At 70.2% G+C, this 40937-nt stretch carries 37 protein-coding genes and 1 pseudogene; 27 read left to right on the forward strand and 11 right to left on the reverse strand.

From position 1 onward, the window contains the following. The 3 genes from pspM to ACFQ4H_RS27410 all read left to right on the forward strand — a co-directional run. A partial coding sequence (gene pspM / locus ACFQ4H_RS27400) for a phage shock envelope stress response protein PspM (protein ID WP_449289032.1) occupies positions 1-452 on the forward strand: 452 nt, incomplete at its 5' end. A gap of 239 nt (positions 453-691) precedes the next feature. Continuing rightward, positions 692-2197 carry an MFS transporter gene (locus tag ACFQ4H_RS27405; protein WP_377576073.1) on the forward strand — a complete coding sequence of 502 codons (1506 nt, stop codon included), beginning with the start codon at positions 692-694 and terminating at the stop codon, positions 2195-2197. Positions 2198-2250: 53 nt separating this feature from the next. After that, positions 2251-2874, forward strand: coding sequence for a TetR/AcrR family transcriptional regulator (locus ACFQ4H_RS27410; RefSeq protein ID WP_377576076.1), 624 nt, complete (start codon positions 2251-2253; stop codon positions 2872-2874). Between the two features lie 193 nt (positions 2875-3067). Here the strand turns inward: ACFQ4H_RS27410 and ACFQ4H_RS27415 are convergent, their stop codons facing one another. From ACFQ4H_RS27415 to ACFQ4H_RS27430, 4 genes are all read right to left on the reverse strand, one after another. Beyond that, positions 3068-6673 (reverse strand): hypothetical protein, encoded by a 3606-nt coding sequence (locus ACFQ4H_RS27415; RefSeq protein ID WP_377576079.1) that lies wholly within the window; start codon positions 6671-6673, stop codon positions 3068-3070. A 149-nt stretch (positions 6674-6822) separates the two neighbouring features. Next, positions 6823-7296: a type II toxin-antitoxin system PemK/MazF family toxin gene (locus ACFQ4H_RS27420; protein ID WP_377576160.1), complete on the reverse strand. Its 474-nt coding sequence runs from the start codon at positions 7294-7296 to the stop codon at positions 6823-6825. Between the two features lie 31 nt (positions 7297-7327). Next, positions 7328-8125, reverse strand: a complete 798-nt coding sequence (locus tag ACFQ4H_RS27425) for a zinc finger domain-containing protein (RefSeq protein WP_377576082.1) — start codon at positions 8123-8125, stop codon at positions 7328-7330. A 117-nt stretch (positions 8126-8242) separates the two neighbouring features. Continuing rightward, on the reverse strand, positions 8243-8488 hold the full coding sequence (locus ACFQ4H_RS27430; RefSeq protein ID WP_377576084.1) for a CPCC family cysteine-rich protein: 246 nt from the start codon (positions 8486-8488) through the stop codon (positions 8243-8245). A 287-nt stretch (positions 8489-8775) separates the two neighbouring features. Here ACFQ4H_RS27430 and ACFQ4H_RS27435 point away from each other — a divergent pair. Then, positions 8776-8853 (forward strand): annotated as a pseudogene (locus ACFQ4H_RS27435) (XRE family transcriptional regulator); the annotation flags it as partial. A 55-nt stretch (positions 8854-8908) separates the two neighbouring features. Here ACFQ4H_RS27435 and ACFQ4H_RS27440 read toward each other — a convergent pair. Continuing rightward, a complete protein-coding gene (locus ACFQ4H_RS27440) occupies positions 8909-10081 on the reverse strand; it encodes a threonine aldolase family protein (RefSeq protein WP_377576087.1) in 1173 nt (390 codons plus the stop codon). Between the two features lie 635 nt (positions 10082-10716). Between ACFQ4H_RS27440 and ACFQ4H_RS27445 the strand changes: the two genes are divergently transcribed. The 4 genes from ACFQ4H_RS27445 to ACFQ4H_RS27460 all read left to right on the forward strand — a co-directional run bounded on the left by ACFQ4H_RS27445 (position 10717) and on the right by ACFQ4H_RS27460 (position 13071). Then, positions 10717-11196 carry a GNAT family N-acetyltransferase gene (locus tag ACFQ4H_RS27445; RefSeq protein ID WP_377576163.1) on the forward strand — a complete coding sequence of 160 codons (480 nt, stop codon included), beginning with the start codon at positions 10717-10719 and terminating at the stop codon, positions 11194-11196. Positions 11197-11311: 115 nt separating this feature from the next. Further along, a complete protein-coding gene (locus ACFQ4H_RS27450) occupies positions 11312-11773 on the forward strand; it encodes a hypothetical protein (protein WP_377576089.1) in 462 nt (153 codons plus the stop codon). Further along, positions 11760-12323 carry a DUF3995 domain-containing protein gene (locus ACFQ4H_RS27455; protein ID WP_377576092.1) on the forward strand — a complete coding sequence of 188 codons (564 nt, stop codon included), beginning with the start codon at positions 11760-11762 and terminating at the stop codon, positions 12321-12323. Before ACFQ4H_RS27450 ends, ACFQ4H_RS27455 begins: the two co-directional genes overlap by 14 nt. Positions 12324-12375: 52 nt before the next feature. Continuing rightward, positions 12376-13071 carry an alpha/beta fold hydrolase gene (locus ACFQ4H_RS27460; RefSeq protein ID WP_377576094.1) on the forward strand — a complete coding sequence of 232 codons (696 nt, stop codon included), beginning with the start codon at positions 12376-12378 and terminating at the stop codon, positions 13069-13071. A 53-nt stretch (positions 13072-13124) separates the two neighbouring features. Here the strand turns inward: ACFQ4H_RS27460 and ACFQ4H_RS27465 are convergent, their stop codons facing one another. The 3 genes from ACFQ4H_RS27465 to ACFQ4H_RS27475 are packed head-to-tail and all read right to left on the reverse strand — an operon-like array spanning position 13125 to position 15028. Then, the gene (locus tag ACFQ4H_RS27465; protein ID WP_377576097.1) at positions 13125-14186 is read right to left on the reverse strand and encodes an alpha/beta hydrolase; all 1062 of its coding nucleotides are present in this window, start codon (positions 14184-14186) and stop codon (positions 13125-13127) included. A gap of 6 nt (positions 14187-14192) precedes the next feature. After that, positions 14193-14651 (reverse strand): hypothetical protein, encoded by a 459-nt coding sequence (locus ACFQ4H_RS27470; protein ID WP_377576099.1) that lies wholly within the window; start codon positions 14649-14651, stop codon positions 14193-14195. Continuing rightward, positions 14648-15028: a DUF6069 family protein gene (locus ACFQ4H_RS27475; RefSeq protein ID WP_377576102.1), complete on the reverse strand. Its 381-nt coding sequence runs from the start codon at positions 15026-15028 to the stop codon at positions 14648-14650. The genes ACFQ4H_RS27470 and ACFQ4H_RS27475 overlap by 4 nt, the downstream gene beginning before the upstream one ends. Before the next feature lie 131 nt (positions 15029-15159). On the opposite strand from ACFQ4H_RS27475, the gene ACFQ4H_RS27480 reads away from it, so the two are divergent. Both ACFQ4H_RS27480 and ACFQ4H_RS27485 read left to right on the forward strand, forming a co-directional pair. Next, positions 15160-16311: a sensor histidine kinase gene (locus ACFQ4H_RS27480; RefSeq protein WP_377576105.1), complete on the forward strand. Its 1152-nt coding sequence runs from the start codon at positions 15160-15162 to the stop codon at positions 16309-16311. Continuing rightward, on the forward strand, positions 16308-16958 hold the full coding sequence (locus tag ACFQ4H_RS27485; RefSeq protein WP_377576108.1) for a response regulator: 651 nt from the start codon (positions 16308-16310) through the stop codon (positions 16956-16958). The genes ACFQ4H_RS27480 and ACFQ4H_RS27485 overlap by 4 nt, the downstream gene beginning before the upstream one ends. Before the next feature lie 33 nt (positions 16959-16991). Here the strand turns inward: ACFQ4H_RS27485 and ACFQ4H_RS27490 are convergent, their stop codons facing one another. Further along, positions 16992-21611, reverse strand: coding sequence for an ATP-dependent helicase (locus ACFQ4H_RS27490; RefSeq protein ID WP_377576111.1), 4620 nt, complete (start codon positions 21609-21611; stop codon positions 16992-16994). Positions 21612-21724: 113 nt separating this feature from the next. Here ACFQ4H_RS27490 and ACFQ4H_RS27495 point away from each other — a divergent pair, with 113 nt between their 5' ends. From ACFQ4H_RS27495 to ACFQ4H_RS27545, 11 genes are all read left to right on the forward strand, one after another. Beyond that, positions 21725-22066 (forward strand): hypothetical protein, encoded by a 342-nt coding sequence (locus tag ACFQ4H_RS27495; protein WP_377576113.1) that lies wholly within the window; start codon positions 21725-21727, stop codon positions 22064-22066. A 253-nt stretch (positions 22067-22319) separates the two neighbouring features. Next, positions 22320-22718 (forward strand): hypothetical protein, encoded by a 399-nt coding sequence (locus ACFQ4H_RS27500; RefSeq protein WP_377576115.1) that lies wholly within the window; start codon positions 22320-22322, stop codon positions 22716-22718. Between the two features lie 201 nt (positions 22719-22919). Then, the gene (locus ACFQ4H_RS27505; RefSeq protein WP_377576118.1) at positions 22920-25715 is read left to right on the forward strand and encodes a Na+/H+ antiporter subunit A; all 2796 of its coding nucleotides are present in this window, start codon (positions 22920-22922) and stop codon (positions 25713-25715) included. Continuing rightward, a complete protein-coding gene (locus tag ACFQ4H_RS27510; protein WP_377576119.1) occupies positions 25712-26194 on the forward strand; it encodes a Na(+)/H(+) antiporter subunit C in 483 nt (160 codons plus the stop codon). Before ACFQ4H_RS27505 ends, ACFQ4H_RS27510 begins: the two co-directional genes overlap by 4 nt. Continuing rightward, positions 26191-27696, forward strand: coding sequence for a Na+/H+ antiporter subunit D (locus ACFQ4H_RS27515; protein ID WP_377576122.1), 1506 nt, complete (start codon positions 26191-26193; stop codon positions 27694-27696). Before ACFQ4H_RS27510 ends, ACFQ4H_RS27515 begins: the two co-directional genes overlap by 4 nt. Then, positions 27693-28394, forward strand: coding sequence for a Na+/H+ antiporter subunit E (locus ACFQ4H_RS27520; RefSeq protein ID WP_377576125.1), 702 nt, complete (start codon positions 27693-27695; stop codon positions 28392-28394). Before ACFQ4H_RS27515 ends, ACFQ4H_RS27520 begins: the two co-directional genes overlap by 4 nt. After that, positions 28391-28651, forward strand: coding sequence for a monovalent cation/H+ antiporter complex subunit F (locus ACFQ4H_RS27525; RefSeq protein ID WP_377576128.1), 261 nt, complete (start codon positions 28391-28393; stop codon positions 28649-28651). Before ACFQ4H_RS27520 ends, ACFQ4H_RS27525 begins: the two co-directional genes overlap by 4 nt. Next, the gene (gene mnhG / locus ACFQ4H_RS27530) at positions 28648-29004 is read left to right on the forward strand and encodes a monovalent cation/H(+) antiporter subunit G (protein WP_377576130.1); all 357 of its coding nucleotides are present in this window, start codon (positions 28648-28650) and stop codon (positions 29002-29004) included. Before ACFQ4H_RS27525 ends, mnhG begins: the two co-directional genes overlap by 4 nt. 303 nt (positions 29005-29307) lie before the next feature. After that, a complete protein-coding gene (locus tag ACFQ4H_RS27535; RefSeq protein ID WP_377576133.1) occupies positions 29308-30636 on the forward strand; it encodes a hemolysin family protein in 1329 nt (442 codons plus the stop codon). Beyond that, positions 30633-31697 (forward strand): hemolysin family protein, encoded by a 1065-nt coding sequence (locus tag ACFQ4H_RS27540; RefSeq protein WP_377576135.1) that lies wholly within the window; start codon positions 30633-30635, stop codon positions 31695-31697. The genes ACFQ4H_RS27535 and ACFQ4H_RS27540 overlap by 4 nt, the downstream gene beginning before the upstream one ends. Positions 31698-32013: 316 nt before the next feature. Beyond that, positions 32014-32934 carry a sporulation protein gene (locus ACFQ4H_RS27545; RefSeq protein WP_377576165.1) on the forward strand — a complete coding sequence of 307 codons (921 nt, stop codon included), beginning with the start codon at positions 32014-32016 and terminating at the stop codon, positions 32932-32934. A gap of 127 nt (positions 32935-33061) precedes the next feature. Here ACFQ4H_RS27545 and leuE read toward each other — a convergent pair whose 3' ends face one another. Both leuE and ACFQ4H_RS27555 read right to left on the reverse strand, forming a co-directional pair. Beyond that, positions 33062-33733: a leucine efflux protein LeuE gene (leuE, locus tag ACFQ4H_RS27550; RefSeq protein WP_377576138.1), complete on the reverse strand. Its 672-nt coding sequence runs from the start codon at positions 33731-33733 to the stop codon at positions 33062-33064. Further along, positions 33730-34977: a bifunctional pyridoxamine 5'-phosphate oxidase family protein/GNAT family N-acetyltransferase gene (locus tag ACFQ4H_RS27555; RefSeq protein ID WP_377576141.1), complete on the reverse strand. Its 1248-nt coding sequence runs from the start codon at positions 34975-34977 to the stop codon at positions 33730-33732. Before ACFQ4H_RS27555 ends, leuE begins: the two co-directional genes overlap by 4 nt. 57 nt (positions 34978-35034) lie before the next feature. Here ACFQ4H_RS27555 and ACFQ4H_RS27560 point away from each other — a divergent pair, with 57 nt between their 5' ends. The 6 genes from ACFQ4H_RS27560 (at position 35035) to recA (ending at position 40858) form a co-directional block, all read left to right on the forward strand. After that, positions 35035-36378: an aminotransferase class I/II-fold pyridoxal phosphate-dependent enzyme gene (locus ACFQ4H_RS27560; RefSeq protein WP_377576144.1), complete on the forward strand. Its 1344-nt coding sequence runs from the start codon at positions 35035-35037 to the stop codon at positions 36376-36378. 59 nt (positions 36379-36437) lie between these two features. Beyond that, positions 36438-37169 carry a UdgX family uracil-DNA binding protein gene (locus ACFQ4H_RS27565; protein WP_377576147.1) on the forward strand — a complete coding sequence of 244 codons (732 nt, stop codon included), beginning with the start codon at positions 36438-36440 and terminating at the stop codon, positions 37167-37169. Positions 37170-37362: 193 nt separating this feature from the next. Next, positions 37363-37887, forward strand: a complete 525-nt coding sequence (locus tag ACFQ4H_RS27570) for an RICIN domain-containing protein (RefSeq protein ID WP_377576149.1) — start codon at positions 37363-37365, stop codon at positions 37885-37887. A gap of 206 nt (positions 37888-38093) precedes the next feature. Then, positions 38094-39422, forward strand: coding sequence for an MFS transporter (locus ACFQ4H_RS27575; protein ID WP_377576152.1), 1329 nt, complete (start codon positions 38094-38096; stop codon positions 39420-39422). 3 nt (positions 39423-39425) lie between these two features. After that, positions 39426-39626, forward strand: coding sequence for a DUF3046 domain-containing protein (locus ACFQ4H_RS27580; protein WP_377576155.1), 201 nt, complete (start codon positions 39426-39428; stop codon positions 39624-39626). A 185-nt stretch (positions 39627-39811) separates the two neighbouring features. Continuing rightward, positions 39812-40858, forward strand: a complete 1047-nt coding sequence (gene recA, locus ACFQ4H_RS27585) for a recombinase RecA (protein WP_377576157.1) — start codon at positions 39812-39814, stop codon at positions 40856-40858. Positions 40859-40937 lie beyond the last annotated feature (79 nt).

Genomic DNA, 40937 nt, shown 5'->3' on the forward strand with positions numbered 1-40937 from the left:
GACGGGCCCGGATGGCGGTACGCGGCTCGGCGGCAGCCGCTCCCTGGGCCCGGCTCGATCGGGCCTCGCTGACCCTGGCCGGGTTCGCCGACCAGCTCACCGGTCCGGCCGACCCGGCCGTGCTGGAAGCCGCCGTGGCCGAGCGCTCGCTGCGTGACCTGGCGGCCCGGGTGGCGAGCGTGGAGAAGGCGTTACGGTTCGCCCCGGACGACTCCCGTCCGGCGCTGGAGACGGCACATCGCTCGCTGACCGAGCACCTGACCGGGGGAGTCGCGGCGTACGAGCAGCTGGTCGCGGTGGCGGCCAGCTATCTGGCCGACGACGGCCGGATCGGCGGCGGCGAGCATTCCACGGTGTCGCAGCTCAACGAGGCGACCGAGTTGCTGCACGGGGTGGCCGCCAGTCTGGCCGACCTGCGTTCGCTGGGTGATCCGAAGCGACTTCAGCACTGACTCCCGTCGCCGACCCGACCGGTGCCGCCGTGTGGGTGCGGCCCCCGCCGGTGGGGAGCAGCGACCGTAGCCGGGTGTCCGTCATGACGTCCCGGTCGACGATGCCCTGATCCGGCTCACCCGGGAGTCGGTTCGGGTGCCGTCGGTCGCCACTCACCGTGGCACTGCCGATCGACAACCGAAGACGAGGATCGCTACTCGTTGGAAACTGTACGGACTGGTCGGTATAGTTTTTGAGCATGGGGAAGCGCGCAACCGAGGATGCCCGGGTCTTGTCGGCGGGGCGTCGGTGGTCGGCATTGGCTGTGCTGGTGGGGGCGGTGCTACTGCTGGCAATCGATGGCACCGTGCTGTACCTGGCGGTGCCGTCGCTGATACGTGATCTGTCACCCACTGCGACGCAGATTCTGTGGATCGGTGACGTCTACTCGTTGGCGTTGGCGGGCTTGCTGGTCACCATGGGCACGCTGGCCGACCGGATCGGCCGGAAGCGGCTTCTCCTGATCGGGACCACGGCGTTCGGGCTGGCGTCGCTGGCGGCGGCGTTCTCGGTCAGCCCAGGGATGTTGATCGCTGCTCGGCTGTTGCTGGGGGTGGCGGGGGCGACGATCATGCCGTCGACGCTCTCGATCATCCGGAACATGTTCACCGATGCGCGCCAGCGCACTCGGGCGATCGCAGTCTGGTCGGCGGCCTCGGGCGGGGGAATCGCGCTCGGTCCGTTGGTGGGCGGTGCGTTGCTGGAGACGTTCTGGTGGGGATCGGTGTTCCTGATCAACGTGCCGATCATGGTCGTACTCCTGGTTGCGGGCATCATTCTGCTTCCCGAGTCCCGGGACCCCAACCCAGGCCGGTTCGACGTGCTCTCGGCCGCCCTGTCGATGGCCGCGATCGTGCCGCTCGTGTACATGGTCAAACACACGGTCGGCAGTGGAATCGACGCCGTGACCCTCGCCTGCCTCGCCGTCGGGCTGGCCATGGGGCTGCTCTTCGTGCGCCGGCAACGACGGTTGACCTCGCCGCTGATCGATGTGGACCTGTTCCGTAACCCCGCGTTCAGCGGTGCCGTGCTGGCGAACTTTTTTGCGATCTTCGCGCTGACCGGTCTGCTGTTCTTCTTCTCCCAGTACCTCCAGCTTGCCCGCGGGTTCAGCCCGCTGGCGGCGGGCCTGGCCGAGATGCCCGCGACGCTTGCCTCCATCGTCGTCGTCGGTCTCGTCGGAGTCGCACTCGCCCGGCTCGGCCGTGGTCCGGCGATCGCCGTCGGGCTGGGTACCACCGCCGTCGGACTGCTTCTGGTCACGGTCGCCGAGGGCGCTGAAGGCTATCTCTGGCTGGGGCTCGCGTTGGTGCCGGTCGGGCTCGGTGTCGGCCTGGCGATGACGCTCACCACCGACGCGGTGGTCTCCGCCGTGCCCCCGCGCAAGGCCGGCTCCGCCTCGGCGATCTCCGAGACCGCGTACGAACTTGGCGTCGCGCTCGGAATCGCCGTCCTCGGATCGGTTGTGACGTTCGCCTACCGGTCCTTCATCGCCGTACCCGAGGGTCTGCCGGAGAACGTGCGGACCAACGTCGAGGACTCCTTCGCCTCTGCGTTGAGCGTGCTCGAGCCCGGCTCGGATCTCGCACACGCCGCGCAGGAGGCGTTCATCAGCGCGATGCAGATCGCCTCCGTTGCCGCTGCGATCATCACCGGCATCGGCGCACTCGTCGCATGGCGTACCATCCCGCCGACACGGGACTGACCACACACCTGCCAGGAGAGCCACGGTGGCGGGGGGAGAACGGAGGAACAGCGGTGAGCCGCAAGGCCGGACGATCACCCAGCGAGACCCGTCGGCTCCTGCTCGACGCGGCCGGGACGATGATCCGAACCCGTGGTGTCTCGGCGACGCTGGACGACATCGCCCAGCGGGCCGGCGTGTCCAAGGGCGGGCTCATCTATCACTTCGCCAGCAAGGACGACCTGATCCGGGCGCTGGCCGACGATCTGCTGCAGACATTCCGGGACGCGGTCGAGGCCGCCTGCGACCCGGCCGACACGGCTCCGGGCCGACTCGCCCGCGCCTATGTGCGCGCCTGCCTCGACACCGGCCAGGATGAGCGCGTGCTTCGGGAGAGCATCGCCCTGCTCGCCCAACTGATCACGATTCCGGCCGTCGCCGAGCTGGCGCGCGCGGACGCCGAGCGCTGGGACCGGGAACTACAGGCCGACGGCCTCCCCGAGGATGTCCTCGCGCTCGTCGTCTCCGCCGCCGACGGTGCCAGCAACGCGTCGCTCTGGGGCGGTGCCACCGTAGCCGCGAAGCTGCGACGACTCGAACAGCAACTCATCCAACTCACCCTCGACCACACCCTCTGGAGCCACCTGCGCCTGACCAGCAACCCCGATGTGCCCGGCGGATCGGGTGGGTTCGACTGAGCTGGCGCCCCGTCCGGGCGGCCACGGGCGGCGATACCTGAAGGTGTACGTCCCGCTGCGACTACGTACCGGGTGACGCCCACCTACGGCCGGGCCGGAACCCACTGACCGGGACGTCACAGCACACCGTCCGCGATCAACGGTTCGCGGCCCGACCGTACCCGGGTTCGGTCGCGCTGCCACGATCGGCGGGTCAGTGCGGAGTGGTCACCGACACCGGTTCGGTGAACGCGGACAGGCCGGCCGCGTTGAAGGCCCGTACCCGGTAGTAGTAGGTCGTGTTCCGGGTCAGACCGGTGTTGCTGAAACAGCGGCCCGATCCGGCGACGGTGAAGGTGGCCAACGCCGTACTGAACGCCGGATCGGCGGCCCGTTGGACGGTGCAGCCGGTGAGCGGGGCGGATCCCCCCTCGGACCAGTGCAGGTCGACCCGGGCGGTGTCCAGGCCGGCCGTAACGGCGGTCGCGGTCAGTTGCACCGGCACCGCCGGCGGGCCGGGCGTCGTGCTGGTGGACACGTTGGACCACGGGGAGACCGCACCCAGGTAGCTGGTACGCACCCGGTGGTAGTAGGTCGTGTTCGTGGCCACCGTGTTGTCCAGGTAGCTGCCGGTCACCGGGATGGACCTGGTGACCAGGCCCGCGCTGAACGTCGGGTTGGTGGCCCGCTGCACGTCGATGCTGGTGGCGAAGGACCGGTTGGTCCAGGTGAGAGTGGTCCGCAGCGGCGCGGCCGGTGGAACCGTCGCGGTCAGACCGGTGGGTGCCAACAGCCGGATCACCGTCGAGGTGACGCTGGACCAGGCGGAGTAGCTGACCGCGTTCTCCGCCCGGATGCGGTAGTAGTACGTCGTCCCCGGGGTCACGGTGCAGTCGGTGTGCGAACTGGCCCCGGCGGGCACGTTGAGGTCGACCACGTCGGTGGTGAAGCCGGCGTCGGTGGCGCGTTGGATCAGGTTGATGGTCGCGGCCGGCCGGGTGAAGTTGTTGGTCCAGACCAGGCCGATGGCGGGCAGCGCGGTAGCTGATCCGGGAGTGGCGGTGGCGGTCAGGCCGGTGGGTGCGGCCGGTGACACCCGCAGCACCATGGGCCGTGCCATGTCCGCGTCCGCGTGACCGAGCTGTTGGCCGTTCCAGGCGTACGCCCAGCCGAAGTTGGTCTCCCGGTTCGTGACCAGCGCCGGCTCACCGGTGAGCGGGTTGGCCTGGACGAACCCGTGGGTGGTGCCGATGCCCCGGCTGGGGTCGGGCAGCCGGACACTGTCGGGCAGCTTGAAGGGCAGCGGATCGGGCAGCGTCGGACGCATCGCCACGATCGTGTCCTCCTGTGGGTTCATCCGTACGGTGTCCTTCCAGCCCAGTTCGTTGGGGTCCGGCGGTCGGATCACCCCGTCCCGGCCGACCCGGTTGACGAGCTGGACGTTGACGTAGTGGAAGTGGACGAACTCGGTCGCCACCCCGTGATGGGTGACCTTCCAGAGTTGGGTGCCGTCGTTGGCCGACCCGACCGGTGTGCTCGGATCGGAGGCGAACAGGGTCTCGCTCGGCGGGTCGGCGTAGGTCAGTGGGATGGTCGTCTGGACCAGTGCACCGGCGTTGGGTAGCTCGACACCGAGCCGGGCGGCCATCCGGCCGTACGCGGGTTCGAACTCCTCGGTGATCGCCTTCGGGGCCAACGGCAGGGTCACCGGTTCACCGCCGCCGGTCGGGGAGAAGGTGATCGTGGTGTCCTGGACCGGCACATAGGTGTTGCGGGCGGTGGTGGTCCGCAGGGCGGGGTCGTACGCCTGCTGCGGCACGATAGGTGCCGGCTGACTGGCGGCGTACGCCCGGGGCAGCCGGTCCTGAAGCGTGGCCAGGTCGAACGGGGCGGCCGGGGTGCCGACCACCTGGAACTGGAGCAGCGTCCGGGTGTTCGGCCCGTAACCGCGCTGGCTGGTCGGTGCGCCGCCGAACGGGGTCTGGTCCGGTGCGGCGGTGTGGTAGTCGTAGCGAGCGTCGAACGCGGGAATCGGTGCCGGGCAGTCGTTGTAGAGGATGATCTTCGAGCCGGGCGGTGCGGACGAGAAGTCGACGATCACATCGGCGCGTTCGCCGGGCCCGAGCAGCAGCGTGTACGCGGACGCGTTCAGGGTGGTGGCGCGGCGGTTGTGGGCGTAGCTGACCGGTTGGTTGGGCAGTACCACCGGGGCGGGGAGCAGGCCCCCGTCGTTGCCGATCTGGATCATCTCCGGTCCCGAGGCGTTCGGGTCGGGGACCCCACCGGTACGGCCGTCGGTGGGCCAGCTGTCCGGGAATCCCGGCGTCGGCGCGGCCTCGACCATCGGCACCTCACCGGCGTCGCCGTCGTGCAGCGAGCCGTCCGGGTTCCACATCGACGCGTTGGAGGCCGCGTAGTAGAGCTGGAGGTTGAGGGCACGGTCGGTGCAGGCATTCAGGATCCGGAACCGGTACGCCTTCGGTCGGATCCGCAGGTACGGATAGGCGCAGCCGTTCACCAGCGGGGTGTCCAGGTACGCCTCGGGCACGATGGACGGATTCGGGGTGCCCGGCGCGACCGGCGGTTGCCAGGGTGCGGCGACCGGATCGTGGTGCGGGTTGGGCACCGGACCGTGCAGGGTGCCGGTGGACGGCGGCCAGAACCATGGCGCATAGTCCCAGCGGCCCATCCGGTTCGACCCGGACTCGTTGTAGGGGTTCTGGTTGGGCATGTAGACGTGCGGGAACCACAGGCTGCTGCGGGCTCCCCAGTGGGTCCGGTCCCAGGTCGGGTCCTGCGCGGCCAACTGGTCGTCGTCCGGTACGAAGGTCTTGTCCTCGATGACCAGCGGAATCTGTTCGACCGGCAGCACCCCGTCGGCCACCAGTTCCTCCTCCACCGGATCGTCGAGCAGGTAGAGGCTGTGCTGGCCGGAGTAGACGGTCAGCCGGCTGAGTCCCGAGGTGTTGTCCCGCAGCCACAGCAACCGGCCGCTCTGCTGGTTCGGATAGAACAGCGTGACCGCTCCGGCGTTCGGGTTCGGCATGTCCGGCACGTTGGCCAGGCCCGCCCCGGTGGGGTACGAGGTCAGCTGCCCGGCCGGGGTGACCCACTGGTCCGGTGTCCCGTCGCTGATCCACGGGTTCGCGCCGCCGTGCAGGTGCAGCACCGCCCGATTCTGCGGGTACGTCTCCGACCCGCCCAGTGGCCCGGCTCCCGCCCCGGCGACGGTGGAGTCGACCGGCAGGAACAGTTGACCGGCCACCCCGGTCGGCAACTGGTTGATGAACTTGATCCGTACCGGCCGGTTCCGGTGCGCCATGATCACCGGGCCGAGGTGGTGGACCCGCCCCGGCGGTGCGATCGTGTTGTGTCCGTTGCCGTCGGTCCCGTTGTTGAGCTGGCGGTACCCGCGTAGCCGGGTCATCTGGAGATCCCGGTGCAGCTGCTGGGTGTACTGCTGCACCCCGATCTCGTAGTAGTCACATCCGGGGTAGGTGATGGTGTCCGGCACCGCGACCGGCAGGTAGTTGCCCAGTTCGTTCTGGTGGACGGGTCCGAGGCCGGGCAGTGAATCGACGAACTTCCGGATGCCGGTGCCGGGAAGCACCTTGCCGGCCGGGTCCAGGTCCGGCAACGGGCTGTTCGCATAGTTCGGCACGAACCCGAAGTAGTCCGGCGGGGCGGAGGGGTCCAGGGCCGCCAGCGGGGTCGTCGTCCGTTCCGTCGCGGTGCGGGCCGACGGCACCACCGGCAGGTTCGGGGCGGTCGTGCTCTGGGGTGAGCGGGAAAACCGGATGGCCGCGAGCTTCTTGAACATCGCCGTGCTCCTCCCCGGACGACGGCTCGACGGCTCACGAACCTCGGCCGGAGCGGTCGAATCCATCAGATAACCATGCTGACGATCCGTAAGTGGTTAACTGCTGGAAGCGACCGATGGATACGGGGAAGGGCTGAGCGGATGCGGGGTCAGGACCAGCCGTAGCCGGCCCGCAACGCCTGGCCGACCCGGTCGAAGCGGGCCCGGTCCAGCACCGCCCCCTCGCGTCGGATGCTGTCCTCCCGCATGGTGAGGACCCGGTCGAGTCGTACCCAGCTCGGCCGCTTGTCGCGGTCCCAGTCGCCGGGGCCGAGCGCCAGCCAGTGCCGTTGACCGTCCCGATCGCTCTGACTGGACAGCATGAGCCCGAACAGGGTCCGGCTCTCCCGGCCGACGACCAGCACGGGTCGGTCCTTGCCCTGGCGGGGATCGTCCTCGTACGACACCCAGGTCCACACGATCTCGCCCGGATCGGCCTGCCCGTCCAGTTCCGGGGCGTAGGTCAACTGTCGGCGTCGCAGTGCCCCGACCTGACGTCGCCGGGCAACCTGGGCCGGGATGGGACCCGGACCCTGTGCTACCGAGGTGCCACCCCTGGCCACCCGGACGATCCTTGCTGCCATACCACGGAAAAGACTCGCCACGGCGGGCAGCTTATGCCTCCGGGGCAAGTTGACAGGTGGGGCACCAGTAGGTGAGACGGTCGCCCTGTCGGGCGGCACGGATCGGCGTACCGCAGCGACGGCAGGGGCGACCCTGGCGGCCGTACACATAGCTGGTCTCGCCGGGCCGGGTCGAACCGGTGGTGCTCTGACTCCATCGGCCACGATTGGCCGACAGCAGTCGCTGGGCGAGGGTGACCAGGCCGGGTAGGTCCGGCACGTCGCGGACCGGGGTCCAGGGTGGGACCCGACGCAGGAACAGGACCTCGCTCTTGTACAGGTTGCCGATGCCGGCCAGGTTGGCCTGGTCGAGCAGGGCATCGGCGATGTCGGTCGTCGGATGGGCCGCGAGTCGGCGTACCGCCTCGTCCGGGTCCCAGTCCGCGCCGAGCAGGTCGGGGCCGAGGTGCCCGAGCAGCGTCCGTTCCTCGGCGGTCGGTACGAGGGCGACCTCGTGCAGGTGGTAGCCGACGGCCACCGTGCCGGAGGTCCGCAGTACCACCCGGATCAGGTGCGCGGGACCGCCGGTCCACCGCTGCCCGGGAGCGTACGTCCGCCAGGCGCCGTCCATGCGCAGATGCGAGTGCAGGGTCAACCGGCGCTGGTCGTCGGGGGCGGCCAGGCGCAACAGTAGATGCTTGCCCCGGCTGGCCGACTCCAGCACGGTCCATCCCGACAGGTCGACGGTGGCCAGTCGGGGTATCCGGAAGTCCGATCCGGTCAGCAGGGCGCCGGCCAGCGCGCGGTGGAGCACCTGGGCGGTGTTCCAGACGGTGTCACCTTCGGGCACCGGCCCATCCTCCCCGGCACACCGTCGGTTGCGTGGCGCAACCGACGGGTCGGCGGTATCCGGGTGTGTCGCCCGCACCTGGGGGAAGGGCGGGAACTGGTCGGGACAGTTGGTCCGTCAGGGCGCTTCGTCGGGCCGCGGCGGGCGGACCATGTCCTGGTAGCGGGGGTGGCTGGCCCCGTAGATGGCGAAGTTGAGTCGGGCGTGGGAAAGGGTCAGGTCGCCGTTGGGGCCGTCTTGCACGATGTCGGCCTCGGCGTCGCGCCGGCCGTCGTCCGTCCAGAAACAGACGGGACAGGTTTCGCAGCCGGTTCGGTAGCCACAGCAGGGGCAGGCATCGACGTCAATCGAATGCTTGGTCACCTGGTAAGCATTTCACAGCGAAGGGTTAGCCGGTATCGGGCATCCGAGGTCCCGCCGCCGGTCAGCTTACGCAGCCGTCCGGCCGTCGGCGACCCCGACGAGGGCCGGCGGTAGTGCCTCTTCAGCCGCTCCGAAGTGGCCATTCGGATCAGAGCGCGCCCGGTGACGAGCCGGGGCGCGCCAGGGTCGGCCGGTCGGGCGTTTGCCGTGCGGGTGACGCGGAGAACATCACCAGCCTTTGGCGTTCGGGTGCTCACGATGTGGTTGACCAGCGGGCCGAACGCTCGTCGCGACCCTGGGTGGAGATTGAACGCGAGGCGGCTGCGCTGCGCTCATTCGAGTCGTCAGTTGTCCCCGGTCTGCTGTAGACCGAGGACTATGCGCGGGTTCGTCGACTATCACTGTCGCATGCACTGGATGTCAGCAGTCGAGGGCGCGGCTGAGGAAGCGTTCACCGATCTCGGTGATGTCCTCGGTGGTCCACTCGAGAGCGTGTGTGGCGACGGTGATCTCGGTCATCGCCATACCCGGTACCGCTGTTTCCTGCCAGCCGGCGACAAACCACACCTTCTCCTCCTCGGCGAGTGCCAGCGCAGCGTCGTTGAGCGCCTGCGCCGGGTGAGGCAGCCAGAGACGGAATCGATGGGTGTGCGGAGGTTCTGGATACACCCGCGCGCCGGGTAGCGCGGTGAGTGCCGCAGCGACTGTCCGCGCGTGCCGCACGTAGTCGGGGATGCGTGGCAGCTCCGTGTCGAGGCCGGCGAGTGCGGTCAGAGCGGCTGGCCACTGCTGGAACACCTCGCCGCCGTAGCGGTGCCGCCAGATGCGGGCGTAGGAGGCGAGCTCTGTGGTGCCCGCGAGCGCCGCACCGCTGATACCGCCGATCGTCTTGTAGAACGATACGTAGGTGCTGTCGGCGAGGTCGGCGATCTCGCTGAGGGTGTGCGCCAGGTGTGGGGTGGATTCCCAAATCCGGGCACCGTCGAAATGTACGCGTGCGCCGATGGCGCGCGCTGCGGCGGACGCGGCGGCGAGCTCGTCCCAGCAGGGGAGGACGAAGCCGGCGTCGCGCAGCGGAAGTTCCATGACGACGGTGCTCACGGGTTCGGCGAGCGCGGTGATCTCTTCGGCGGTGGGGTTGCGGGGCGCGGTGGTCGGCCAGGTACTACGCAGGCCGCTCAGGTGGGCGTAGGCATGCCGTTCGTCCACCTCCAAGTGGCCGAGCGGGTGTAGAGCGACCGTCGGGTGGCCGGTGCGGTCAGCGCCATAGCGCAGCGCGACCTGCTGGGCCATCGTTCCGGTGGGGAAGAAGACTGCGGCCTCGGTTCCCAGTAGGTCTGCCACGCGTTCTTCGAGCGTGGTCACCGGGCCGTCGCCGTAGAAGTCGGGCTGACCATCCAGATCACCACCTGCGTTCATGTCCGCGAGCCGGTCCCTCATGGTCGTGGGCCGGATACCGGAAAGGATTCGGTCGCAGGCGCGCAGCGCGGCAAGCCGACGCTGCCTTGTGTTGTGGGACATCGGCGGATCGTCGCATGTCAGCGCAATAGGGACCAAGCGGCTTTGCGGAGGCAGGCGATCAGCGTCGCGCATTCAAGTTGCCACCGAGCGGTCGCTACGGCGACCCTTTCTGCGTAATCGAGGACGCCGGCGACCGGGTACGGGGCTCAGCGAACGAGCGGCCCCAATCGGAGCCGGCCTGGCTGGACAACACCGGCGTAGGGCCCGAAGCAGGCTGCACGACCTAGCCCGGCCGCAGGGATGCGGTAGTGCCGGGCCAGGTCGCTCAGCACCGAGAGGTCGGCCGGCAGCTCGGCCTGGGAAAGTCGGGCGCTCTTGAGTGGGTAACGCCGGAGCGCGACAACTGTCTGCATGACGATCATGTTGCCGTACCGCGGTAGGCGCCCGGAGACGGCGACATCCGCTTATTCGCTGGCCGTACCCTGCGGATCATCCAGGATGCGCGGGCTGCGGAGGCGTGCCCACCTACGTGCGCAGCTCGCGTATCCAGCGCAACGACCTCGTGGTCCTCGATCCGGAGCCCGGGATATACGGCATCGGCTGGGACTGGGTGACACCGTTCGCCCAGGTGCCTGACGCACTCCGGAAAACCGGTGGTGATGTCGGGGGTGTCGGCAGATCATGCGTGCGTGACGCATTACACCCCTGAGTCGGATGCCCAGACCGAGCCGAGGACGCTCCGGTTCGTCGAACTGTCCAGCGTGACGATGACCGCCCTGCTGGCCGGTGACCTCGCCGCCGCCAGCGCCGAAGCCGCCGTCGCGCTCACCGACTACTTCGTGACCGACGACGCCCGGTGGCTGTGGCGGATCCGGGTCGACCAGTTGGCCACCGATCCCGACAGCGCCCGCTGGATCGTCCGGGCGGTGGTCACCGAACCGGAGGGGGTGGTCGTCGGACATGCCGGGTTCCATGGGCCACCGGACGGGGCGGGCATGGTGGAGGTCGCCTACTCGGTGGACCCGGTCCATCGGCGTCAGGGCTACGCCCGGGCCATGCTCGCCGCGCTGCTCCGCCGGGCTGCGACCGAACCCGAGGTACGAACCGTACGGGCGTCGATCAGCCCCGACAACGTCGCCTCCCTCGCCACCATCGCCGGGTTCGGCTTCGTCAAGGTCGGGGAGCAGTGGGACGAGGAGGACGGCCTGGAGATCATCTTCGAGCGCCCCGCAGACGGGCGACGGTAGCCCGCCAGGGCCGAGGCGTTGGCGGCTTCGGCCCTTCGGCGAGTCCCTCCCACGGGGGAGCTGGTTCCCCCGCGCTCGGGAGTGTTCTGCGGATTACCGTGACTACGTTCAAGCCATGGGTGATGCCGATTCTCAGCGGCGGTGGCCGGCGTACGCGCTGGCAGTGCTGTTCCTCAGTTACGCCGCCGGTAAGGCCGTCTTCGCACTACAGGCGAGGCTCGGGTTGCCGAGCGGGCCGGTCGTGCCGGCTGCCGAGCACGAACGCTATGCCCGGGAAGTCATGGACGTCGCCACCGCACAGTGGAGCGCGAGCGCCTCAGGGGTGTTGGGTGCCGGCCTCGCCCTCGCCACGGTCACGGCGCTGGCGCGCAGGGTGCCGAGGCCACTCATGCTGCTGATGCTGACCGGGATGGCGCTGGCCGCCGGGGCCGGTGCGGTGGTCATGATCGTGGACGGGTTCGTCGGCATCGGCGTGGGTTGGCAGTGGTACCACGGCGTCCTTGGCTGCGTCGTCATTGGTCTGCTCGTGGCAGTGATCCGGTCATACGTGATGGCGACGAGACATGCCAAGGGTTGACCGGTCGTACGCGGCGGCGTACGGGGCGGCAGTGTGCGCCGCCGCGTACGGCTCGATGAAGCTCGCGCAGGCGCTGGGGGCCGGTGCGCTGGCCGACAAGGACCCGCTGCCCCCGGGGCTACGCGAACGGCTGCTGGCGCGCGATCCGTTGTTCGTGGCCAGCCACTGGGTGCTGGCGGGTGCCGCCCTGGTCGCTGTCGTCGTTGCCTTGGTCAGTCTCCGCCGCAGGTTGGCACCGGTGCCGCGCCGGCTGTTGCTGGCGATCGCCTGGACGCTCGGGGTCTTCATGATCGCCCGGTCGGCCGGTGTGCTCGGGTTCGGTTTCGTCGGTGACGTGTTACTGCTGACCGGGGTCCGTCCACCCCCGGTCGAGCACGCCGCACTGGCCCGCGACCTGGCGCAGTGGGATCTGCTGCTGTGGTCACCGTTCTTTCTGCTCTGGGGGGTGTGCTGGACCATGGTGGGCCGGCGGTTGCGCCGAGGAGCAGCGAATGGAGCCGGGAACAGTCGACAGGCCACTCGGCGATTCCAGGGAAGCGGTACGAGGTAGAACGGAGTCGAGCCCCGACCTTCTTGTCGGACCGGTGGGCTAGGTTGCTGCAATGGCGGAATTCGTACTGGTCGCCGGCGCGTGGCTCGGATCGTGGGCCTGGGACGAGGTGGCCGCCCAGTTACGGGCGGCCGGTCACGGCGCACACCCGGTGACGCTGTCCGGTCTTGCCGACAGGCAGGGCGTACCGGCCGGTCAGCAGACCCACGTCCAGGACATCGTCGACGAGGTCGAGCACAACGACCTTCGGGACGTCGTCCTGGTCGGCCACAGTTACTCCGGCATTCCGGTGGGGCAGGCCGCCGAACGGATCGGTGACCGCCTGGCCCGGGTGGTCTTCGTCGACTCCGAGGTCCCGACCGGCGGGGAGTCGTTCGCCTCCGGTTTCTGGCAGGGCCCGGCGGCGCTGGCAGCCTCGATCGCCGAGCACGGCGGATTCTGGATGCCGCTGACCGCCGCCGACTGCGACGGTCAGGGGCTCACCGGCCAGCAGATCGCGCGGCTCGTGGGCAGCTCGACCCCACATCCGGGAGCGACGCTGACCGAGCCGGCCGTGCTGACCCGTCCGCTCGGTGAGCTGCCCGCGACGTACGTCAAGTGCCTGCTGGACGGACCCGAGCCGAATCCGACCGTGGCCGGGCTGCTGACCAGCGAGCGCTGGCAGTTGGTGAAGATGGACACCGGCCACTGGCCGATGTTCTCCCAGCCGCAGGAGCTGGCCCGGATCCTGCTTGCCGCTGCCGCCTGACGTGTCCACCGGCGCTGCGACAGGGGTCGTACCGTCACCGGAGCACGGACCGGCTATCTCGTGGTGAGGACCTTGCCGAGGAATGCCCGGGTGCCTTCGGTGACGGCCCGGGAGCGCAGGGAATGGTAGATGTCGAAGGTGTGTCCGGCGTCGGGTAGTTCGGCGTAGACGACGGGGTTGGGCGAACGTGTGCGCAGGTGTGCGGCGAACCGGCGGGCCTGCTCGACCGGGATGAGCACGTCGTGTGTGCCGTGGATGATCAGAAACGGTGGCGTGTCGGGCGGAACGGTCGTCGTGGCGAGATCGCCGTAGCCGGCGTAGAGCATGACGACGGCCTTGATGGCGGGCTCCGGGCTGGTGAGGGTGGCCCGCGCTGCGAGGTAGGCGCCGGCCGAACCACCAGCGAGGACGATCGTTTCCGGATCGCCACCGTAACGGTGTGCCTCCCCGTGCACCCAGTTGATGATCTTTCTGACGTCGTCCAGTTGGTCGAGGCGGCTGGCGGCCGGGCTGAGCCGGTAGTTGGCACTGATGCACAGCCAACCGGACCGGGCGAGGTGGTAGATCAGCGGCAGGGACTCCTGGTTCTTGCGACCGCCGACAAACCCGCCACCGTGCAGGTGGACGAAGACCGGCCGGCTGCTGCCCCGGGCGCGGTGGCGGTAGAGGTCGAGGGTGTTGAGCTCGGCGTCGCCGTAGCGGAGGTTCGGAGTTCGCCGTACGTCGAAGCGGCGGCGCAGGAACGGCCACAGCAGCGTGGGCAGCACCGAGACACGTATCCGGGGGTGGGCGGGTAGCGGCCCCGACTGCTCGGCCAACGCCTGCCGGATGACGCGGCCGGTCGGCAGGGCCCGGACAGCGAGGACGGTGAGCCCGCCGAGTGTCACGAGGCTGATCGCGAACGCAAGCCAGCCGATCGTGGTGTTCAGGTCGCCTTGCGCACCCGCCAGTGCGGTGGAGCCGATCAGCCAGTAGGCGGCGAGGAACGGAAGCTCGTTGACGAACCCGAGGTAGAAGAAGGCAGTCGTGAGTGGCCGTGGTGGGCGACGTACCGCCATCACCGCCAGGACCCACACTCCCATGAAGACGGTCGAAACCAGGTATCCCCAGGGCATCACGCGTCACCCGACCGGGCCGTGGCCGGCGCCCGTGACGATCGCCGCGATGATCAGGGATCGCTGTCGGTTGCGGGTCATCAGGGCGAAGACTGCGGTGATCACGACGAGGTCGAGGTCGGGCCAGTCGCCGGTGACGTCGACGCGGACCGGACGCCTGGCGACGGCCGGGATCTGCAGTCGGATGCGTCGGCCGTCGCGCGTCAGTTCGCCGCCCCGGTGTCCGGGACACCAGCGGACCGGCCCACCGGGACCGGGCACATGCGACTGCTGTGGATGCAGCCGTACGGCCGCGCTGCTGCCCGCGTACGTGGTGACACCGATACGGTGACGGTCGGTCGGCGCCACGGTCCAGACCCGGTCGCCGATACGGATCTCGCCGCGCCGCCACAGCCACCCTGTCTGCAACGTTGCTGCACCGAAGGTGTACGAACCCGATCGGCGCTGTACGAAGAGCGTGCTCATCGGCTGCTCCAGCGCATCCCGCCGATGACCGTGGCACCGACGACCAGGTGCAGCAGCGCCAGTCCCACCTTGGCACCGACGGTGACCCCGGCGGCCGGCCCGGCCAGCATCGACAGCAGCGCCACCGCGACGGCGACCACCGTCCAGACGGTGCGGGCCCGGGCGGTGAGCCGTTCGAGCAGCGCCAGCGACACCCATCCGGCAGCAGCGGAGACGGCCGTGGCGATCAGTACCGCCGGCAGCGTGATGTGTTGGACGGCGGTGCCGGTACGGGCAGCCAGGTCGATGCCGGCCATCGAGTGCAGGACCGTGAAACCGGCGGCGGCTACCACCATCGCGGCAGCCGAGGCGGTGAGGCGAACCATCGTTCTCGTCATGGTTGCAGCGTGGCGTCCGAGCCGGTCCACCCGCATCGGCCGGCGTACGTCGCGGTCTCCTCCCGGGCGGGCCGGCAACACCTTCTTTGGTAGGTGGTGGGTCCGCCCGGCGGACCGGTAGCCTGCTGACCGTGAACGCCGTGACCTGGATGGATGTCCGGTCGAGGGCCGCCGCGACGGCCATATCGGTGGCAGTGATCGGCGTCCTCGTGGGACTGATGGTGTGGGTGACGACCCGCTCGGAGTCGTCCGCGCTCGTCGGGCTCGACCTGGTGGCCGCCGTCTCGTCCCTGGCGACGACCGCGTGGATCGTGCGGCAGCCGGCGACGGGCGGTGTCGTGGCGGGCCTTCTGGCGGCGGTGTCCCCGGTGGCCACGCCGGTTGCGAGCTTCGCGACCCTGCAAACTGCACGGGTACGGCCGTTCCGGCTGGCGGCGTTGGTCGCCGTGGCCAGCGTGGCGGGGCAGGCGGTGCAGGGGCTCTGGCGTCCGCCGTCCGGCCTGTCCTACGGGTGGTGGCTGCTGTTGACGTCGTTGGCGTACGCGGCGCTGCTGGGCTGGGGCACCTGGGCGCAGGCCCGGCGCAACCTGCTGGAGGCCCTACGCGAACGCGCGCGTCGGGCCGAGCAGGAACAGCAGCGCCGGGTGGCCGAAGCCCGGCAGGCCGAACGCAACCGGATCGCCCGCGAGATGCACGACGTACTTGCCCACCGGCTGTCCCTGCTGGCCGCGTACGCCGGGGCGATCGAGTACCGCCCCGACTCCCCACCGCAACGGCTCACCGCAGCCGCTGCCGTCATCCGCGACAGCGCACACCAGGCGCTCGAAGAACTCCGTGAGGTGATCACGCTCCTGCGCCGCGACGACAATGACGATGCCGACGTCGACGCCCCGGCGATGCAGACGCTCGCTGACGTGGCCCGGCTGATCGAGGAGGCGCGAGCGGCCGGTCAGCCCGTCCAGGTCGACGACGACCTTCCCACGACCGACGCACCGCCCCAGGTCGGCGGCACCGCGTACCGGATCGTGCAGGAGTCGCTCACCAACGCGCGCAAGCATGCCCCGGGACAGGTGGTGGATCTCACGCTTGCCGGTGCCCCCGGCTCGCGCCTGACCATCCTCGTACGCAATCGGACCGTGGCCGACGGCCCGATTGCACCCGGAGCCGGAACCGGGCTGATTGGCCTGGCCGAACGGGTGGAACTCGCCGGTGGTGAAGTGACGCACGAGATCGACGCCTCCGGCGAGTTCCGGTTGTCCGCCTGGCTACCGTGGCCGGCATGACACCGATCCGCGTGCTGATCGTCGATGACGACCCGCTCGTCCGGGGCGCGCTCACCATGATGCTCGACGGCGCGGACGGGATCGTGGTCGTCGGCGAGGCGGCCGACGGCACGCAGGCGCTGGCCGCGGTCGACCGGCACTCGCCGGACGTGGTGCTCATGGACATCCGGATGCCCGGCATGAGCGGCATAGCGGCGACCGAACGGATCCGCCGTCGCGCACGCCCACCCGAGGTCATCGTGTTGACCACGTTCGACACCGACGATCACATCATCCGGGCTCTGCGCGCAGGTGCCAGCGGGTTCCTCCTGAAGGACACCCCGCCGGCCCGGATCGCCCAGGCGGTCCGGACCGCGTCGGTCGGTGAGCCGATCCTGTCCCCGGCCGTGACCCGCCGACTCATGCAGCACGTCGTCTCCGGTACCACCGCCTACGAGCGGGCACGAGCCACGCTCGCCGTCCTCACCCCACGTGAACGCGACGTCGTCGTCGCCATCGCCCAGGGCCGCTCCAACGCCGACATCGCCACCGAACTGGCGATGAGTCTCACCACGGTCAAGGCGCACGTCTCACACATCCTGACCAAGCTCGACCTGACCAACCGTACGCAGATCGCCCTCCTCGCCCACGACGCCGGCCTGATCTGACGGCCCGGGAAAGGAACGCGGCGGGTGACGACGTCATCCGCGTAGGCGCAGGCCCCGTGGGGTGGCACGGAAGCCGGCGGCGGTCAACGCGGCATGCAGTGGTGTCGACCGGTGCACCGCCTCACCGTCGGCCCGCTCGACCGACACCGTCCCGAGCGCCCCGGAACGCACCGCGTCGGCCAGCGCCCGGGCCGAGCCGGCCAGCAGACGCTCGTCGTCCACGAACGACAGGAGGGTACGGCCACCGCGTTCGACGTACAGGCTGAGTTCGCCGTCGACGAGTACGACCAGCGCGCCCGCCTTGCGACCGGCCCGGTGCCCGCCCGCGGGGACCTCGACGCCGTCACCGGAATCGACCACCCGCTCTGGCCAGGGCAGGGCTGCGCCGTACGGGTTGGCCGGATCGGTGGCCGCCAGGACCAGGGCCAGACCGGCCCGCTGCCCGGACCCGTCCGAGCCGTCGCCGGGGCCGACCCCGTACGAGCGGTCGGCACGGGGCCCGTCGGCCAGTGCGCGGAGCCGGTCCACGGCACCGGGCAGCGCGAACTGGGCGGCACCGAGCCCCTCGACGAAGTAGCCCCGTCGGGCCGCCCCCCGTTCCTCAAGCGCCCCGAGCACGGGATAGACGGCGGCGAACCCGCCGACCACCCCCTCTGAGGTGACCGCGCCCCGGGTGAGGACGCCGTGCCGTTCGAGTAGTGCGTCGGCCAGGGCGGCACCGCGCCGAGTCGGGTCGGTGTCCCGCTCGGGCAGCAGCGACCAGCGTCCGGCGACGGTCGGCGGCCCGGTACGGCTGGGCAGCGCCACCCGGCCGGGCCGCCGGTAGCGGGTGCGGGGGGTGGCCGGCCGGGACCGGTGTGCGCCCCCGCCACCGAGCGCCGCCCGTAACGCAGCGAGGGTGTCGTTGGTCAGGCGACCCGCCCAGACCAGGTCCCATACGGCGGCGACGAGAGCGTCGTCGTCGGTGGAACCGATCCGGTCGGACAGGGACCGGAAGAAGAGTGCCTGCCCGTCGGCGAGCGCTTCCAGTACCGACTCGTGCAGCGGCGTCAGGGCCAGCCCGTCGTCCGGCGGGGGCAGCAGCAGCGGCGCGGCGTCGGCGTACGCCAGGGTGATCCAGCCGTCGCCCTTGCCGATCGAGCCGGAGCCGGCCCAGACCACCTCGCCGCTGGCGCACAGTTCGTCGAGATAGGCGGGGGAGTAGTCGGCGACCCGGGCGGGCAGGACCAGCCGCTCCAGCGCGGAGGCGGGTACGGCCACCCCCTGCAACTGTTCGACCGCGGCGGCGACCCCCTCGACTCCCCGGGCCGCGGCACCGACCTGCTGCCAGCGGGGCAGGAAGGTGGCCAGTGCCCGGGGCGGCACCGGTTCGATCTCGCGCCGCAGCGCGGCCAGCGACCGGCGACGCAGCAGGCGCAGCACCTCGGCGTCGCACCACTGCGCGCCGGCCCAGTCCGCGGTGAACTCGCCGGAGACCACCCGCCCGGTGGCGGCCAGCCGCCGCAGTGCCTGCTCGACGACGAAGACGCCGAGTCCGAACCGTGCCGCACAGGCGGCGGCGGAGAACGGCCCGTGTGTACGGGCGTACCGGGCGACCAGGTCGCCGAGCGGGTCGGCCACCGGATCGAGGTACGCCTGGGGGACGCCGACCGGTAGCGCCACCCCGAGCGCGTCGCGCAGTCGGCCGGCGTCCTCGATGCCGATCCAGCGCTGTTCTCCGGCGATGCGTACCGGCAGGATCCGCCGGGCGTCGGTCAGCTCGGTCAGCCACCGGGGCTGGACGCCGCGCTCGGCCAGCTCGGCGTCGGAGAGGTCACCGAGCAGCCGGAAGAGTTCGGCGGTGTCCTCGGCGTCACGGGGACGGCGGTCGTCAGTCAACCAGCGCAGCCGGCGCTCGGTCTCGGCCAGCACCGTCGGGTCGAGCAGTTCCCGCAGGTCCACCCGGCCGAGAAGTTCACCGAGCAGGGTCGGATCCAGGGCCAGTGCGGCGGCCCGGCGCTCGGCCAGCGGGGCGTCGCCTTCGTAGAGGAACGCGCCGACGTAGTTGAAGAGCAGCGACCGGGCGAACGGTGACGGCTGTACGGTCTCCACCTCGACCAGCCGGATCCGGCGGTTGGCCAGCTCACGCATCAGCGCCACCAGCCCGGGCACGTCGAAGATGTCCTGTAGGCATTCGCGGGCGGCTTCGAGGGTGATCGGGAAGTCGGGATACTCCCGTGCGATGTCGAGTAGTTGGGCGGCGCGCTGGCGCTGCTGCCACAGCGGCTGACGGCGGCGCGGGTCGCGGCGGGGCAGCAGCAGTGCCCGCGCGGCGCACTCCCGGAACCGGGACGCGAACATGGCCGAGCCGCCCACCGCCTCCTCGACCAACTGGGCGATCTCGTCGGGGTCGAACGTGACCAGTTCCGCGCCGGGGGGCTCGTCGGCGGTGTCGGGCAGCCGGATGATGATGCCGTCGTCGCTGGGCGTGACCTGTGCGTCCACCCCGTAGCGCTCGGCCAGGCGACGGCCGATGGCCAGCGCCCACGGACCGTTGAGCCGGGCACCGAGGACGCAGTGGACGGCCAACCGCCAGTCGCCCAGCTCGTCCCGGAACCGCTCGACGAGCACCGTACGGTCGTCCGGGAGCGACCGGGTCGCGGCCCGCTGCTCACGCAGGTAGGCAACCAGGTTGCCGGCTGCCCAGTCGTCGAGCCCGCCGGTGCGCAGGGTGGTGGTGGCGGTCTCGTCGTCCTGGCGGGCCAGGGACCTGAGCCGGGCGCCGATGGCCCGGCCCAGCTCGACCGGGCGGCCGGGCTGGTCGCCCTTCCAGAACGGCATCCGGGCGGCCTGCCCGGGTGCGGGGGAGACCAGCACCCGGTCCGGGGTGATGTCCTCGATCCGCCACGAGGAGGAACCGAGGAGGAAGACGTCACCGACCCGTGACTCGTAGACCATCTCCTCGTCGAGTTCGCCGACCCGGGCGGCCCGTTCCGCGCCGGCCAGGAAGACGCCGAAGAGGCCCCGGTCGGGGATGGTCCCGCCGCTGGTGACGGCCAGCCGCTGCGCGCCGGGACGGCCGGTGAGCAGGTTGGTGGAGCGGTCCCAGACCAGCCGGGGCCGCAGTTCGGCGAAGGCGGTGGAGGGGTAGCGGCCGGAGAGCATGTCCAGCACCGCGTGCAGGGCCGATTCGGGCAGTTCGGTGAAGGGTGCGGCCCGACGGACCAGTGCGGCGAGGTCGTCGAGCTGCCACTGGTCCAGCGAGACCATCGCGACGATCTGTTGAGCCAGCACGTCGAGGGGGTTGCGTGGGTAGTGCAGTTCCTCGATCGCGCCCTCGGTCATCCGACCGGCGACGACCGCACAGGAGATGAGGTCACCCCGGTGCTTGGGGAAGACGACACCCCGGGAGACCGCGCCGACCTGGTGGCCGGCCCGGCCCACCCGTTGCAGGCCGGCGGCGACGCTCGGTGGCGCCTCGATCTGTACGACCAGGTCGACGGCGCCCATGTCGATGCCCAGTTCCAGGCTGGAGGTGGCCACCACGGCGGGGAGCTGCCCGGACTTGAGCGCCTCCTCGATGTGTTTGCGTTCCTCCCGGGAGACGCTGCCATGGTGGGCGCGGGCGATCACCGGGGCGGCACCGCCGGCCGTACCGGACTGGGCCATGAGTTCGGCCGGCGGTCGGGCCGGGGGCGGCACCAGGTTGCCGGCGTGTTCGGCGGCGAGTTCGTTGAGCCGGGCGCAGAGCCGTTCCGAGCTGCGCCGGGAGTTGGTGAAGACGATGGTCGACCGGTGGGCCCGGACCAGGTCGAAGACCCGTTCCTCGACGGCGGGCCAGATCGAGGCCCGACGTGGTCGGCCCAGCTCGTCGGCCGGTTCGGCCGGCTCGTCGAGTTGGGTCATGTCCTCGACCGGCACCTGGACGCTGACCTCGATGGTCTTCCCGATGCTCGGCGCGACGATCTCGACGGGATGGCTGCCACCGAGGAAGTGGGCGGTGGCGTCCAGCGGCCGTACGGTGGCGGACAGCCCGATGCGCTGGGCTGGTCGCGGTAGCAGCGCGTCCAGACGTTCCAGGGAGAGCGCCAGGTGTGCCCCGCGTTTGGTCCCCGCGACGGCATGCACCTCGTCGAGGATCACCGTCTCCACCCCGCGCAGCGCGTCCCGAGCGGCTGAGGTGAGCAGCAGGAACAACGATTCGGGTGTGGTGATCAGGATGTCCGGCGGGGTACGGGCGAAGGCCCGACGTTCGTCGGCCGGGGTGTCCCCGGTGCGCATTCCGACGGTGATCTCCGGCGGCTGGATGCCCAGGCGGGTGGCGGCCTGGCGGATGCCCGTCAGGGGTGTCCGCAGGTTGCGCTCGACGTCGACCGCGAGGGCCTTCAACGGGCTGACGTAGAGCACCCGGCAGCGTTGCTGCCGGTCGTCGGGTGGGGATTCGCGGGCCAGCCGGTCCAGGGACCACAGGAAGGCGGCGAGGGTCTTTCCGGATCCGGTCGGCGCGACGACGAGCGCGTTGCGGCCGGCGCTGATCGCCCGCCACGCGTCGGCCTGGGCGGTGGTGGGCGCGACGAAGGAGGCAGCGAACCACTCCCGGGTCGCCGCCCCGAACTCCGTCAGCACGTCGGTCACGCGTCCTATCCTGCCTCGCCGCTGGGACAAGATCGACATCTGGGCGTTATGTCCGATGTGTAGCTTTAAGTCTTACTTAACTGCTTGCTAGCGCCGCGCGACGTAAAGTAATTTCTTTCGCAGTGTCGGGTCGCTACGGGAGGGAGGACCGGATGACCGTCGTCGAGCGGGACATTCCACGTGGTACGGACGTCCTTATCCGCAAGGTGGACAGCCATCTGGCGGCGGTACGCCCCGGACTGCGTGGCGCCGATCTCGAACTTGCCGAGCACCTCGCCGCCAGTCTGCGTGAACTGGTCGCGGTGACCACCGCTGCCAGTGCTGCCGACCGCGCCCGCGTCCGGGCCGCGGTGCACTACTTCGTCCTGCGTCGGGAGAACCGCGACCAGATCCTCCCGGTGGGCTCGCTGGCGGCGGCGCAGCGGGTCATCAACAAGATCGTCGTACAGTTGGGGCGTCCCGACCTGATGGTGCAGCCACGGCCGCAGCGGTGAGTCGCCAGCCGCAGCGGTGAGTCGCCAGCCGGAGCGGTGAGTCACCAGCCTGGTCGGCGAGTGACGGGTCGGACCGGTGCGCCCTCGCCGGATCCGGCAGGACCGCCCTGCATCCGATGATCGCCGGCGGCCCGGGACGCGGTCGGAGCGGTTCTACGTCACGTCGACCGTCGTCATTCTGCGAAGATCGACAGGAGTAACGACCGGCTTGACCGGTTACACTTTCCGTCGACGAGCGTAGGCGGGAGGCGAGATGGACGGAGGGCAACTGACCCAGCTGATCGCCGCTCGGTTGATCGCAGCAGCCCTCTACTTCGTCGTCTCGATCACTTCGGTCCTCGGGGCCGGCATCGCCGCCGCGCCCGCCGGAGCCATCGCCACCGGCCCCGCCTCCATCGGTGCCGCCCTCTTCCACCAGGCCCCCTCCGTCGGTCGGGGCGAGCAGAGGGCTGCCCCGGGCCCGACCACCGCCCGGGACCAGTTGGTCGAGGAATGGCGCGAGCCCGTGACCGGGCAACTGCTGGCCGTGGCCCGACCGTTCGTAACCTGGCCCACACCGACGGAAGCGGTGTCCGAGCCGGTCGCCCACCGGGAGTCGACAGCCCCTTCACGCGTCGTCCCGGGTAATCCCAGCCGCGCGCCACCCGCCTGACCCCCGGTCGACCGCGCCCCGCGCCCGGTCGCCCCGTCATCTGGCTGGTCAGCCTCACCAATCCGCCACTGGGGCCGATTGGTGACCCGGGCCGGCGCAATTTTCGGCGTTCTCGCCCTTTTCTTCGGCTTTCTGCCGTCTGATCCGTTGCAGGCACAGACCCTTGACCAGGGCCTGCGCTGACACCTACCTGGAGTACGTGTGCTGCTGCTGCTGACTCTCCACCTTGCCGGGGCGCTCTGCGCGCCGCTGTTCGTTCGCTGGTGGGGTCGGCGTGCCTTCTATCCACTGGCGCTGGCCCCCGCCGCCACCTTCGTCTGGGCGGTGGCACAGACCGGCGTGGTGAGCAAAGGCGGCGCGGTCGCCGAGACGTACCCGTGGGTCGCGGAGATCGGCCTCGGCCTGGCGCTGCGCGTCACCACGCTGTCCTGGCTGATGATGCTGCTGGTCGGTGGGGTCGGCGCGGCAGTGCTGATCTACTGCGCCCGCTACTTCGAGACCGGCGAGCCCGGACTCGGCCGCTTCGCCGGGGTGTTCGTCGGTTTCGCGGGCGCGATGCTCGGCCTGGTCGTCTCCGACGACCTGCTCCTGCTCTACGTCTTCTGGGAGCTGACCTCCGTCTTCTCCTACCTGCTGATCGGGCACAACCCGGAGAAGCGGGCCAGCCGTCGAGCCGCCTTCCAGGCGCTGGTCGTGACCACCCTCGGCGGACTGGCGATGCTGGTCGGGTTCATCATGCTCGGCCAGCACGCCGGGACCTACCGATGGTCGGAACTGGTCGACGGGCCACTGCCCAGCGGCGGCTACCTGGCCACCGCCCTGGTACTGATCCTGGTCGGCGCCCTGTCCAAGTCGGCGATCTTCCCGGTCAGCTTCTGGCTGCCGGCCGCGATGGCCGCCCCCACGCCGGTCAGCGCGTACCTGCACGCCGCCGCGATGGTCAAGGCCGGCGTCTACCTCGTCGCGCTGCTGGCCCCGGTCTTCGCCCTCACCACGCCCTGGTCGGTGGTGGTGAGCGTCGCCGGCGTGATCACGCTGCTGACCGGCGGCTGGGCGGCCCTGCGGCAGACCGATCTGAAGCTGCTGCTGGCGTACGGCACGGTGAGCCAACTGGGCCTGCTGATCGTGGTCACCGGTGCCGGCCACCGCAACGCCGCCCTGGCCGGCACCGCCATGCTGTTGGCCCACGCCCTGTTCAAGGCAGCGCTCTTCCTCACCGTCGGGGCCATCGACCGCACCACCGGCACCCGCGACCTGCGGGTCCTGTCCGGTCTGTGGCGCCGCGCGCCGGTGCTCTTCGGCGCGGCCGTACTCGCCGCCGCCTCCATGGCAGGCCTGCCACCGATGTTCGGCTTCGTCGCCAAGGAGGCGGTGTTCGAGTCGTTCGCCCACGATCCGCTCCTGCTGGCCGCCCTGGTGATCGGCTCCATGCTGACCGCCGGCTACAGCATCCGGTTCGTCTGGGGCGCATTCGCCAGCAAACCAGACATCGAGCCCACCGAGGTACGGTCGGCCGGCGTGAGCATGCTGGCCCCGATCGGCCTGCTGGCGCTGGCCGGGCTCGTGCTCGGCCCGTTGGCCGCGGGCGTGGACAAGCTGCTCACCCCGTACGCCGGGTGGGTCGGGCCGTCCGGATACCACCTGGCGCTCTGGCACGGGGTCACCCCGCCGCTGGTCTTCTCGGTCATCGCCCTGACCGGTGGTGCCCTGCTCTTCGCGTTCCGGGGTCGGGTGACGCCCCTGGTCCAACGGTTGCGGGCGCCGGTCGACGGCGTGACCGCCTACCAGCGGGTGACCGGCTGGCTGGACCGGTTCGCCACCGAGGTCACCGCGATCACCCAGCGCGGTTCGCTGCCGCAGTACCTGGGCATCATCCTGCTGGTCCTGGTGGTGGGTCCCGGTGGCGCGGTGCTGCTCGGACAGGTCTGGCCGAACCGGGTCGACCTGTGGGACACCCCACTGCAACTGGTCGTCGGGGCGGTCCTGGCCACCGCCGCCGTGCTGGCCGTACGGGCCCGGCGGCGGCTGGCCGCCATGGTGCTCGTCGGCGTGACCGGCTACGGCACCGCGATGATGTTCGTCCTGTACGGGGCACCCGATCTGGCGCTCACCCAGTTCCTCGTGGAGACGGTCACCATCGTGGTGTTCGTACTGGTCCTGCGCCGGTTGCCGATCAGGTTCTCGGCCCGACCACTGCGCAGCACCCGATGGGTCCGGATCGCCATCGGCGTGGCCGTCGGAGTGGTCATGTCCGGGCTGGCGCTGGCCGCTGCCGGAGGGCGGCAGGCGGTGCCCATCTCGGTCGACTTCCCCGACCTCGCCGTCTCGTACGGCAATGGGCGCAACGTCGTCAACGTGACCCTGGTCGACATCCGGGCCTGGGACACCATGGGCGAGATATCGGTGCTGCTGGTGGCGGCCACCGGGGTGGCCAGCCTGATCTTCCTACGACCACGCGGTGGCCCGGTGCCCCGTCGCCTGGACCTACCCCCGCCGACCCGCCGTCCCTGGGGCTACCGGGTCTGGCTGCGCGGCGGCCCGACCCTGCGCGAGCGGCGGCGTTCGATCATCTTCGAGGTGGTGACCCGGCTGCTGTTCCACATCATCGTGCTGTTCTCGATCTATCTGATGTTCTCCGGTCACAACGCGCCGGGTGGCGGCTTCGCCGGTGGTCTGGTGGCCGGCCTGGCGTTGACCGTCCGGTACTTCGCCGGTGGCCGGTACGAACTGGACGAGGCGGCTCCCGTGGACGCGGGGCTGGTGCTGGGTAGCGGCCTGTTCCTCTCGGTCGGCACCGGCGTGGTGGCCATGCTGCTCGGTGGGGACGTGTTGCAGAGCACCGTGGTCGACCTGCACCTGCCGGTCATCGGGGACATCCACCTGGTGACCTCGCTCTTCTTCGACGTCGGTGTCTATCTGATCGTGATCGGCCTGGTGCTGGACATCCTGCGCAGTCTGGGTGCCGAAGTGGACCGGCAGATCGAGGAGTCCGTATGAACAGCCCGAACCTGGTTCTGGTGATCGTCGTCGGCGTGCTGTTCGCCTGCGGCGTGTCCCTGCTGCTGGAACGCAGCCTGACCCGGGTGCTGCTCGGCATCATCCTGCTCGGTAACGGGGTCAACCTGCTGATCCTGCTCGGCGGCCACAACGGTGGCGCGCCGATCGTGGGGGTGACCCCGGACGAGGAGATGAGCGACCCGTTGCCCCAGGCGATGGTGCTGACCGCCATCGTGATCACGCTCGGCATGACCGCGTTCCTGTTGGCCATGGCCCATCGGAGTTGGCAGCTGTTCGGCCACGACGAGGTCCAGGACGACCTGGAGGACCGGCGCATCGCCGCCCGTGCCGAGCGGGACGCCGCTTCCGGCCTCGACGACAGCGACGACCAGGGCATCGACGACAGCAGCGACGATCTGGAGAAACTCGATCCGGGACCGGCGGCACGGCGGCTCGGCGGAAACGGGGCGAACTCATGAACTCACTCGTACCGCTGCCGGTCGTCATGCCGTTGCTGGGCGCCGCGCTGACGTTGATGTTGGCGCGCCGACCCCGCGCGCAGCGGGCGGTGAGCGTGGTCGTCCTCACGGCCACCCTCGCGGTCGCGGCGGCGCTGCTGGTGCTGGCGTACCGCGACGGACCGCTGGTGGTGTACGTCGGCGGCTGGCCCGCGCCGGTGGGCATCGTGCTGGTCGCCGACCAGTTGTCGGCGCTGATGCTGGTGGTCTCCGCCGCAGTGACCCTGTGCGTGCTGCTGTACTCGATCGGCGAGGGGCGGGCGGATGGCGACGAGGGCACTCCGGTGGCCATCTACCACCCCACCTACCTGGTGCTGACCGCCGGTGTGACGAACGCCTTCCTCTCCGGCGACCTGTTCAACCTCTTCGTCGGGTTCGAGATCCTGCTGGCGGCCAGCTACGTGCTGCTCACCCTCGGCGGCACCGACGTACGGATCCGGGCCGGTACGACCTACGTCGTGGTCAGCCTGCTCTCGTCGTTGATCTTCCTGAGCGCCATCGGGCTGATCTATGCCGCCACCGGCACACTCAACCTCGCCCAACTGGTTGACCGGCTCGACGCGTTGCCGGACAACCTGCGCCTGGTGCTGAACCTGATGCTGCTGCTGGCCTTCGGGATCAAGGCAGCGGTCTTCCCACTGTCGTCCTGGTTGCCGGACAGCTACCCCACCGCTCCGGCTCCGGTCACCGCCGTCTTCGCCGGACTGCTCACCAAGGTCGGTGTCTACGCGATCATCCGTACCGAGACGCTGCTGTTCCCGGGCGGTCGGGTCTCCGACGTGCTGATGGTGGTGGCGCTACTGACCATGCTGGTGGGCATCCTTGGTGCGGTCGCCCAGTCCGACATCAAACGGTTGTTGTCGTTCACCCTGATGGGACACATCGGCTACCTGATCTTCGGGGTGGCGCTGGCGACGACGGCCGGGCTGGCCGGTGCGATCTTCTACGTGGTCCACCACATCATCATCCTGACCACCCTCTTCCTGGCCACCGGGCTGTTGGAGCGGCGGGCCGGCAGCACCAACCTGGAGCGGATCGGGGGTCTCGGCCGGATAGCGCCACTGCTCGGTGTGCTGTTCTTCCTACCCGCCATCAACCTGGCCGGTATTCCGCCGTTCTCCGGCTTCCTCGGCAAGGTGGGCCTGCTACAGGCCGGCGTGGCGGCCGGTGGGGTACTGCCCTGGCTGTTGGTCGCCGGGGGCACCATCACCAGCCTGCTCACCCTCTACGCGATCATGAAGGTCTGGAACATGGCCTTCTGGCGGGCCCCCAAGGTGGACTCGCCCGACGCGCCGGCCGGACTGCCCCGGCTGATGGTGGGCTCGACCCTCGCCCTGGTCGCGCTCGGGGTGGCGCTCACCCTGGTCGCCGGGCCGCTCTACCGGGTCAGCGCCGACGCCGCCGAGCATCTGCGACAACGCTCGCCGTACGTCGAAGCGGTCTTCCCGGGAGGTACGCCGTGACCCCGCCAGCGTCCCAGCAACCAGCGGAGGGGGAGCCGTCGGTGCCGTCGCCCGCCGAACAGTGGAAGAGGTCGGAGCTGTCCGAATCTCCGGTGATCGAGTCGCCGTTGACCGAGGTGGAACCGGAGATACCGCGTACCGTCCCGACCCGTACCCGATGGCGGGACCAGGCCGTCACGGTGGGCGTACTGGTGCTGGTGTGGAATCTGCTCTGGGACGAGTTCTCCTGGGGCAACGTGCTCGGTGGGCTGGCCGTGGCGCTGGTCGTACTGTTCTTCTTCCCGTTGCCGCCGGTGACCTTCGAGGGGCGCCTCCGCCCGGTGGGGCTGATCCGGTTCGCGACGCGGTTCGTCTACGACCTGGTGACCGCGAGCATCCACGTCGCCTGGACCGCCCTGCGTCCCGGCTACCAGCCCCGTAACGCGATCATCGCCGTGCCGCTACGGGTGCGTTCGGACCTCAACCTGACCCTGACCGCCGAGGCGGTGTCCCTGGTCCCGGGGAGCCTGATCGTGGAGGCGGACCGCAAGAGCGGCACCCTCTACGTCCACGTGCTCGACATCCGAGGTCCGGAGGACCTGGACCGCGCCCGCCGGGAAGTGCTGGAACTCGAGTCGCGGATCATCCGGGCCATCGGCTCGAAGGCCGAGTTGCGCCAGTTGCAGCAGACCTCCACCGATCGAGGAGCAACCGCATGATCGTCGTCGTCGTGATCGTCACTGCGCTGCTGGCCATTGCCGCGGTGCTCGCCCTGATCCGGATCGCCCGCGGTCCGTCGCTGTTCGACCGGGTGGTCGCCACCGACGTCCTGCTCTCCGTCGTCGTCGGCGCGCTGGGGGCCGAGGCGGCGATCAACCGGCACTCGACCACCCTGCCGATCATGGTCGTCCTCTCCATTCTCGGCTTCGTCGGCTCGGTGGGGGTCGTCCGGTTCGTCGCGCAGGAGGAGTCATGACCGTGGGTGACGTCGCGGACGTCCTGTCGGCGGTCTGCCTGATCGCCGGGGCGTTGCTGAGTCTCGTTGCGGGGATCGGCCTGGTCCGTTTTCCCGACGTGCTGTCCCGGATGCACGCGGCCACCAAGCCACAGGTGCTGGGGCTTCTGCTCATCCTGATCGGGGTGGGCCTGCGGCTGAGTACCAGTGGGGACTGGACCACACTGCTGTTGGTGGGCGTGTTCCAGTTGGCGACCGCGCCGATCGCCGCGCACCTGGTCGGCCGGGCTGCGTACCGCGCCCGGCGGTGCGAGACGGAGGAACTGGTGGTCGACGAACTCGCCGAGCGGCCGGTCCATCACCACGGTGAGTAGGATCGGGGCCGTTGGGCGGTTCTCCGCCATCGATTCGGGGGAATCCGGACATGTTCCCACCCGTGGGACGGCTGTGCTGCCACTGTCCGCCACCGTCGGGCAAGGGCGGATCCGGGCGGGCGGCCGACCCGGGCGACTCGATGCCGGGCGGTCCTTCCCCAGGGCTCAGCAAATCCCCAGGTAGTACCGATAAACTGGCGGCATGATCGACTCGACTGCCCAGGAGGGCAGCTATAGCCGGCCGGGTTGGACCCGGCAAGTAACACACCAGGCGCCGTCGTACCGGGGAGCACTGAGCACTCCGTGTTGATCGCGCTTGGCCTCTTTCTGATCATCGTCTTGACCGCGGCGACGGGCTACTTCGTGGCCCAGGAGTTCGGCTACGTGGCCGTCGACCGGGGGAAGCTCCAGCAACTCGCCGACGAGGGTGACGTCTCCGCCCAGCGGGCACTCAAGGTCACCGGACGGTTGTCCTTCATGCTCTCCGGAGCCCAGCTCGGTATCACCGTGACCGCCCTGCTCGTCGGTTACGTCGCCGAGCCGTTCCTCGGCGACGGGCTGGCCGACCTGCTCGGCTTTGCCGGTGTCTCGCGGACCGTCAGCCTTCCGCTCTCCGTGGCACTCGCCCTGATCATCGCCACCATCGTGCAGATGGTCTTCGGCGAATTGGCACCGAAGAACCTCGCCATCGCCCGGCCGGAAGTCGTGGCCAAGGCGCTCGGCCGCTCAACGCTGGCCTACCTGACGATCGCCGCGCCGGTGATCCGGCTCTTCGACGCCGCTGCCACCCGGCTGCTGCGCCGGGCCGGCATCGAGCCGATCGAGGAACTGCCCAGCGGGGCCACTCCGGAGGACCTGGAGCAGATCATCGCGGAGTCCCGCCAGGAGGGGCACCTCGACGCGGAGATGTCGACGCTGCTCGACCGGGGGCTCGACTTCCGTCAGCTCACCGCCGGTGAGGTGATGGTGCCCCGGGTCGACGTGCACACCGTACGGGCCGACGAGCCGGTGAGCCGGGTCGTGGAACTGCTGGACACCGGACACTCCCGGTTCCCGGTACGCGGTGCCGAGGGCGTGGACGACCTGGTGGGCGTCGTCGGCATCGCCGACGTACTGAACGTGCCGTCGACCGAACGGGGCACCACCCTGATCTCGTCGGTGGCGGGCGCTCCGCTGCTCGTCCCCTCGACCCTGCCGCTGCCGACGGTGCTGGACCGACTGCGCGCCGGCCACCGTCAGCTCGCCTGTGTGGTGGACGAGTACGGCGGGTTCGCCGGCGTGATCAGCCTGGAGGACATTGCCGAGGAACTGGTCGGACCGATCCGGGACGAGGACGATCCGCCCGAGCCGGCCCCGACCCGGCAGACGGACGGCTCCTGGGTGGTACCGGCCCGCTGGCGGATCGACGAGGTCGCCGACAGCACCGGTATCTCGCTGCCCGAGGCCCCGGAGTACGACACGCTGTCCGGGCTGGTGATGCTGGAACTGGGCCGGGTACCCGAGGTGGGTGACCGGCTGGAGATCAGCCTGTCGGCCGAGGCCGATGCGGAACTGCCGCCGCGGGCCCTCGTCGAGGTGCTGGCCGTGGATCGGCACGTCGCCGACTCCGTACGGCTGGAGGTGGTCCGATGAGTACGACCTGGGCTCTGCTGATCTCCCTGGCCCTGTTGGCACTCAACGGCTTCTTCGTGGCGGCCGAGTTCGCGCTGGTGGCCAGCAAGCGCTACCGGTTGGAGCAGGCCGCGGCCAGTGGCGGCCGGGCGGCCCGGGCGGCGCTGGCGGGCAACCGCGAGCTGTCGCTGATGCTGGCCGGTGCGCAGCTCGGTATCACCGTCTGTACGTTGGGTCTGGGTGCGCTGGCCGAACCGGCGATCGAGCACCTGCTCAGTCCGGCACTCACCGGCCTGGGGCTGCCGGCGGCGACCAGCCACGCCATCGCCCTGGTGTTCGCACTGGTCGTGGTGACCTTCCTGCACCTGGTGGTCGGCGAGATGGCACCGAAGTCGTGGGCCATCACCGACCCCGAACGGTCGGCGCTGCTGCTGGCCCTGCCGTTCCGGGCCTTCGCGCGGCTGGTCAAGCCGCTGCTGTCGATCATGAACGGCATGGCCAACGCCACGCTGCGGCTGGTCCGGGTGAACCCGCAGGAACAGCTGGCCCAGGCACACGGGCCGGACGAGCTGCGCATGCTGCTGGAACAGTCCCGGCAGCACGGGCTGCTGGCGGCCGACCAGCACGAGATGCTGACCAGCATGCTCGAGTTGCAGGGCACCCTGGTTGCCGACGTGATGGAGCCGGTGGACCAGATCGTCTCGGTACGCCGTACCGACACCGCCGAGCGGATCGAGGAGGTGTCCCGGGCCAGTGGCCGGTCCCGCCTGGCGGTGCTGGACGGTCCGGGCGAGGTGATCGGCGTGGTGCACGTACGGGAGGCCGTTCGGGCGACGACCACGGGTCGGGACGCTACGGCGGGCGAGTTGATGGGCCCGGTCTTCGGGCTCGCGACGACGGCCACCGTGACCGAGGCGGTTGCCGCGATGCGGGCCGGCCAGGTGCAGCTCGCCATGGTGACCAACGGCGCGGGTGCCGGCCGTCCGGTCGGGTTCGTGGCCTTGGAGGACCTGCTGGAAGAGGTCATCGGCGAGTTCGACGACGAGACCGATCCGGTGCCGAGGGGCCGGCGGATGCGCTGAGTCCCCCAGACCCGGGGTGTGGCGGTGGCGACGCCACCACACCCCCGGGTGGGGCCGCCACCGGGCCGTGGACGGGTGTCCGGTTACCGGACAACGGGTGTCTCCGCTGGGGTAGCAGAGCAGAGCGAGACGTGAGGGGTACCGCCGTCAGCCCGGTGAGGGGATCGTGACGGCGGGCCGGGACACTGAACCCGAGGACTTTTCGGCGGAACGCTGGGGATACGCGTAGGACGTACGGGAAGACAGCCGGCGGACGCGTTCGGCGGACCACCCGCGTTCGGCGGACCGAGGAGGTGCACCGGTGGCTTTCGGGGGGATGCCACCAGGCCTGGGCGGGACCGGCCTGTCGGTCAGGACCGTACTGGCGAATCCGAGCACCCGGCCGGGCCTGAAGTTACCCGGCCGGGTCACGCTGCTGGCCGGCTCGACCGACGTACTGGTGGACCAGGTGGTGCTGGGCCTGGTCAGCCAGGTGGAACCGGATGACATGAGCGCCGGCCGGGTCCTCATGGAGTTCCACCGGGTGACCATCTCCGGCCCGTTCGTGGTGCCGGCCGGTCACCGTCGGGCCGTGGCGTTCGCCCTGCCGATGCCGTGGGAGACCCCGATCACCGTGATCAACGGTCTACGGCCGTTCAGTCTCCGGATGGGCCTGCGGACCGAGGTGGCGGTCGACCCGATGACCGACGAGGGGGGCATGGTGCCCCTCTACGTGCACCCGCTCCCGGCCCAGGAGCGGATCCTGGCAGCGTTGGAGTCGTTGGAGTTCCGGCTACGCCAGGCCGGGCTGCAGGCCGGCCGGCTGCCTGGCATCGACCAGAAGATGCCGTTCCACCAGAAGATCGGGTTCTGGGCACCGCCGCTGTACGCCGGCCCGTTCACCGAACTGGAACTGACCCTGGTCACCGATCCCTACGGGGTGGAGGCCATCTTCGGGCTCGACCGTCGGATGGCGATGACCGGGGCCGGGCACTACAGCCTGAGCCGGTTCCGGGTCTGGCATACCAACGCCACCGGTGACTGGGTCAACCTGATGGATGGCTGGCTGCGACATGCGATCAACCGGCACGCCTATGCGGCGGCCGGCTACCGGGGAACGGCGCCGATCCTCGAGTCGGCGCACGTGACCCGCCCACCTGACGATCCGGACGAGAGCCATTCGCCCGAGGCGGCCCGGGAGGGCACCGCCGGCGGCGGCGCGGGTATCGGGGGTGGAGGCGGTGGCGACGGCACCTGATCGGGCGACGGCATCTGGTCGGGGTGCCGCGACGGCACCTGGTCGGGGCGACGGCACCTGGTCGGGACGACGGCACCGGATCGGGCCGGCTGGGCGCGAGCAGCCATCCGGCCCGATCCGTCGGGCGTCAACCGGCGCTGGCCGTGGCCAGCTTGAGGCTGAAACCGATGAAGAGCACACCGATCCCGGTCTTCACCCCGGTGGCCAACCGTTGACGCTGGCGGAACTGCGCTGCCAGGTAGGAACCCGCGAAGATCAGCACCGTCAGGTAGAGCATGCTGGTCGCCTGTGCGATGAGCCCGAGCAGCAGGAACGACAGCGCAGGGTAGGCGTAGGACGGGTCGACGAACTGGATGAAGAAGGAGATGAAGAACAGGATCGCCTTCGGATTGAGCAGGCAGATCACCGCCGCCCGCCGGAACGGATGCCGTACCGCAGCCGGCTCGGCGGCGTCGATCAGGCGCGGCGCATTCGGGTCGTTGCGGCTCCGCCAGCGCCGCCAGGCACCGCGCAGCATGTTCAACCCCAGATAACCGAGGTACGCCGCACCGGCGTACTTGATCACCATGAAGATCGGTGGATACGTCTGGAGCAGCGACGCGACCCCGGCGGCGGAGAGCACCATGAGTACCGTGTCGCCGAGGAACACCCCGGCGGCGGCGCGATAGCCGGCCGGTATCCCACGGCGGGCGGCGGTGGAGAGCACGAAGAGTGAGTTGGGGCCGGGCAGCAGGATGATCGCTATCGTCCCCAGCACGTATGTCCAGATGTCGGTGATCCCTAGCACGGGGGACATCATGCAGCCGTGGAGACGCCCTGGTGAAGGCGTTCCCGGAGCGTGACCTGTGCAGTTGACCACTCGTCGGCGGTCATCGAGTAGACGACCGTGTCCCGCCACGAGCCGTCCGGTCGCTGCCGGTGCATCCGCAGCACCCCCTCGCGCTGGGCGCCGAGCCGTTCGATGGCCCGCTGCGAGCGGTCGTTGCGGATGTCGGTGTGCCAGACCACCCGTACCGCCCCCAACTCCTCGAAGGCCCGGGTCAACAGCAGCAGCTTGGCCTCGGTGTTGATCCCGGTACGCCACCAGGGCCGGCCGAGGAACGTGTAGCCGATGGCCACCGTCCGCCGGGTCTCGTCGACCTCGTAGTACGAGGTGCTGCCGACGACCTGGCCGGTGACCGCGCAGCGCTGCACCCAGGGCACCCGCTCGCCCCGGTGGGCGGCGCGCAGCGCCTCGATCACGATCGCCGCCGCGTCGTCGCGGGACCGGGGCATCGGGTTGCCGAGATGCTGCCAGACCTCGGGATCGCCGGTCGCGGCGTGCAGCCCGTCGACGTGGGGCAGGTCGAGCGGTTCGAGGATCACGTGTTCGCCGCGCATCGGTGTCGCGGTCAACCAGGGGGAGTACGTCGGCCTCAGGTAGTCGGGCACCGGTGCGGTGACGCCGGAGTCGGGTACCGGTATGCCGGGGGTCAGCCGCAGCGGCACCACCCCGGCCCAGTGGGGCAGCGGGTGGTCCTCGGGCTCCTCGTTCACCCCGCCGAGGCGGGCCTTGACCGACACCTCCCGTAGCGGCAGCGCCAGCACCGCAGTCTCGGCCAACTCCTTGCGGCTCGGCGGCCGGCTGTCGGCGGCCCGACCCCGGCCGAGCTTCTCCACCAGGGCGGTCATCGCCGCCCGCTTCTCGGTCTCGTCGGTGACCAGGTGGGCGACGCCGTGCGCGACCACCGACCGGTAGTTGGCGCTGTGGTGGAACTGGGACCGGGCGTAGACCAGGCCGTCGAGCATCGTGACGGTGAGGCAGACCGGCAGACCATCGTCCGTACGGGCGGCCAGTAGCGGCCTGCTGCCGGTGGAACCGTGCAGGTAGAGGGTGTCGTCGACGCGTACGTGCAGGGTGGGCAGCGCCCGTGGCTCACCGTCGACGGTGAAGGCCAGCACGCAGTGGTACGCCTCGTCGAGGATCGCGTGCGCGGTGGCCCGTTGGTAGTCGATCCGGTCCCGGTTGCGATTGGCCGTGGTTCGTTCCGTCCTCGGGTACATGCCACACTCCGTACTTTCCAACCAGACCGTACTTTGTTCTAGTACAATCCCTGAACTGTGGCAGCACATTATCAGTTGACCGGTGGTACGGCAGCCGAGATAACGGCCAGCGTCGAAACCGGCATCCGCACCGGCGAACTGCCGCCAGGATCCGCGTTGCCCGCCGTCCGCACGTTGGCCGAACAACTCGCCGTCAGCCCGGCCACCGTCGCAAAGGCGTACCAGGCGCTACGTCAGCGGGGCGTGGTCGTGACCGCCGGCCGCAACGGCACCCGGGTCCGTCCCCGACCACCGGTCGCCCCCCAACGCTCGGTGCTCCGCCTGCCACCGACCCCCGGCGTGCTGGACCTGTCCGTCGGCGAACCCGACCCCCGGCTGCTGCCAGCACTCGGCCGGCACCTGGCGGCCATCGCCGCCCGCAACGAACCACCGGTCGGCTACGCCACCGCCGGGGTGCTCCCCGAACTGTTCGACGTCGCCCGGGACCGGCTCACCGCCGACGGCGTCCCGGCCGACGAGATCACCGTCACCGGTGGCGCCCTCGACGGGATCGACCGGCTGCTGGCCGCCCACCTGCGCCCCGGAGACCCGGTGGCGGTCGAGGACCCGGGCTGGGTCAACCTGTTCGACCTGGTCGCCGCGTTGGGACTGTGCCCGGTCGGCGTACCCGTCGACGACGATGGCCCCACCGTGACCGGCGTACGCGCCGCACTGGCCGCCGGGGTCCGGGCGCTGATCGTCACCAGCCGGGCGCACAACCCCACCGGTGCCGCCGTCACCGCTGACCGGGCCCGCGAGCTGCGTGAACTCCTCGCCACGCAGCCGGAACTGCTGCTCATCGAGGACGACCATGCCGCCGAGCTGGCTCCCGTACCGCTGCACTGCCTGGCCGGCGCCACCAGGAACTGGGCCTTCCTCCGTTCGACCAGCAAGCCCTACGGCCCGGACCTGCGGTTGGCCGTCCTGGCCGGCGACGAGGCGACCGTGGCCAGGGTCACCGGCCGGATGCGGGTGGGCACCGGTTGGGTCTCCACCCTGCTGCAACGTCTCGCCGTCCAGCTCTGGCGGGACCCGACGGTCGCCGAGCAGGTCGCCCTGGCCCGGGACACCTACGAACACCGGCGCCGGATGCTGCGGGAGGCGTTGTTCGACCGGGGCCTGACCAGCGCCCACGGCCGTACCGGCATCAACGTCTGGATTCCGGTGTGCGACGAGACCCGCGCGGTGACCGGGCTGCGTGACGCCGGGTACGCGGTCGCGCCCGGTTCGCTCTACCGGCTGTCCACCGGACCGGGCATCCGGATCACCGTCAGTCCGCTGGCCGAGCGGGACATCGAACCGCTGGCCGACGCGGTGGCCCGGGCACTGAACGCCGACAACCCGGGCACCTTCAGCGCCTGACCACCATCCGGCCTGCCGTCATCACCATAGGAGTCCGGAATCTCCGACCCGCCGTCCGGATGTCGGCGGTAGCGGGTAAAAAGGTCGCCATGGCCGAAACCACGACCGCCCCCGGTGCGCAACAGTTCATCCCGCCGGACGCCGACAACCTGGACCAGCTTCGCGCCGCGGCCACCGGTTGTCGCGGCTGCGACCTCTACGCCGACGCCACCCAGACCGTGTTCGGGCGCGGCGACGCCCACGCCCGGGTGGTCTTCGTCGGGGAACAACCCGGCGACATGGAGGACCAGAACGGACTGCCCTTCGTCGGTCCCGCCGGTCACCTGCTGCGCCGGGCGGTCGACGAGGCCGGCCTGGACCCCCGACAGCTGTACATCACGAACGCCGTCAAGCACTTCAGGCACCAGCTGCGGGGCAAGCGACGCATCCACCAGACCCCCGACCAGGTGCACATCGTCGCCTGCCGGCCCTGGCTGGTCGCCGAGTTCGCCCAGCTGCAACCGGAGGTCGTCGTGGTGCTCGGCGCGACCGCCGCCAAGGCCCTGCTCGGTCCGTCCTTCCGGGTGACCCGCTCGCGCGGCGTACTGATGCCCTGGCCCGACTCGGCCCAGCGTCCGCAGGACTTCACCCGGGTACCGACGGACTCGACCGGCCGGCTCGGATCGGTGCCACCGGCCCAGCTGGTCGCCACCATCCACCCGTCGGCGGTGCTGCGGGCCGACAACCGGGAGGTTGCGTACGCCGGGCTGGTCGACGACCTGAGGGTCGTCGCCGGTGCCCTCGCCGGCTGAGGTCCGAACCGGGGTAGGGCTGCCAGGGCAGCCCACCACCACGTCAGCAGCACGTCAGCCCCGCTCCAGCGCCTACTGCGAATGTTTGACCACTGCGGAGATGAGCCGCAGTGACGGCGGGAGGCACGACCGGGCATCTGCCGTCTCGATCGCCGCAGAATGCGGCAAACCAGGCAGAGGAGTGTGCAGGATCATGCAGTTGACCAGATCCGTCCGTCGGACGGCCACGGCCGCAGTGCTCGGACTGGGCGTGGCCGTCTGGCCGGCGCAGAGCGCCAGCGCGCTGGCGCCCAACTACGAGTTCGTCGCTGGCAACAGCGGCAAATGCATGGACGTGGCGGGCGGGAGCACCAGCAACGGTGCCAGGCTCCAGCAGTACGTCTGCAACGGCACCAGCGCCCAACTGTTCAGGACCGAGCCGGTCGGCAACGGCTACTACAGAATCGTCAACCTCGCCAGCCAGAAGTGCCTGGACGTAAAGGACGTCAGCTTCGCCGACTATGCTCCGGTCCAGCAGTACACCTGTCACAGCGGCTACAACCAGCACTGGGAGTTTCGCCTGATGGCGGGGACCTTCGACTGGTACCAGATCATTGCCCGGCACAGCGACAAGTGCCTGACCGTGGCCAGCTCCAGCCTGGAGGACCGGGCCCCGCTGGTGCAGGAGACCTGCGGCCCCCTCGGCACGTACAACCAGAACTGGCAGCTACGCCACTGACAAGTCAAAGAAAGCTGCTGTCGCGTACGAACGAACAGTCGCGACGGCAGCATTTTGGCGTATCCATGCCATTGACCCCCGTACCCCACCAGCGCACCCTGGCAATCAACCGGGCAGGCTACCCGCGCGGTCGGCCCCGAGGGGTGCCGCCGGCACCCCATAGGAAAGGATGTGGCCGATCGCCACCCCTTACCGATGGAGTGCCAATGGCCACCTCCGCAACCGTGCCCCCGGCCGGCACCGCACCCGAGACCCGGGGGCCGGACATCGCCCGGATCCAGCGCCGCACCCTCCGGCTGCTCTTCGGCACCCAGATCATCGGTGGCATCGGCACCACCATCGGCATCTCGGTGGGCGCGCTGCTGGCCGCCAGCCTCGTCGGCACCGCCGTGTCCGGGGTGGCCCAGAGCGCCGCGGTCGTCGGTGGTGCGCTGCTGGCGGTGCCGGTCACCCGGATCATGAACGCCCGGGGCCGGCGACCCGGTCTGGCCGTCGCGTACCTCACCGGTGCGCTGGGCGGCATCCTCGTGGTGCTGGCCGCGGTGACCGGCTGGACCCCCCTGCTCTTCCTCGGCATGCTGCTCTTCGGCGGGGGCAGCGCAGCCAACCTCCAGGCCCGCTACACCGCCGTGGACCTCGCCGAACCGGCCCGTCGGGGCCGGCAACTGTCGCTGGTCGTCTGGGCCACCACCATCGGTGCGGTCGCGGCCCCGAACTTCGCCTCGCTGGCCGACGGGTTCACCATCGACCTGGGCCTACCGGCGCTCTCCGGGCCGTTCGCCTTCAGCGCGGTCGCCTTCGTCGTCGCCGCTGTCGTACTCTCCGTCTTCCTGCGACCGGATCCGCTGCTCACCGCACGGCGGGTGGCCGCCGACCGTACCCCGGAACCGGCCGCGACCACCGATCGACCCGGTAAGGCCCGTGGCGGCGGTATGCGCGCGGCGCTGCGGGTGGTCTCCGCGCTCCCGGCCGCGCGTCTCGGCATCGCCGCCGTCGCCGTCGGCCACCTGGTCATGGTCGGTGTGATGTCGATGACCCCGGTACGCCTCGGCGAGTCGCACGGGCACGACACCGTGCTCCGGGTGGTCGGCATCGTGCTCAGCGTGCACATCGCCGGGATGTACGCGTTGTCGCCGGTCGTCGGCTGGCTCACCGACCGGCTCGGCCGTCGGGCGGTCATCCTCGGTGGTGTGGCACTACTGCTGGCCGCCTGCGCGGTCGCCGGCACCGCCGGGCACGACACGTTCCGGTTGACGCTCGGCCTGGCGCTGCTCGGTCTGGGCTGGTCGGGGACCATGGTGGCCGGCTCCACCCTGCTGTCGGAGTCGGTGCCCGCCGACGTGCGGCCCGCCGCGCAGGGCCTGTCCGACCTGACCATGGGCCTGGCCGGGGCGGCGGCCGGTGCGATCAGTGGGTTTGTCGTCGAGTGGGTCGGCTACCCGGTACTCAATCTGCTGGCGGCGGTCGCGGTGGTGCCGCTGGTGGCACTAGCGTTGCGTCCGATCCCGGACAGGGCGACGACCGAAGGGGCATGAGGAGTGCGGCTGACGGATTTTTGGGCGCGGCTGGAGCAGGCGTTCGGACTGGGTTACGCCGGCAGCATCGCCGCCGACCAGGTGCTGACCCAGTTGGGCGGTCGCACCATCGAGCAGGCGCTGGCGGATGGCGAGCCGACGGCTGCGGTGTGGCGGGCGGTGTGCGCGGCCTATCCCGACCGGGTGCCGCCCCGACTACGTTGAGCTGCTGAGATGTGACGCTCGCGTGTCGGTCGACGGGTCGTACACTTGTTCGGCTATTGTCCACAGCGGGGGTGCCCGTCCACAGGTCACAGCCAGTCGGCTGTTTTCTGTCGGACCCAGCGCCTAGCGTGTTCCGCGTGACTAGAGGCTCAGCAAAGACGCCGGCAAAGGCAGGGGTGGCGACCATGGCGGCAGGACCTGACCGGGAGAAGGCACTCGACCTTGCTCTCGCTCAGATCGACAAGCAGTTCGGCAAGGGTTCGGTGATGCGGTTGGGGGACCGGCCGGTCATCCAGACCGCTGTCATCCCGACCGGTTCGATCGCGCTCGACGTGGCACTCGGTGTCGGCGGTCTGCCTCGTGGCCGGGTCGTGGAGATCTACGGACCGGAGTCGAGCGGTAAGACCACCGTGGCACTGCACGCGGTGGCCAATGCCCAGCGGGCCGGCGGCATCGCCGCCTTCATCGACGCCGAGCACGCGCTCGACCCGGAGTACGCCAAGGCGCTCGGTGTCGACACCGACGCGATGCTGGTCTCCCAGCCGGACACCGGTGAGCAGGCGCTCGAGATCGCGGACATGCTGATCCGCTCCGGTGCGCTGGACATCATCGTCATCGACTCGGTCGCCGCGCTGGTGCCGCGCGCCGAGATCGAGGGCGAGATGGGCGACAGTCACGTCGGTCTTCAGGCCCGGCTGATGAGCCAGGCGCTGCGGAAGATCACCGGTGTGCTCAACAGCACCGGCACCACCGCGATCTTCATCAACCAGCTCCGCGAGAAGATCGGTGTGATGTTCGGAAGCCCCGAGACGACCACCGGTGGACGGGCGTTGAAGTTCTACGCCTCGGTCCGGCTCGACGTGCGACGCATCGAGAGCCTCAAGGACGGCACCGACGTGGTCGGTAACCGGACCCGGGTCAAGGTCGTGAAGAACAAGGTCTCGGCCCCGTTCAAGCAGGCCGAGTTCGACATCATGTACGGCAAGGGCATCTCCCGCGAGGGTTCTCTGATCGACGTCGGTGTGGAGCAGTCGATCATCCGTAAGTCCGGTGCCTGGTACACCTACGACGGTGACCAGCTCGGGCAGGGCAAGGAGAAGGCCCGGGAGTTCCTGCGGGAGAACCCGGACGTGGCGGCCGAGATCGAGAAGAAGATCCTGGAGAAGCTCGGTGTCGGGACGGGTGCGGGCGACGCAGCCGGCGGACCGGACCTTCCGCCGGTGGACTTCTGATCGACCGCTGAGTTCACAACTCCATGGCTGGACGACGGCGTGGTGCCCGGTCGGGGCGGGGCTGGGATGCGGCCCCGCC

The sequence above is a fragment of the Micromonospora sonneratiae genome, from assembly GCF_042679305.1.
GTDB lineage: Bacteria > Actinomycetota > Actinomycetes > Mycobacteriales > Micromonosporaceae > Micromonospora_H > Micromonospora_H sonneratiae.

Bases quoted from the DNA above. Each gene is read 5' to 3' on its own strand.
- ACFQ4H_RS27405 (WP_377576073.1), top strand. From the start codon at position 692: ATGGGGAAGCGCGCAACCGAGGATGCCCGGGTCTTGTCGGCGGGGCGT.
- ACFQ4H_RS27415 (WP_377576079.1), bottom strand. From the start codon at position 6,673: ATGTTCAAGAAGCTCGCGGCCATCCGGTTTTCCCGCTCACCCCAGAGC.
- ACFQ4H_RS27420 (WP_377576160.1), bottom strand. From the start codon at position 7,296: ATGGCAGCAAGGATCGTCCGGGTGGCCAGGGGTGGCACCTCGGTAGCA.
- ACFQ4H_RS27440 (WP_377576087.1), bottom strand. From the start codon at position 10,081: ATGCGCGACGCTGATCGCCTGCCTCCGCAAAGCCGCTTGGTCCCTATT.
- ACFQ4H_RS27445 (WP_377576163.1), top strand. From the start codon at position 10,717: ATGACCGCCCTGCTGGCCGGTGACCTCGCCGCCGCCAGCGCCGAAGCC.
- ACFQ4H_RS27450 (WP_377576089.1), top strand. From the start codon at position 11,312: ATGGGTGATGCCGATTCTCAGCGGCGGTGGCCGGCGTACGCGCTGGCA.
- ACFQ4H_RS27455 (WP_377576092.1), top strand. From the start codon at position 11,760: ATGCCAAGGGTTGACCGGTCGTACGCGGCGGCGTACGGGGCGGCAGTG.
- ACFQ4H_RS27460 (WP_377576094.1), top strand. From the start codon at position 12,376: ATGGCGGAATTCGTACTGGTCGCCGGCGCGTGGCTCGGATCGTGGGCC.
- ACFQ4H_RS27465 (WP_377576097.1), bottom strand. From the start codon at position 14,186: ATGCCCTGGGGATACCTGGTTTCGACCGTCTTCATGGGAGTGTGGGTC.
- ACFQ4H_RS27470 (WP_377576099.1), bottom strand. From the start codon at position 14,651: ATGAGCACGCTCTTCGTACAGCGCCGATCGGGTTCGTACACCTTCGGT.
- ACFQ4H_RS27475 (WP_377576102.1), bottom strand. From the start codon at position 15,028: ATGACGAGAACGATGGTTCGCCTCACCGCCTCGGCTGCCGCGATGGTG.
- ACFQ4H_RS27485 (WP_377576108.1), top strand. From the start codon at position 16,308: ATGACACCGATCCGCGTGCTGATCGTCGATGACGACCCGCTCGTCCGG.
- ACFQ4H_RS27490 (WP_377576111.1), bottom strand. From the start codon at position 21,611: ATGTCGATCTTGTCCCAGCGGCGAGGCAGGATAGGACGCGTGACCGAC.
- ACFQ4H_RS27495 (WP_377576113.1), top strand. From the start codon at position 21,725: ATGACCGTCGTCGAGCGGGACATTCCACGTGGTACGGACGTCCTTATC.
- ACFQ4H_RS27500 (WP_377576115.1), top strand. From the start codon at position 22,320: ATGGACGGAGGGCAACTGACCCAGCTGATCGCCGCTCGGTTGATCGCA.
- ACFQ4H_RS27510 (WP_377576119.1), top strand. From the start codon at position 25,712: ATGAACAGCCCGAACCTGGTTCTGGTGATCGTCGTCGGCGTGCTGTTC.
- ACFQ4H_RS27515 (WP_377576122.1), top strand. From the start codon at position 26,191: ATGAACTCACTCGTACCGCTGCCGGTCGTCATGCCGTTGCTGGGCGCC.
- ACFQ4H_RS27525 (WP_377576128.1), top strand. From the start codon at position 28,391: ATGATCGTCGTCGTCGTGATCGTCACTGCGCTGCTGGCCATTGCCGCG.
- mnhG (WP_377576130.1), top strand. From the start codon at position 28,648: ATGACCGTGGGTGACGTCGCGGACGTCCTGTCGGCGGTCTGCCTGATC.
- ACFQ4H_RS27540 (WP_377576135.1), top strand. From the start codon at position 30,633: ATGAGTACGACCTGGGCTCTGCTGATCTCCCTGGCCCTGTTGGCACTC.
- ACFQ4H_RS27545 (WP_377576165.1), top strand. From the start codon at position 32,014: ATGCCACCAGGCCTGGGCGGGACCGGCCTGTCGGTCAGGACCGTACTG.
- leuE (WP_377576138.1), bottom strand. From the start codon at position 33,733: ATGATGTCCCCCGTGCTAGGGATCACCGACATCTGGACATACGTGCTG.
- ACFQ4H_RS27555 (WP_377576141.1), bottom strand. From the start codon at position 34,977: ATGTACCCGAGGACGGAACGAACCACGGCCAATCGCAACCGGGACCGG.
- ACFQ4H_RS27565 (WP_377576147.1), top strand. From the start codon at position 36,438: ATGTCGGCGGTAGCGGGTAAAAAGGTCGCCATGGCCGAAACCACGACC.
- ACFQ4H_RS27570 (WP_377576149.1), top strand. From the start codon at position 37,363: ATGCAGTTGACCAGATCCGTCCGTCGGACGGCCACGGCCGCAGTGCTC.
- ACFQ4H_RS27575 (WP_377576152.1), top strand. From the start codon at position 38,094: ATGGCCACCTCCGCAACCGTGCCCCCGGCCGGCACCGCACCCGAGACC.
- recA (WP_377576157.1), top strand. From the start codon at position 39,812: ATGGCGGCAGGACCTGACCGGGAGAAGGCACTCGACCTTGCTCTCGCT.